General features: G+C 66.0%; 48 protein-coding genes (1 of these 48 running past the window's edge). 16 read left to right on the top strand and 32 right to left on the bottom strand.

Annotation, left to right across the window (positions count from 1 at the left end):
- Nucleotides 1-3,013, top strand: the 3' portion of a protein-coding gene (locus FMP39_RS17630) for an AAA family ATPase (protein WP_141591537.1). The gene continues 371 nt to the left of window position 1, outside the view; only the last 3,013 of its 3,384 coding nucleotides appear in the window; its start codon lies beyond the left edge, outside the window; the stop codon is at nt 3,011-3,013.
- A gap of 1 nt (nt 3,014) precedes the next feature.
- Nucleotides 3,015-5,309, top strand: coding sequence for an AAA family ATPase (locus FMP39_RS17625; protein WP_141591536.1), 2,295 nt, complete (start codon nt 3,015-3,017; stop codon nt 5,307-5,309).
- Nucleotides 5,310-5,354: 45 nt separating this feature from the next.
- Here the strand turns inward: FMP39_RS17625 and FMP39_RS17620 are convergent, their stop codons facing one another.
- From FMP39_RS17620 to FMP39_RS17595, 6 genes are all read right to left on the bottom strand, one after another.
- Complete coding sequence (locus tag FMP39_RS17620; RefSeq protein ID WP_141591535.1) at nt 5,355-5,936, bottom strand: superoxide dismutase; 582 nt, start codon at nt 5,934-5,936, stop codon at nt 5,355-5,357.
- A gap of 25 nt (nt 5,937-5,961) precedes the next feature.
- Nucleotides 5,962-6,462: a flavin reductase family protein gene (locus tag FMP39_RS17615; RefSeq protein WP_141591534.1), complete on the bottom strand. Its 501-nt coding sequence runs from the start codon at nt 6,460-6,462 to the stop codon at nt 5,962-5,964.
- A gap of 359 nt (nt 6,463-6,821) precedes the next feature.
- On the bottom strand, nt 6,822-9,083 hold the full coding sequence (locus tag FMP39_RS17610; protein ID WP_141591533.1) for a molybdopterin cofactor-binding domain-containing protein: 2,262 nt from the start codon (nt 9,081-9,083) through the stop codon (nt 6,822-6,824).
- Nucleotides 9,084-9,093: 10 nt separating this feature from the next.
- Entirely contained in the window at nt 9,094-9,555 is a 462-nt protein-coding gene (locus FMP39_RS17605) for a (2Fe-2S)-binding protein (RefSeq protein WP_141591532.1), read from the bottom strand.
- Nucleotides 9,552-10,184, bottom strand: a complete 633-nt coding sequence (locus FMP39_RS17600) for an Isoquinoline 1-oxidoreductase subunit (RefSeq protein WP_228558073.1) — start codon at nt 10,182-10,184, stop codon at nt 9,552-9,554. The genes FMP39_RS17605 and FMP39_RS17600 overlap by 4 nt, the downstream gene beginning before the upstream one ends.
- Nucleotides 10,185-10,282: 98 nt before the next feature.
- Nucleotides 10,283-12,937, bottom strand: coding sequence for an ATP-dependent Clp protease ATP-binding subunit (locus FMP39_RS17595; protein WP_141591530.1), 2,655 nt, complete (start codon nt 12,935-12,937; stop codon nt 10,283-10,285).
- A gap of 163 nt (nt 12,938-13,100) precedes the next feature.
- Between FMP39_RS17595 and FMP39_RS17590 the strand changes: the two genes are divergently transcribed.
- The 3 genes from FMP39_RS17590 to FMP39_RS17580 all read left to right on the top strand — a co-directional run bounded on the left by FMP39_RS17590 (nt 13,101) and on the right by FMP39_RS17580 (nt 15,821).
- Nucleotides 13,101-13,535: a hypothetical protein gene (locus FMP39_RS17590; protein WP_141591529.1), complete on the top strand. Its 435-nt coding sequence runs from the start codon at nt 13,101-13,103 to the stop codon at nt 13,533-13,535.
- Between the two features lie 73 nt (nt 13,536-13,608).
- Nucleotides 13,609-14,175 carry a hypothetical protein gene (locus FMP39_RS17585; RefSeq protein WP_141591528.1) on the top strand — a complete coding sequence of 189 codons (567 nt, stop codon included), beginning with the start codon at nt 13,609-13,611 and terminating at the stop codon, nt 14,173-14,175.
- A gap of 182 nt (nt 14,176-14,357) precedes the next feature.
- Nucleotides 14,358-15,821: an MDR family MFS transporter gene (locus FMP39_RS17580; RefSeq protein ID WP_141591527.1), complete on the top strand. Its 1,464-nt coding sequence runs from the start codon at nt 14,358-14,360 to the stop codon at nt 15,819-15,821.
- Nucleotides 15,822-15,847: 26 nt separating this feature from the next.
- Here the strand turns inward: FMP39_RS17580 and FMP39_RS17575 are convergent, their stop codons facing one another.
- Complete coding sequence (locus tag FMP39_RS17575; RefSeq protein WP_141591526.1) at nt 15,848-17,326, bottom strand: glycoside hydrolase family 6 protein; 1,479 nt, start codon at nt 17,324-17,326, stop codon at nt 15,848-15,850.
- Between the two features lie 153 nt (nt 17,327-17,479).
- A complete protein-coding gene (locus FMP39_RS17570) occupies nt 17,480-19,153 on the bottom strand; it encodes an amidase (protein ID WP_141591525.1) in 1,674 nt (557 codons plus the stop codon).
- 186 nt (nt 19,154-19,339) lie between these two features.
- Between FMP39_RS17570 and FMP39_RS17565 the strand changes: the two genes are divergently transcribed.
- Nucleotides 19,340-21,295, top strand: coding sequence for an ATP-dependent DNA helicase RecQ (locus tag FMP39_RS17565; protein WP_228558072.1), 1,956 nt, complete (start codon nt 19,340-19,342; stop codon nt 21,293-21,295).
- Nucleotides 21,296-21,301: 6 nt separating this feature from the next.
- Here FMP39_RS17565 and FMP39_RS17560 read toward each other — a convergent pair whose 3' ends face one another.
- Nucleotides 21,302-22,258, bottom strand: a complete 957-nt coding sequence (locus FMP39_RS17560) for a pirin family protein (protein WP_141591523.1) — start codon at nt 22,256-22,258, stop codon at nt 21,302-21,304.
- A gap of 668 nt (nt 22,259-22,926) precedes the next feature.
- Between FMP39_RS17560 and FMP39_RS17555 the strand changes: the two genes are divergently transcribed.
- The gene (locus FMP39_RS17555; RefSeq protein WP_141591522.1) at nt 22,927-24,426 is read left to right on the top strand and encodes a reverse transcriptase domain-containing protein; all 1,500 of its coding nucleotides are present in this window, start codon (nt 22,927-22,929) and stop codon (nt 24,424-24,426) included.
- A gap of 32 nt (nt 24,427-24,458) precedes the next feature.
- Entirely contained in the window at nt 24,459-25,316 is an 858-nt protein-coding gene (locus FMP39_RS17550) for a hypothetical protein (RefSeq protein ID WP_141591521.1), read from the top strand.
- A gap of 8 nt (nt 25,317-25,324) precedes the next feature.
- Here the strand turns inward: FMP39_RS17550 and FMP39_RS17545 are convergent, their stop codons facing one another.
- Nucleotides 25,325-26,236 (bottom strand): DUF2381 family protein, encoded by a 912-nt coding sequence (locus FMP39_RS17545; RefSeq protein WP_141591520.1) that lies wholly within the window; start codon nt 26,234-26,236, stop codon nt 25,325-25,327.
- Between the two features lie 41 nt (nt 26,237-26,277).
- Nucleotides 26,278-28,119 (bottom strand): serine/threonine-protein kinase, encoded by a 1,842-nt coding sequence (locus FMP39_RS17540; RefSeq protein WP_141591519.1) that lies wholly within the window; start codon nt 28,117-28,119, stop codon nt 26,278-26,280.
- Nucleotides 28,120-28,301: 182 nt separating this feature from the next.
- On the opposite strand from FMP39_RS17540, the gene FMP39_RS17535 reads away from it, so the two are divergent.
- Both FMP39_RS17535 and FMP39_RS17530 read left to right on the top strand, forming a co-directional pair.
- A complete protein-coding gene (locus FMP39_RS17535) occupies nt 28,302-28,667 on the top strand; it encodes a helix-turn-helix domain-containing protein (RefSeq protein WP_141591518.1) in 366 nt (121 codons plus the stop codon).
- Entirely contained in the window at nt 28,660-29,019 is a 360-nt protein-coding gene (locus FMP39_RS17530) for a helix-turn-helix transcriptional regulator (RefSeq protein ID WP_141591517.1), read from the top strand. Before FMP39_RS17535 ends, FMP39_RS17530 begins: the two co-directional genes overlap by 8 nt.
- Here the strand turns inward: FMP39_RS17530 and FMP39_RS17525 are convergent.
- From FMP39_RS17525 to FMP39_RS17485, 9 genes are all read right to left on the bottom strand, one after another.
- A complete protein-coding gene (locus FMP39_RS17525; protein ID WP_368667068.1) occupies nt 29,016-30,086 on the bottom strand; it encodes a serine/threonine protein kinase in 1,071 nt (356 codons plus the stop codon). The two genes, FMP39_RS17530 and FMP39_RS17525, sit on opposite strands and share 4 nt — an antisense overlap.
- Before the next feature lie 186 nt (nt 30,087-30,272).
- Nucleotides 30,273-30,554, bottom strand: coding sequence for a hypothetical protein (locus FMP39_RS17520; RefSeq protein ID WP_141591516.1), 282 nt, complete (start codon nt 30,552-30,554; stop codon nt 30,273-30,275).
- 14 nt (nt 30,555-30,568) lie between these two features.
- On the bottom strand, nt 30,569-31,075 hold the full coding sequence (locus FMP39_RS17515) for a hypothetical protein (RefSeq protein WP_194858440.1): 507 nt from the start codon (nt 31,073-31,075) through the stop codon (nt 30,569-30,571).
- Nucleotides 31,076-31,168: 93 nt separating this feature from the next.
- Nucleotides 31,169-33,559: a fibronectin type III domain-containing protein gene (locus FMP39_RS17510; RefSeq protein ID WP_141591515.1), complete on the bottom strand. Its 2,391-nt coding sequence runs from the start codon at nt 33,557-33,559 to the stop codon at nt 31,169-31,171.
- A 3-nt stretch (nt 33,560-33,562) separates the two neighbouring features.
- Nucleotides 33,563-34,396, bottom strand: coding sequence for a hypothetical protein (locus FMP39_RS17505; protein ID WP_141591514.1), 834 nt, complete (start codon nt 34,394-34,396; stop codon nt 33,563-33,565).
- Nucleotides 34,397-34,404: 8 nt separating this feature from the next.
- Nucleotides 34,405-36,990 (bottom strand): hypothetical protein, encoded by a 2,586-nt coding sequence (locus FMP39_RS17500; RefSeq protein ID WP_141591513.1) that lies wholly within the window; start codon nt 36,988-36,990, stop codon nt 34,405-34,407.
- A 200-nt stretch (nt 36,991-37,190) separates the two neighbouring features.
- Nucleotides 37,191-37,574: a phage tail protein gene (locus FMP39_RS17495; protein ID WP_141591512.1), complete on the bottom strand. Its 384-nt coding sequence runs from the start codon at nt 37,572-37,574 to the stop codon at nt 37,191-37,193.
- A gap of 37 nt (nt 37,575-37,611) precedes the next feature.
- Nucleotides 37,612-38,037 (bottom strand): phage tail tube protein, encoded by a 426-nt coding sequence (locus FMP39_RS17490; RefSeq protein WP_141591511.1) that lies wholly within the window; start codon nt 38,035-38,037, stop codon nt 37,612-37,614.
- A 13-nt stretch (nt 38,038-38,050) separates the two neighbouring features.
- Nucleotides 38,051-38,464, bottom strand: a complete 414-nt coding sequence (locus FMP39_RS17485; RefSeq protein ID WP_141591510.1) for a hypothetical protein — start codon at nt 38,462-38,464, stop codon at nt 38,051-38,053.
- A gap of 244 nt (nt 38,465-38,708) precedes the next feature.
- On the opposite strand from FMP39_RS17485, the gene FMP39_RS17480 reads away from it, so the two are divergent.
- Nucleotides 38,709-39,770 carry a ParA family protein gene (locus tag FMP39_RS17480; RefSeq protein ID WP_141591509.1) on the top strand — a complete coding sequence of 354 codons (1,062 nt, stop codon included), beginning with the start codon at nt 38,709-38,711 and terminating at the stop codon, nt 39,768-39,770.
- 169 nt (nt 39,771-39,939) lie between these two features.
- On the opposite strand, the gene FMP39_RS38675 is transcribed toward FMP39_RS17480, so the two are convergent.
- The 6 genes from FMP39_RS38675 to FMP39_RS17455 form a co-directional block, all read right to left on the bottom strand.
- Entirely contained in the window at nt 39,940-40,284 is a 345-nt protein-coding gene (locus FMP39_RS38675) for a minor capsid protein (protein WP_368667067.1), read from the bottom strand.
- Nucleotides 40,285-40,382: 98 nt separating this feature from the next.
- The gene (locus FMP39_RS17475) at nt 40,383-40,706 is read right to left on the bottom strand and encodes a hypothetical protein (protein WP_141591508.1); all 324 of its coding nucleotides are present in this window, start codon (nt 40,704-40,706) and stop codon (nt 40,383-40,385) included.
- Entirely contained in the window at nt 40,706-41,371 is a 666-nt protein-coding gene (locus tag FMP39_RS17470) for a hypothetical protein (RefSeq protein WP_141591507.1), read from the bottom strand. The genes FMP39_RS17475 and FMP39_RS17470 overlap by 1 nt, the downstream gene beginning before the upstream one ends.
- Nucleotides 41,372-41,375: 4 nt before the next feature.
- Nucleotides 41,376-41,819 (bottom strand): hypothetical protein, encoded by a 444-nt coding sequence (locus tag FMP39_RS17465; protein ID WP_141591506.1) that lies wholly within the window; start codon nt 41,817-41,819, stop codon nt 41,376-41,378.
- A gap of 27 nt (nt 41,820-41,846) precedes the next feature.
- Nucleotides 41,847-42,950 (bottom strand): phage major capsid protein, encoded by a 1,104-nt coding sequence (locus FMP39_RS17460; RefSeq protein WP_141591505.1) that lies wholly within the window; start codon nt 42,948-42,950, stop codon nt 41,847-41,849.
- Nucleotides 42,947-43,609 carry an HK97 family phage prohead protease gene (locus FMP39_RS17455; protein ID WP_141591504.1) on the bottom strand — a complete coding sequence of 221 codons (663 nt, stop codon included), beginning with the start codon at nt 43,607-43,609 and terminating at the stop codon, nt 42,947-42,949. Before FMP39_RS17455 ends, FMP39_RS17460 begins: the two co-directional genes overlap by 4 nt.
- Nucleotides 43,610-43,724: 115 nt before the next feature.
- Between FMP39_RS17455 and FMP39_RS17450 the strand changes: the two genes are divergently transcribed.
- Entirely contained in the window at nt 43,725-44,651 is a 927-nt protein-coding gene (locus tag FMP39_RS17450; RefSeq protein ID WP_141591503.1) for a hypothetical protein, read from the top strand.
- Between the two features lie 4 nt (nt 44,652-44,655).
- On the opposite strand, the gene FMP39_RS17445 is transcribed toward FMP39_RS17450, so the two are convergent.
- From FMP39_RS17445 to FMP39_RS17425, 5 genes are all read right to left on the bottom strand, one after another.
- On the bottom strand, nt 44,656-45,924 hold the full coding sequence (locus FMP39_RS17445; RefSeq protein ID WP_228558071.1) for a phage portal protein: 1,269 nt from the start codon (nt 45,922-45,924) through the stop codon (nt 44,656-44,658).
- A 38-nt stretch (nt 45,925-45,962) separates the two neighbouring features.
- Nucleotides 45,963-47,378: a terminase family protein gene (locus tag FMP39_RS17440; RefSeq protein ID WP_141591501.1), complete on the bottom strand. Its 1,416-nt coding sequence runs from the start codon at nt 47,376-47,378 to the stop codon at nt 45,963-45,965.
- On the bottom strand, nt 47,368-47,826 hold the full coding sequence (locus tag FMP39_RS17435; RefSeq protein WP_141591500.1) for a hypothetical protein: 459 nt from the start codon (nt 47,824-47,826) through the stop codon (nt 47,368-47,370). The genes FMP39_RS17440 and FMP39_RS17435 overlap by 11 nt, the downstream gene beginning before the upstream one ends.
- Nucleotides 47,827-48,022: 196 nt before the next feature.
- Nucleotides 48,023-48,331, bottom strand: coding sequence for a hypothetical protein (locus FMP39_RS17430; protein ID WP_141591499.1), 309 nt, complete (start codon nt 48,329-48,331; stop codon nt 48,023-48,025).
- Nucleotides 48,331-49,122 (bottom strand): sigma-70 family RNA polymerase sigma factor, encoded by a 792-nt coding sequence (locus FMP39_RS17425; RefSeq protein WP_194858439.1) that lies wholly within the window; start codon nt 49,120-49,122, stop codon nt 48,331-48,333. The genes FMP39_RS17430 and FMP39_RS17425 overlap by 1 nt, the downstream gene beginning before the upstream one ends.
- Nucleotides 49,123-49,679: 557 nt before the next feature.
- Here FMP39_RS17425 and FMP39_RS17420 point away from each other — a divergent pair.
- The 4 genes from FMP39_RS17420 (at nt 49,680) to FMP39_RS17405 (ending at nt 56,221) form a co-directional block, all read left to right on the top strand.
- Entirely contained in the window at nt 49,680-52,043 is a 2,364-nt protein-coding gene (locus tag FMP39_RS17420) for a virulence-associated E family protein (RefSeq protein WP_228558070.1), read from the top strand.
- Nucleotides 52,044-52,150: 107 nt separating this feature from the next.
- Nucleotides 52,151-52,948, top strand: coding sequence for a site-specific DNA-methyltransferase (locus tag FMP39_RS17415; RefSeq protein WP_141591497.1), 798 nt, complete (start codon nt 52,151-52,153; stop codon nt 52,946-52,948).
- Nucleotides 52,938-54,380, top strand: a complete 1,443-nt coding sequence (locus tag FMP39_RS17410; RefSeq protein ID WP_141591496.1) for a PD-(D/E)XK nuclease family protein — start codon at nt 52,938-52,940, stop codon at nt 54,378-54,380. The genes FMP39_RS17415 and FMP39_RS17410 overlap by 11 nt, the downstream gene beginning before the upstream one ends.
- Before the next feature lie 11 nt (nt 54,381-54,391).
- On the top strand, nt 54,392-56,221 hold the full coding sequence (locus tag FMP39_RS17405) for a DEAD/DEAH box helicase family protein (RefSeq protein WP_141591495.1): 1,830 nt from the start codon (nt 54,392-54,394) through the stop codon (nt 56,219-56,221).
- Nucleotides 56,222-56,237: 16 nt separating this feature from the next.
- Here the strand turns inward: FMP39_RS17405 and FMP39_RS17400 are convergent, their stop codons facing one another.
- Complete coding sequence (locus FMP39_RS17400) at nt 56,238-57,290, bottom strand: DUF4062 domain-containing protein (RefSeq protein WP_141591494.1); 1,053 nt, start codon at nt 57,288-57,290, stop codon at nt 56,238-56,240.
- Nucleotides 57,291-57,671 lie beyond the last annotated feature (381 nt).

Genomic DNA, 57,671 nt, shown 5'->3' with positions numbered 1-57,671 from the left:
GGACCTGCCCCAGGCGCTCGCGCGACGGCTGGTGGCCTGGTGTCTGGAACACAACCTGGACTCCCTGGACACGCACTGGGCCCAGGGCCGGGAGCAACTGGAGCTCCTGGAGGTGGATGCCTATGCCCCCTCCGTCCTCCCGCGCACGCCGCCGCGACCGGCCCAGCCCGCGCGACGCCGCCGGACGAAGAACCCGGAGAAGGAAGACACCGCGCCCGAAACGCCAGAGCAGCGGGAGCAACGCCGCAACCGGCGGCGCCTCACGTTGGTGGAGCTCCGGGCCGTGGCGCGCAACCTGAGCCACGGTGCCCGAGACGGCACGCTGGAGCGTTGCTTTGGCCGGGAGGCGCTGGTTCGCGAGCTCGTGGAGGCGCTCGAAGGCCGCGAAGGCTCCGCGCTGGTGCTGGTGGGGCCACCTGGCGCGGGCAAGACGGCCCTGATTCATGAAGCGGTGAGCCGGCTCACCGCCCGGCAGGACGCCGCGGGCGTACGTCGCGACGTGTGGCGCGTGGACGGCAACCAGTTCATCGCCGGCATGATGTACGTGGGCCAGTGGGAGGCCCGCGCGCGGGGCGTGGTGAAGGAGCTGATGGAGGTCGGCGACCTGCTCTACGTGGACGACCTGGCCTCGCTCGTCTACGCGGGCCGCACGCGCAATGAGCGCACCAACGTCGCGCAGTTCCTGGAGCCCCACATGGCCCGGGGCGAGCTCACCGTACTCGCCGAGTCCACGCCCGAGCGCTTCGAGCGCGTGCGGGAAGAAGCCCCCACCCTCGCCTCGCTCTTCCGGGTCATCCACGTCCCCGCGCTGAATGCGCGTGCCACGCTGCCCGCGCTCCTCGGCACCGTGCGAGAACTGGAGGCGGAAGGCACGGACAGCGCGGTCCGGCTCTCGCCGCTGGCGCTGGAGACCCTGCTCACCTTGCAGGAGCGCTTCGTGTCGCACGAGGCGTTCCCGGGCAAGGCCGTCCGCCTGCTTCGCCGGGTCATGGCCCGACAGGGCGTCAGCACCTCGGGCACCCGGCGCTTTTCGTCGGGAGACGTCATCGACGCGATGCGGGAGCAGACGGGCCTCCCGGACTTCGTCCTGGGCAGCGCCCAGCCGAAGAAACGCGAAGCGCTGACATGGGAGATGCAGCGGCAGGTGGCGGGCCAGCCCGAAGCCGTGGAAGCCGTGGTGGACGCCATCCTCACGTTGCAGTCCGCGCTCCAGCCGTCCGACAAGCCCCTGGCCACCTACCTCTTCGTGGGCCCCACGGGCGTGGGCAAGACGGAGACGGCGAAGGCGCTCGCGCGGACGCTCTTCGGCGGAGAGCAGCGGCTCATCCGTTTCGACATGTCGGAGTTCGTCACGTCCTCCAGCATCACCCGGCTGCTCGGGCGGTCCGGCGCGCCCGACGGTGAGCTGACCACCGCGCTGCGCACCCAGCCCTTCTGCGTGGTGCTGTTCGACGAGGTGGAGAAGGCCCATCCCCGCGTGTTTGACGCCCTCCTCCAGTTCCTTGGTGAGGGACGGCTGACGGACGGCGCGGGACGCACGGTGGATGCCCGGCAGTCTGTCGTCGTGCTCACGAGCAACCTCGGCGTTCGCGAGGCCGCCACCCACACCGGCTTCCACCGTGCCGCGGACAGCGCGGAGGCGCACTACCTCTCCGCCGTGCGTGCCTGGTTCCGCCCGGAGTTCTTCAACCGCCTGGACCGGGTGGTGCCCTTCCGTCCGCTCACGCCCGCCGCGCTGCGCGTGGTGGTGGACCTGGCGCTCGAAGCCCTGCTGTCGCGCCATGGCATCCGGCAGGGCAACGTGCTGGTGGAGGTCGAGCCGCGCCTGCTGGACCTGCTGGTGGAGGAGGCCTACGACCCGCGCTACGGAGCCCGCCCCCTCAAGCGCGCATTGGAGAAGCGCCTCACGTTGCCCCTGGCCCACCATCTGGTGCGGCGGAGCGCGGACGACCTGGCGCGCGTGGAGCTGCTACGGGACGGCAACGACATGCGCGTGTCGGTGGAGGTGCTGGTCAACGCGCCTGCGTGGGCACCCGAGCGGCCGGCCTCTGCATGGAGCCTGGCGGAGGTGTCCCGCCTGCTCGAGGAGACCGGCTCGCGGCTGGAGGCGTTGATGACGGAAGAGGTGCCCGAGGCGGGAGAGCTGGCGGAGCGACTGCACCGGCTGGCACTAGAGGCCACGGACATTCGCGACTATGAGCTGGTCCCGCGCGACTTCCAGGACGCGCAGTCGCCTGCATCCACCGTGAAGCAGATGCTGACTTCGCACTCGAGTCACGTGGGCCACCTGGGCCTGCGGCAGCGCCCTACGTATGAGGAGCGCCCGCTGCACGTCTCGAACGAAGAACAGCTCCGCCGCGCACAGCCCCGGGTGTTGGCCCTTCGCGACGAGACCGCCTGGGTCGAACATCAACTCACGCATCTGGCGCGGGGGACGGACGTCGTGACGGTGTTGGTGGAGGGGCTCGGCGACGCGACGCCATCCGCGGTGTGGACCGTGGCCCACTCCCTCCCCAGCGCGCTCGGGGAGTCGGCGATGTACCTGGAAGGCGTCCATGCCGACGGGCGCACCGAGTGGTTCCGGTCCGGAGACGAGCGGTCCGAGGACCTGGTGCTTCGGCGTGTCGTCGTGCGGATGTCGGCCATCGGCCTGCGCGAGGTGCTGGCGCCCCTTCGAGGCTATGCACTGGTGGACCTCGTCCATGGCGATGGGCCGCGACAGGTCCTGGTCCGCCTGGAGCACCTGTCCGAAGACGTGGGGAATCTGGAAGACGTGCCGCGCGTGATGGCGGCATGGGATGAGGCAGTCGTCCGCGAACGCGATGCCCGTAGGAGCGGCGCCGCGTCAGTGGGCGCGGCCAGCCACGTCATCCTGCGAGGCCGCGAGGGTGTCACGACTGGACGGCCGCACGACTCGACCGAACTCTCGCACGTCGCGAGCGGACGCCGCCCCAGGGAGGCGCTCGCCTGGGCCGCGAGGGTGCTCCGGGAACCCAGCCAGGGACACGTCTGACATGGAAAAGAATGTCCACCTCTTCGTGCGCACCTATCCCGGGCTGGGCGTGGCGGCGCACGTCCTCACCCACCCGCACCTGGCGGCCTTCGCGCCGACGCTGCACGCCGCGAGGCTTGACATCGCGGCGGTGGTGGGGCGGCTCCTCAAGCGAGGAGAACTCTGGGACGAGGAGACCCACTGGAGCGATTTGCGCCAGCGGAAGACGACGCTGACGGTTCGCGCGCTCGAAGACGGGAAGATGCTGTCCGTCCCCCTGCGCCTCACCGTGCTCACGCACGGGGTGAAGGCCCGCACCGCACGCAAGGGAGCACCGGCGCGCCAGTCCCTACGCGTGTGGGTGCCCCGCGTGGACGTCAAGGGCACGCTGCACGATGCGGCGGACCTGGAGCCCTTCGTCGAGGAGATGGTCCGCCACGAGCTCTATCTCGCGTCGCTCGACCGGCTGCACTCGCTGGCCTACGTGGGCGAGGAACAGGTAGAGACGCTGTCGGTGCCGGTCCGCTTCCGGGACACGCCGCGTGCCCGCGCGCTCGATGCCGCGAAGCCGCAGCGGCGCCAGGCGCCACCACCGGGGCTCGCGGAAGCCAGCCGGTGTCTCAACGAGGAAGCCCGCGCGGGTTTGCTGGAACGCGCCTGGGAACGGGACCTGGAGGTGTCCCGGCTCGCGGAGGCCGTCACCTCGCGCACCCGAGCCAGCGTGCTCCTGGTGGGCCCGTCGTCCGTGGGCAAGACGGCCCTGGTTCATGAACTCGTGCAACGCGCGGAGGCGGCCACCACGGGTTCGCCGCTTCACGGGTTGGAGGTCTTCAGCTCCTCCGGGGGCCGCATCATGGCGGGCATGCGCTACCTGGGGCAGTGGCAGGAGCGTGTGAAGCACATGGTGGAGGCCCTGCGTGTTCGCCGGGCCGTGCTGCACCTCGACAGCCTGTCGGAGCTGCTGTCCCTGGGGAGCGGCGACACGGGGCTGGATGTGGCGCGTCAGCTGCTGCCTGCATTGGAAAGTGGCGAGGTCTCACTCGTCCTGGAGGCAACACCGGAGGACGTGGCCCGCGCGGAGCGGACCCACGCCGCGTTCCTGCAATCGCTCCGGCACATCGCCGTGGCGCCCCTTTCGGCCCAGGCCGCACGCACCGCGCTTCAGCAGGCCTCGCATCGGGTGGGCCGCGCTCGCAAGGTGCGCTTCACGCCCGACGCGCTGGACCGCGCTGGCGAACTCACGGAGCGCTTCGGCTCGGGCCCTTCGCCCGGAGGCGCGGTGTCCCTGCTGCGCGCCGCCAGCACGGAGCCCGGCGCGACCGGAGAAGTAAGCGCCGCTTCGGTGACGCGGGCCTTCTGCACCCGGACCGGGTACCCGCTCGAGCTGGTGGACTCCGCCATCCGGTTGGACCCGGATGCCCTGCTCCGCCGCTTCCGCGAGCGCGTGGTGGGCCAGGGCGAGGCCACGCTCCTCCTGCGCAACCTGGTCGTCACGCTGAAAACGGGCCTGGCGGACCCCTCGCGTCCGCTGGGCGCCTTCCTGCTGCTGGGTCCCACCGGCGTGGGCAAGACGGAGTCGGCGCTCGCGCTGGCGGAGTACCTGTTTGGCGACGTGGCCCGGCTGGCGCGCTTCGACATGGCGGAGTACGCCGCGCCTGGCAGCGCCACCCGGCTGGTGGGAGAAGCGGGAGGCCAACAAGGCAGCCTGGCGCGGCGCGTCCGCGAGCAGCCCTTCGGCGTGGTGCTGCTGGACGAAATCGAAAAAGCGGATGCGGGCGTCCATGACCTGCTGTTGCAGGTGCTCGGCGAAGGCCGGCTCACGGATGCCACTGGCCGCACCGTCAGCTTCCGCAACACCGTGGTGCTGCTCACCAGCAACCTGGGCGCGGACACCGCGGGGCGCTCGCTGGGCTTCGGGGAGCGCGGCGCCCTGGAGCGGGCGGCGCACTACCTGGGGGCCGCGGCGGCCTTCTTCCGGCCGGAGCTGCTGAACCGGTTGGACCGGGTGGTGCCCTACCGCGCACTCACGGAGGACGTCATTGAATCACTCGCCCGGCGCACGTTGGAGGCGGCCCTCTCTCGCGAGGGGCTCAGCCGCCGGGGCGTGAAGGTGACCTTCGGCGAGGACGTGGTGAAGCACCTGGCGCGCACCGGCTTCGACGCACGCTATGGGGCCAGGCCTCTCAAGCGCGCCGTGGAGCAACAGGTGGTCGCGCCCCTGGCGCGGTGGTTGGCGGCTCAGGCCACCAGCGCTCCGCCCCAGGTGGTGCTCCGCGTGGGAGCTGAGGGGCGGATTGCGTTGAGCGGCCTCGAATGACCTCCGAGGCCGCCCAGGCCAGCGATGAACGCCGTGCGGTGCGACCTAGCCCTTGAAGTTCTGGGCCACGAAGTCCCAGTTCACCAGGTGCGTCAGGAACGTCTCGATGAACTTCGGACGCGCGTTCCGGTAGTCGATGTAATACGCGTGCTCCCACACGTCGATGGTCAGCAGGGCCTTCTGGCCGTGCTTCATCGGCAGGTCCGCGTTGCCCGTCTTGGTGACCTTGAGCTTGCCGCCCTCCAGCACCAGCCAGGCCCAGCCCGAGCCGAACTGCGTGGCCGCGGCGGTGGAGAACTCCTCCTTGAACTTCTCGAAGGAGCCGAAGTCACGGTCGATGGCCGCCGCGAGCTCACCCGTCGGCTTGCCGCCGCCAGCGGGCTTCATGCACTGCCAGAAGAAGGTGTGGTTCCACACCTGCGCGGCGTTGTTGAACACGCCACCGTCGCTGTTGAGGATGACCTCCTCCAACGACTTGTTCGCCTCCGGCTTGCCGTCCAGGAGCTTGTTCAGGTTGTTGACGTAAGCGGCGTGGTGCTTGTCGTGGTGGAACTCGAGCGTCTCCGCGCTCATGTGCGGCGCGAGGGCGTCCTTCTTGTAAGGCAGATCAGGCAACGTGAACGGCATGGTCGTTTCCTTTCGGTGTGAGAGGTCAGCCGCCATCGCTATCAGACGGCGGCAGAGAGGTCACGGTTCGATAGCCCCGCGCCCAATAAAGAAGGGGCTCCTGCGGACGTCCCTCATGAAGACGTGTGACGCGGCCGACAATCAGCGTGTGGTCACCGTAACGGTGCAGGCCATGGACCTGGCATGACAGCCCCACCAGGCTGTCTCGCACGAAGGCGTCCGCGTCGAAGAGCTGCGCATCCAGCTCACCCTTCGCGCACTGCACGGAGATGGAACGTTGTGCAGCGGACAGGATGCTGAGCGTGAAGACGCCGGAGGCTTCCACCCGCTTCAAGGTGCGGGACGCCTCCGACAACGCCACCACCACCAGCGGCGGGTCCAGCGACAGGGAACTGAAGGAGCTCACCGTCGTCGCCCGCAGTCCATCGGTGTCCTGTATCGCCACCACGGCCACGCCGCTGGCCCACCGGGCCATGGCATCCCGGAAGCCGCGCGCGTCCACACCTTCTGGCGTGCTCTGCGTCATGCCCCCTGGATACAGGTGCTCCGCCCACCTGTCATCACACCTGCCAATAGATTGGCGGGTTGTTGTTCCAATGGCAGGGGTCTGGTGTACCCACGAGAAAACCTGCCCTACACGACGTCAACGGAACGCCGTGGCCTGCGAATGACCCACACCCGAAGTGAAGACGCCCAAGCCCCCGCGCCTCCGCCTTCTCAATGAGGTCGGAACGATGCGTCGGAGCCGGAAGGGAGCACTCCCGTGGATCATTCCGCTGGGCGTGCTGAGTGCCTGCGGTGGAGTGCCTGACGCAGCCTGTGCCCGAAATCCGAGGCGCGCCGTCCCGGTGCCTGGAAACACACCCCAGGCACCGGACGTGACACTCAGACTGCCAGCGTGCGGGACACCGGCAGCTCACGGATGCGCGTGCCCGTGAGCGCGAAGATGGCGTTGATGATGGCGGGCGCCACCGGAGGCACGCCGGGCTCGCCAATGCCCCCGGACGGCAGCTCACTCGGAACGATGTCGACATGAATCTTCCGCGGCGCCTCGCCGATGCGCACCAGCTTGAGGTCGCGGAAGTTCGACTGCTCCGGCACGCCGCCCTTCATGGTGACGGCGCCATGCAACGCGATGTTCATGCCGAAGATGATGGAGCCCTCCATCTGTGAGCGCACGCGTTCCGGATTGAGAATCGTCCCGGCATCCACCGACACCCACGCCTCGTCGACACGGATGCGTCCCTGCTCGTCCTTGATCACCGAGGCCACCACGGCCACGTAGCTGAGGAAGCTGCGGTGCGCGGCGAGCCCCAGCGCCCGGCCATTCGCCTTGCGCGCGTCCCAGCCGGACATCGCCGTCACGCGCTCGATGACGCCGCGCAAGCGCCCCGCGTCCACGGGGTGGTCCTCCACCGACGCGCCGTAGTTCCGCAGCGCGGTGATGCCCAGCTCCTGGAGCGACGCCTTGCGCGGCGGCCCGAGCACCTCCAGGAGCATGTCGCGCGAGTCCGTGCCACGAAGGTGCGCCAGCTCGTCCACGAACGCGTTCACGGAGAAGGCGTGGAAGATGTTGTAGACGGACCGGAGCCAGCCGATGCGCACGTGCGGAGGCGCCTCGCAGGTCTCCGCCCGGACGTTGGGCACGGAGAGCGCCAGGTCGAGCACGCCCTGCTGGAGGTCCGACGGGCTGGGCCGAGTGGCCTGCCCGAAGGTGGACGCGATGGGCGGGAACGCGGTGCGGTGCCGCCACGCGATGACCTTGCCGGAGGCATCCAGCCCAGCGGTGAGCTGCTGCGCGCTGACGGGGTGGTAGTAGTCGTGCCGGACGTCGTCCTCGCGCGTCCATTGCACGCGCACCGGAACGCCCGCTTCCTTCGCAAGCCACACCACCTCGGCGATGAAGTCCGCCTTGGACTTGCGGCCGAAACCTCCGCCCAGGAACGTGACGTGAACCTGGACCTTCTCCTCCGGCAGCTCCGCCGTCGCCGCCGCCACGCTGCGCGCGGCCTGCGGATGCTGCGTGGGCGCCCAGACCTCACACGTCCCGTTCTCCACCCGCGCCAGGGCCACGGGAGGCTCCATGGGCACGTGGGACTGGTGGGGGACGTGGTACTCGGCCTGGATGACGCGGGCGGCCGAAGCGAGCGCCGCGTCAATGTCGCCGACGTTGCGCGCCACCGTCCCCGGCTCGCGAATCGACGCCGTCAGTTGCTCCCGGTACGTCGTCGAGTCATAGGAGGCGTTCGGCCCGTCCTCCCATGTGATGTCCAGGGCCTCGCGCCCGCGCAGCGCCGCCCAGGTGTTCTCCGCGAGCACCGCGACGCCGCCCCAGAACTGGAACGTGTAGGGCGGCTTCGGCGCGGGCAGCTCGAGAACCTTCTTCACCCCGGGCACCGCGAGCGCGCGGGTCGCGTCGAAGCGAACGACCTTGCCGCCCACGACGGGCGGGCGCGCCACCACCGCGATGAGCATGCCCGGCAGACGGATGTCGGCGCCGAACACCGCGGTTCCCGTCACATAGGCCGGGCCATCCAGCAGCGGCATGGGCCGGCCCGCCATCCGCAGCTCACTCTTCGGCCGCAGCTTGACGTCCTTCGCCTTCGGGATGGGCAGCCTCGACGCATCGGCCACCAGTTCGCCAAAACCCAGCGAGCGCTTGCCGTCGCGGAGGAACACCGCGTGGTCGCGGGCCTCGCACGCCTCCGGCTTCACCTTCCAGCGGCGGGCGGCGGCGGCCACCAGCATCACCCGAGCGGTGGCACCCATGCGGCGGATGTCGTCGTACACCCCCCGCACGCTGCTGGAGCCGTCCGTGTTCTGGTCGCCATAGACCTTGTCACCGTCAGCCTGGGCCACCGTCACCCGCGCCATGTCCGCGCCCATCTCATCGGCGACGAGCACTGGCAGCGAGCTGCGCACGCCCTGCCCCATCTCCGAGCGGGCACAGACGATGGTGACCGCTCCATCTGGAGCCACGTGAACGAACACGTTCGGGTTCAACCCCGGAGCGCCCTTCGCCGTGGAGGCATCACTGGCCGCCGCGGCCAGGCCCCCGGAGAAGACACCCAGGGCGAGCCCTCCCACCGACAGATTCAGCCCTTCCAGGAACGAGCGCCGGCTAATCAACGTGAGCAGCTTCGTCATGGCGGCCTCGTCACTCCTCGGACATGCCCGCGGCCTTCTTCACGGCCGAGCGGATTCGCGTGTACGTCCCACACCGGCAGAGGTTGCCTGCGAGCGACTGGTCGATCTCCTTGTCGGACGGCCGCGGCTTCTTCGCCAGCAGCGCCGCCGCGCACATGATCTGCCCCGCCTGACAGAAGCCACACTGCGGCACACCCAGCTCCACCCAGGCCTTCTGCAGCGGGTGGTTGCCGTCGGGCGACAGCCCTTCGATGGTCGTCACCGAGTGCCCCTCCGCGCGGCGGACGGGTGTCACGCACGCGCGGACCGGCAGCCCGTCGAGGTGGACGGTGCACGAGCCACACAGCGCCTGGCCGCAGCCGTACTTCGTGCCGGTGAGCCCGAGCACGTCCCGCACCGCCCACAGCAGCGGCATCTCCGGGTCGACGTCCAGCTCCTTCTCCTCACCGTTGATGCGAACGCGAACCGTCACGGCCGTGCCTCCTCGCTCGGGCACTCCGAGCCCGTCTCCACCCAGGCCGCGACGATGGCGCCGAACTGCGCCTGCGTCCCCGGAGCGGGCTCACGCCCCGAGCCCGGGTTCCATCCCCAGGCCACCAATGCGTCGTGGGCGTTGTGTTCAATCATCTGCTCGGGCGTCTTGCCGCCGTTGCGCTTCATGTCCTTGAGCTGCTCGCACACCTCACGAGGACTCTTCCCCACCCACGCCATTTCGATGGGGGCGACATGCCACTTCGGCGCGCCGGGCACGCGTGTCAGGTCCTGGTTCTTGTCCTGGTGGCAGCTGATGCACTCCATGCCCACCACGCCCTGGTCCTCGGGACCGCGCACCACGGGCGGATCATGAAGCTGGCCGTCGTCACCTTGCAGCGGGCTGTCACCCGCCGGGTGACAGTTCGCGCACCGCGGGTGGAAGAAGACGCGGCTGGCCTCCAGGAAGAGCGCGCGGGAGCGCTCCTGCCGGTCCAAGATGGCCGCGAAGGCTTCCACGGGTCGCAACGCGTTGGGGGCAACCTCGGGCAGCGCGGGAATCTGCGCCGCCGCGGCATCGGGCTCCCGCTTGCACCCTCCCACCAGCAGGAGGGCGGAGAGCGAGGCCATGACCGGAAGAGATGGCTGCATCACGCCAAGGCTCCGGCATGTCCGTACCAACTACAAGGCGAATGTTCGGGGGCCAGGATGACCCCACACGTGACGGTTCAGTGAACGGCACTCGCTGCAGCCTGCTCGCCTTCCGCCTCAGCGGCTTCCACTTCAGCGAACCGGAATTTTCCATCCTTGAAGTCCGCACTCACGCGGCTGTTCTCATGGATGTCGCCCGAGATGAGCTTCTCCGCGAGCGGCGCCTCGATGGCGCGCTGGATTTCACGCCGCAGCGGACGCGCGCCGAAGGTTGGGTCCCATCCCTTGTCCACCAGCGCCTCCAGCGCCGCGGGCGTCACCTCCAGCTCGATGCCCTGGCCGTGCAGCAGGCGGCGCGTCTTCTCCAGCATCAGGTCCACGATGGCGCGCAGCTGCGCGCGGTTGAGCGGCTCGAAGACCACCGTCTCGTCGATGCGGTTGAGGAACTCGGGCGGGAAGTGCCCCTTGAGCACGCCCATGACGCGCTCCCGCATGCGCTCCTGCGGTTCCTTGCGCGCAGTGGACTCCTGGATGAGGTGCGAACCCAGGTTGCTGGTGCCGATGATGACGGTGTTCTTGAAGTTCACCACCGTGCCCTGCGCGTCCGTGAGCCGCCCGTCATCCAGCACCTGGAGCAGCATGTGGAACACGTCGGGGTGGGCCTTCTCCACCTCGTCGAAGAGGAGCACGGAGTAGGGCCGCCGCCGCACGGCCTCGGTGAGCTGCCCGCCCTCCTCATAGCCGACATAGCCCGGCGGCGCGCCCACCAGCCGGCTCACGGTGTGCTTCTCCATGTACTCACTCATGTCGAAGCGGATGAGCGCCTTCTCGTCACCGAAGAGCAGCTCCGCCAGTGTCTTCGCCAGCTCCGTCTTGCCCACCCCCGTGGGGCCCAGGAAGAGGAAGGAGCCGATGGGGCGCGACTCGTCCTTGAGCCCCGCCCTCGCCCGCCGGATGGCCTGGGACAACACGCGGATGGCCTCGTCCTGACCGATGACGCGCTCATGCAGCCGCGACTCCAGCTCCAGCAGCTTCTTGCGCTCGTCCTCCGTCATCTGCGTCACGGGGATGCCCGTCATGCGCGACAGCACCTCCGCCACGTCCTCGGCGCGGACCTCTGGCGTCTCACCGGACTTCTGCGTGCGGCGCTCCTTCTGCGCGCTCTGGACCTCGCGCTCGGCGGCGCTCAGCTTCGATTCCAGCTCCTGGATGCGCGGCCCCGCCTTCCGGCCGCGTGCCTCGTCGAGCGAGCGCTTCACCTTCACCACCTCATGCTCGGCGTTCACCAGTCGCTCCGGTGGCAGCGTGAGCCGCAAGCGCACGCGGGCCGCCGCCTGGTCCACCAGGTCGATGGCCTTGTCCGGCAGGAAGCGTCCTGTGACGTAACGGTCCGACAGCTCCACCGCCGCCACCAGCGCCTCGTCCGCGATGCGCACGCGGTGGTGGGATTCGTAGCGGTCCTTGAGTCCTCGCAGAATCTCAATGGCCTGCTCGGCCGTCGGCTCCGGGACGACCACGGGCTGGAAGCGGCGTTCGAGCGCGGCATCCTTCTCGATGCGCTTGCGGTATTCGTCCAACGTCGTCGCGCCGATGACGTGCAGCTCGCCGCGCGCCAGGGAGGGCTTGAGCATGTTGCCCGCATCCATGGCTCCCTCCGCCGCGCCCGCCCCGACGATGGTGTGAATCTCGTCGATGAAGAGGACGATGTCCTCGCTGTGCGACTTCACCTCGTCCATGACCTTCTTCAGCCGCTCCTCGAACTCGCCGCGGTACTTGCTGCCCGCGAGCAGGCCGGACAGGTCCAGTTGCAGCACGCGCTTGTCGCGCAGCGTGTCCGGGACCGCGGCGGAGATGATGCGCTGGGCAATGCCCTCCACGATGGCCGTCTTGCCCACGCCCGGCTCACCAATGAGCACGGGGTTGTTCTTCGTGCGACGCGAGAGGATTTCGAGCGTGGTCTCGATTTCGTTGGCCCGCCCCACCACCGGGTCCAGCTTCCCTTCCGAGGCCAGGCTCGTCAGGTCGCGGCAGTACTCGTCCAGCGTGGGCGTGGGCGACCGGCGTGCCTCGGATGAAGGTGCCAGCGCTTCCGCGACGGCCGCGCGCGCCTTGCCGTGCTGGGCCCCTTGCTCGCGCAGGATCTCCGACGCCAGGCCTTCCCCTTCGTGCAGCAACCCCAGCAGCACGTGTTCGGGCCCCACATAGGAATGTCCCAGCTCGTAGGCCTCCTGGTACGCGAGCTCCAGGGCGCGCTTCGCATGCGGCGACAGCTCGGGACGCTCCATGGGGCGCTTCCCACGGCGCATCTCGGACTCGGCGCGCTCGGCGATGCGGGCCGGGTCCAGCTTCATGCGGCTTAGGGCGGTCCGGCCCAGCGGGTCCTTCGCGAGCGCCACCAGCAGGTGCTCCGTGTCGATGGATGCCGCACCCGCGCTTCGCGCCGCCTCGAAGGCCGCTTCCAATACGCGCCGCGTCTCATCGGAGAAGGCCTCGGTGATGTCGTACCGCTCCACCGGCTGTTGAAGTGAACGCGACAGCCCCCCGAAGTCCTCGTCTCCAAAGTCACTGAAGAACTGGTCGAAGAGCGACGTGCCCAGGCCCATGCGGCCGAAGCGCGAGCGCTGGCTGCTACAGACGTCACACAGGGACTCGGTGGTCTTCCGGTTCCCCATGACGCGGGTGACTCGGGTGGTCGCCGGGCGCTGGTGGCAGAGGTCGCAGACATTGGCCATGGTTTCGGGTCCCCCGAACGACGGTTCAATGCCAACGCTAAGGACGGCCGGTGCACCTCACCTCGGCCCCAGGGCAGGGCCGGGCGTCCAAGGTGGCCCACCGTTGCAGGGGACGCTAACCTGCCGGAAGAGCCGCTTTCTATGCCCTCCGGGAGTCCCCGACATGTCCGAGCAGAAGCCCCGCCTGAAGCGCCCCGTGGAGAATGTCCGCGCCGAGCTGCTCGCGGACCCAGACACCCAGCGCATCGCGAAGTCCCTGGATATGGAGCTGGAGGCCTACGTCGAGCTGGTCCTCGACTACGCCCAGAATCCGGACAAGGAGCCAACGCTCATCGTTGCGCCGGACGAGGAGCTGCGCGCCGCCGGCTACAACCCGCCGACCACCCAGGACGTCGCCAACTTCTTCGTCGCCGCCGCCAATGGTGAGCTGGGCATTGGCCCGCCCAAGTCCTATTACAGTGGTTTCGAAGGGAAGCAGGACGACGCGAACAAGCCGTCACTCCGGGGGGATGAGGGCCAGGAGCCCGTGAAGGTGGACGAGGAGACCAGCCAGAAGCTCCGCCAGCACGTGCCCAAGGGCGGGCCTGATCGCGTTTAGACGGATTTGACGCAACTTTCTCCCACGCTCCCCGACAATCCTTACATTCACCCCTTTCATAGAGGTTTCCCCCATGTCCGTTGGCGGCGCAGGTGGTTCGAACGGTAGCCGTGGCTCGAATGGCGCGAGCAATGCTGGCCGGAGCGCCGCTGCAGGTGCGGCCAACGCGGCGGGCAAGGCGGCGGGCGGTATCGCGGGCGCGCTGGGTGGTATCGGCAAGGCGCTGGGTGGCATCGGCAAGGCGGTAGGCGGCCTGGCGAACAGCATCGGCGGCATCGCCGGCAAGATTGGCAGCGCGCTGAGCCAGGTGTCCGGCCTGGTCGACAAGGCGATGAGCGCCATCACCGGCCCCCTCAAGAGCATGATTGGCGGCCTGCTGGACAAGATGCCCTTCGGCATCGGCCAGCTCGCCAAGCCGTTCGTCGACAAGTTCATCGACAACGGGCTGTCCATGGTCGCTGGCGGTCCGCTGGGTGGCGTTGCCTCGATGTTCGGCAAGGCTGGCACCGTGGGCAAGCTGGCGGACATGGTGGAGACGGTCCGCACGGGCGCCAAGACGGTGGGCGACATCGCCGAGGGCCGCTTCAACGCCCAGCAGATGGCGGCCTTCGCCCAGGCCCAGCTGATGCGCGGCCTGTAATCCCGAATCGACGGGTGAAGCCCCCGGGGCCAGCTCCCACGCACGTGGGGGTTGGCCCTTCGTTCGTTTCCGAGTCCGTGTGCGCCCGCACGCTGAGTGGCCACTCGGGGCGTGAGGCCGCTTGTTGCTGGCGACCCCCGCCCGCAGCCGTTAAGGAGGGCCTCTCCCGCGCCGGCGTCTTCATGCGAACCACTCATCGTCCCCTCACCACCTTGGCCCTGGCCTTGAGCCTCTTCATGGCCGCCTTGGAAGCCACTGTCGTTTCCACGGCCATGCCCACGGTGGTGGGCGAGCTGGGCGGCATCCAGCACTACGCGTGGGTCTTCACCGCGTACATGCTGTCCTCCACCATCACCGTGCCCATCTACGGGAAGCTGGCGGACCTCTACGGCCGCAAGCCCGTGCTCGTGTTCGGCATCGTGTTGTTCCTCGTAGGCTCCATCGCCAGTGGCCTGTCCACGTCCATGGCCATGTTGATCGGCTTCCGGACGCTCCAGGGCCTGGGCGCGGGCGCCATGCAGCCGGTGGCGCTCACCGTCATCGGGGACATCTACACGCTGGAGGAGCGCGCGAAGGTCCAGGGCGCGTTCAGCGCGGTGTGGGGCATCGCGGGCCTGATCGGACCCATCACCGGTGGCTTCATCGTGAAGTACCTCACGTGGCACTGGGTCTTCTTCATCAACGTCCCGGTGGGCGTGGGCTGCCTCATCCTGCTCCTGAGCTACTTCCATGAGCGCGTGGAGCGGAAGCCCCAGAAGCTGGACTACGCGGGCGCCGCGCTGCTCACCGGCTGGGTAGTGGCGCTGCTCGTCGGCGTGCAAGGCGTGGGCGTGAATCTGTGGGGCCTGCCCGTGGCGGCCGTGCTGCTCGCGGCCTTCGTCGCGGTGGAGCGCAAGGTGGCTGAGCCCATCATCCCCATGTCCATCTTCAAGGTGCCGGCCATCGTCATCTCCTCCATCGCGGGAGCGCTCTTCTCCGCGGCGATGTTCGGGGCCACCACCTACGTTCCGCTCTTCGTCCAGGGCGTCCTGGGCGGAACGCCCACCGAGGCCGGCGGGATGATTACGCCGATGATTGTCGGCTGGCCGCTGGCGGCCCTCGTCGCTGGGAAGCTGCTGCTCAAGACGGGCTTCCGCCCGCTCATCGTGGGCGGGCTGGGATTGACGGTGGTGGGCACGTCCCTGATGGCGCTGCTCCTGGGGCCCCAGGCGCCCAAGCTGCTGCCGGAGGTGGCCATGGGCCTGTTCGGCATCGGCATGGGCTTCGCGTCCACCGCGCTGCTCATCGCCGTGCAGACCAGCGTGGGCTGGGAGCTGCGCGGCGTGGCCACCGCCAGCAACATGTTCTTCCGCACCATCGGCGGCGCCATTGGCGTGGGGCTGATGGGCGGCGTCATGGTGTCGCAGCTCCTCAAGGACCCGACGGTGCCGATTTCGGCGGCCAACGCCTTGATGAGCCCCGACCATGGCCAGGACCTGCCCGCGGACCTGCTGGCGACGCTGAGCGGCGCGCTGGGCACCGGGCTGAGCATCAACTTCTGGCTGATCTGCGCCTTCACCGTGGCCGCCTTCGCCGCGGGGCTGTTCTTCCCCAAGGTGTCGCGCACCACGACGGTGTCCTCCACCGAGGTGGTGGCGCCGCACTGACGTCCGTGCGGCGCCCCGTGCGTCGCTCAGAGGCCGTCAATCATCCGCAGGGCCACGTCCGGCATGAACGTGCCCGCGGGTGTGTTGGGCGCAACGCCGCACTGGCCGTCGGAGTCTCCGGGGACCTTGATCCACAGGGTCATCTCCGCGCCGCCCACGCCCACCTGGTTCGTCGTGCCAATCTTCCGGCCGGCGGGGTTGCACCACTCACCGTTGGAGCCATTGCCGTTGCGGCTGGTGTCCACCACGAAGGGCCTGGTGTAGCCGTACCGACTGTTCAGCGAGCTGTTGACGGAGCCCGCGTACGAGGCCGACTGCGCGGTGGTGTAGAAGTTCGACACGTTGAGCGCGAAGCCTCGCACGTTGCGCACGCCCATGTTCTCCAGCCGCTGGGCCATGGTGTCGGCGTTGATCCACAAGGCGTTGCCCGCGTCCAGGTAGGCCCACGTGTTCGGCGCGCGATCCCTGAACTGCTCGGTGGCGTAGCGAATCAGGCTGATGCGCGTCTGCCGCTCGGCATCGTTCGCCAGGCAGTCGAGCTGGGCGACGGCGTCCGGCTCGATGATGACGACGGCGGGACGGTTGCCAATGGCGGCGGCGAAGGACGAAATCCACGTCCGGTACGCCTCTGGCGACCCCGCACCTCCGCCCGAGTGGCTCCCGCAGTCCCGGCCAGGGATGTTGTACGCCACCAGCACCGGAAGCTTGTCCGCCGCGTCCGCGGCCGAGACGAAGCTGGACACCGCCGTGGTGATGTCTCCGCTCCATGCGGCGAACCAGCGTGCGGCCAGGTTGTTCGCGATGGAGGACTGGATGCGCGCAGCGCGCGAGTCCCCGCTGTTGGCCCGGACCCAGTTGGCGGGGTTGGAGTTCGGGTCGATGTAGAAGCCGTTCGTCATCGACAGCGGCCCACCACCTCCGCCGCCGTCCTCCGTGGTGAGCGAGATGTCATCGATGAACGCGCTGAACCCCGTCGCGCGGCCTCCCATCTGGAAGGTGACCTGTCCCGCCTGCGTGGCCAGCGTCGACGTGAAGGGGAACGTGAAGCGCCGTGACGTGCCGTCCAACGTAATCTGCCGGTCCAGCGGCGCGGTGTACGGCGCGCTCTCCAACTGCACCGTCACCCGGACCGTCGTCGTCACCGAAGCAGAAGCGGTGAAGGACAGCGTGTACGCCCGGCCATTCACCAGCGGAATGTCATCCTGGCCAATCAACGCGTCCCAGGGGTTGGCCGTCCCGCCCCCCACGTCCACCCGCAGGCGGGCGTTCTCCACACGGGACTGCGTATTGGGGCCGCTCCACCAGGGCGACACGGTGCCGCCGTTGAAGGTGCCATTGGAGACGAGCTCGGTCAGCGCGTCGGTGCGACTGCCGAGCGCCTCGGCCTCCACCGGGGCGGGCGGCTCCGAGGGACCACAGGCAGTCGTGAGGGCCGCCGCGAGCATCAGCGCGGCCGGAGCGGTGAAGCGACGAAACGGCGAACCGGCGGAGTTACTGGGTTGCACGAAGCCATTCCTCCCGCCCGCGCGAGGACGCCAGGGAGCGGCGCCCGGAGTGACGCGGGCTGTGTCGAGTGCGTGGCCCGTGGGTGGCCCCGCGAGCACGCGGCGCCACACTTACACGTTTTTCTTGTTTTTCAGCCCTTCAATCCGCAGCGTTCACCGAAGTGCGCGCAGATGAACAGGCGGGACGCGGTACTCGGAGGCCTGCTCCACCACGCGGCCCAGACGCAGCAGCAGGTGCTCCTCGTAGGGGCGGCCTGTGAGCTGGACCCCCACCGGGAGCCCCTCTTCGTCGAAGCCGGCTGGCACCGACAGCGAGGGGAAACCCGTCAGGTTGGCCAGGCGCACGAAGCGCATCAGGGCATCGACGACAGGCAGGTTCGACTCGCCATCCGGAAGCGCCGCCTCCGGAATGAGGGGCGCCGTGGTGGCCGTCGTCGGCGTGACGAGGACGTCCACGCCCGCCATCTGCGCGAGCAGCTCACGCGTCAGGCGGTGCCGGTGCCGCAGGGCATGCACCAGGTCCGTGGCCCGGAAGTGCCGGCCAATGGCCAGGTTGGTTCGCGTGTCGAGCCCGAACTCCGACGGATGCGCCTTCACGTGGGGAAGCATCACCTCCGACATCTCGCTCAGGATGATGCAGCTGTGCGTCCACAGCACGGTGTTGAGGTCGGGAGGCGGAATCTCCACCACGCGCGCTCCCGCTGCCGACAGCGCGGCCACGGCTTCCTTGCAGCGGGCGACGACGTCCGTGTCGGCGTCCTCGAAGTAGTCCCAGCAGATGCCCAGCCGCACGCCGCTCAGGCCATCATCCTCGTAGCCAGACAGGTGATGCGCCGACTGTCCCTGTGAGACGAGGTCATGTCCATCCGGCCCCGCGAGCACCGCATACGCCGCGGCGACATCGTCCACGGTGAGCCCCATGGGCCCCACGTGGCCCACGTTCCAGCACAGCGGGGGCACGCCCGTCTCCGGGATGCGGCCCCACGTCGCCTTGAGCCCCACGATGCCGCACAGGGCCGCGGGGATGCGGATGGAACCACCGCCGTCGGCACCGATGCTCAAGGGGCACAGGCCCGCGGCCACGGCGGCGGCGGAGGCACTGGAGCTGCCACCGGTGATGCGGCCCGTGTCCCAGGGATTGCGAGCGGCGCCGTGGTGGGGATTCAACCCGATGGGGTTGATGCCAATCTCATTCATGTTGGCCTTGCCGAGGATGACGGCGCCCGCGGCCTTGAGCCGGGCCGCCACCGTCGAGTCCGCGGCGGCCACCTGTGTGCGGAACCGCGTGCCCAGCGTGGTGGGGAACCCGGCCAGGTCGACCTCGTCCTTCAGCACGACGGGAATGCCGTCGAGCACGCTCAGCGGACGGCCCTCGCGCAGCCGCTCGGAGGACGCCTCCGCGGCCCGGTGCACCTCGTCCGGCTTGCGGGCGATGAACAAGCCCAGGCGCTGCTTCCCACTGTCCATCCGGGCAATGGACTCATGAATTCGATTCACCACGGCCACCGGGTCCGTGGCGCCTTCGCGGTAGGCGCGGACATAGGCCGCGACGCTCTCACGCTCCGGTGGACTGGCGGACGCGGCGATGGCACGCGCGGCCTGCTCCGTGGGTGTCTGCGGCTCCGTGGCGGCGGTGCCCTGGGGCAACGGGAACTGGAGCGGCGGCGCATCCCCCGCCGGGAGCTCACGCCATCGCTCGATGCCGCTGTCCCGCGTCAGCTTGTCCAGCATCACCGACCCGACGCCGCTCTCGAGCGCGTTCACGAAAGCCTTGAGCGCCAGGCCCGACACACGGGGCGCCTTCACGGGATTGCGTTGGTAGGTCATGGCGCCGCAGCCTATCCCCCAGCCGGCGATACCGCATGGGCGATGGTGGCCAATTCAGCGGCACGCATCGTTCGCGTCTTCGTGGACTTCGTGGCTACGCTCTTCCCCCGGTGAGCAGGGACGGAGTCGCTGGACAGGGCCCATGGAGGGCGTGGGTTGCCGGAGTTCGCGAGTTGGAGGAGCTTCATGCACGGGGCAGATGGCGCACGACACAGCTCACTCGATACCGTTCTGCGCGAGCGGTTCGGACTGACGGACTTCCGCCCTGGCCAGCGTGAGGTCCTCGATGCGCTGCTCGGTCCGAAAGCCGCGGCGCTCGCGGTGTTCCCCACAGGTGGCGGCAAGTCGCTCTGCTATCAGCTTCCGGCGCTGCTGCTGGAGGGCATCACGGTGGTCGTCTCCCCGCTGATCGCGCTGATGAAGGACCAGATTGACGCCCTGGCCCGACAGGGCATTCGTGCCGCGCGGCTGGACGCCTCGCTGTCGGTGGACGACTCACGCGAAGTCACAAAGGCGCTGCGCGATGGTTCGCTCAAGCTCTTGTACGTGGCGCCCGAGCGCTTCAACAACGAGCGCTTCACCGCCCTGCTCCGTGAGCTGCGCATTTCCTTGTTCGCGGTGGATGAGGCGCACTGTGTCTCGGAATGGGGCCACAACTTCCGCCCGGACTATCTGAAGCTGGCGAAGGCGGCGCGGGATTTGTCGGCAGAGCGAATCCTCGCACTCACGGCCACGGCGACACCCTCCGTCGTGCGAGACATCTGCCAGGGCTTCGGCATCCCCGAGGAGAACGCGGTCGTCACGGGTTTCTACCGGCAGAACCTCACGCTGGAGACGACCCCGGTTCACGCCGAGGCCCGCGACGCGCTCCTCCTCGGGCGGCTCGGTTCCCGAGCGCCCGGCCCCACCATCGTCTACGTCACGCAGCAGAAGACCGCCGAGCGTGTGGCCGCGTTCCTCTCCGCCGAAGGACTCCCCGCCAGCGCGTACCATGCGGGACTGGAGCCCGAGGTCCGTGAGCGGGTGCAGGAAGCCTGGATGGCCTCCGCGAATGGCATCGTCGTGGCGACCATCGCGTTCGGGATGGGCATCGACAAGGCGGATGTACGGGCCGTGTATCACTACAACCTGCCCAAGGGTCTGGAGAGCTACAGCCAGGAAATCGGCCGAGCCGGGCGAGATGGAGCGCCATCGGTGGTGGAGCTCTTCGCGTGTCCGGACGACGTCCCCAGCCTGGAGAACTTCGCGCTCGGGGACACACCCACGCGGGAAGCCATTCAAAGTCTGGTGACCGAGTTGCTCGGCCTGGGTCCCGAGCTGAGCGTCGACATGTTTGCTCTGTCCACCCGGCATGATGTGCGGCCGCTCGTGCTACGCACGGCGCTGACGTACCTGGAGCTCGAAGGCGTGTTGAGGCAAGGCACGCCGTACTACGCGGGCTACAAGGTGCAACCGCTCATGCCCATTGACGCGCTCGTGGGGCGCTTCCAGGGCGAACGGGTGCAGTTCCTGCGCGACGTGTTTGCCCAGGCGAAGAAAGGACGCACCTGGTACTCGCTCGACCCGGCCGAGGTGGCGAGCTCGCTTCGGCAGCCCCGCGAGCGCGTGGTCCGGGCCATCGAATATCTCGAGGAACAAGGGCTCGTGTTGCTCCAGGTCTCCGAGCCGCGTCAGCGCTTCACACGGCTGCGGCCCCAGGAGGACGCAGCAGCGCTCACGGCACTCCTCCATCAGCGGTTTCAGCAGCGCGAGGCCCAGGAGGTCACGCGTGTCCGGGACGTGCTGAAGCTCGTCACCCATGCGGGGTGCCAGACCAATGCGCTGGTCGCCCACTTCGGTCAGCGGCGGGAGCAGCCGTGTGGGCACTGCACCTTCTGCCGGACCGGAGAGGCCCAGGTGCTTCCCGCGGTGCGCCGGAGGCCGGCACTGCCCGCGGGCCTCGACGTGGCGGGCTTCCGAGCCCTGGCCGCGAAACATCCCGAGTCACTCGGGCATCCGAGGCAGGCCGCGAGGTTCCTCTGCGGATTGAGCAGCCCCGCTCTCACGCGAGCGAAGCTCGGCGGCCACAAGTTGTTCGGCGCACTGGAGGGCTGGCCCTTCGAGGAGGTGTTGGACTTCTGTGGCCAGTCGGCCGTGGCTTGACGACCATCACCCCTGGTCGAGCACGCCCGCGCGATAGTCGTCAAAGGCCTGCTGGATTTCCTCGCGGGTGTTCATGACGAACGGGCCGTACTGGACGATGGGCTCACGCAGAGGCATCGCCGCGGCGATGAGCAACTCGCTCCGGCGATTCCTCGCGCGCACGCGAAGCCGGCTTCCCGGGCCGAGCAATGCCAGCGAGCCCTCGCGCACCGGCTTCGACGTGTCTTCAGGTCCCAGGTCGACCTCGCCCGTGGACACGAAGGCGAAGGCGGTGTGGCCCGACGGTGTGTCGAGTTCGAAAGGACGGTCGTCCTCGAGCGCCAAGGTCAGCAAGAGCGGCTGCGTGGGGCGCTCGCGCACGGGGCCCTGGAGCCCGTTCATCTTGCCCGCGATGACACGCGCACGGCTCCCCGAGGGAGACAGGCGCTCCTCCGCGAGTTGCTCTGGCGTGTGGTCCTGGTAGGCCGGCGGGCACATCTTCTCCTTCGCGGGGAGGTTGAGCCAGAGCTGGAAGCCGGACATCAACCCCTGCACCTGCTCCGGCATCTCCGAGTGGATGAGACCACGGCCCGCGGTCATCCACTGCGAGCCACCTCCGGCGATGAGCCCGCTGTTGCCACGGCTGTCCCGGTGGCGCATTCGCCCCTCGAGCATGACTGTGACGGTCTCGAAGCCCCGGTGGGGGTGATTCGGGAAGCCGTTGATGTAGGCCCCGGGGTCATCGGAGTGGAACCGGTCGAGCATGAGGAACGGGTCGAGGTTCCGCAGCGCGGGCTGCCCGATGACCCGCGTCAAGCGAACGCCGGCTCCGTCCGTCGCAGGGATGCCCTCAAGCGTCTGCACCACATTGCGTTGCGACTGCAGGATGACCGCGGGAGCCTCCGAGCGCCGACACCCGATGGCCGAGGCGGCCACGAGAAGACCCGACTGAAGGAGGAAACGGCGGCGCGAGGTGGCGTTCATGAAGACCTTGCCGGAAACCGGGTGTGCGTCCCCCGAGCCTCCTCCGGGAGCCGCCCGGAGTCCATGCACGAGCCGGGGATCGAACCCTGGGCAGGGCGGTAGGAAACCTCAAGCAGGACGCGCAGTTACCCGCTACCGCCTTGTTTTTCCTCGGGATCGGCATCCCGGCTCGTGCCGTGCAGTACCCCCTGGTCCCCCCTGAAACCGCGCTGGAGGGGCACATTGGGGGCACAGTGGTCCGGCCGATTCAGACCCTTCTCGAAACCGCAGGGGTCGCACCATAAACCACATTTCAACACATCATTGCAATGGAACGGAACTCCCCTGCGCCTCCAGCAAAAATGAATACGCCACTTGGACGCTACTCCCCAGTACCAACGAACGAAGAGCCGATCTCAAAGAAGATCTCCACTACCACTTCGCTTCAACAGGACTGTAAATTCTGAGTTCACTGTTGATTCGGAGAGCTAGTCTGGCCTACGCTAATACAAGTGCTCCAAGGGAGCATAAACAGCCTGACATATCCTCAAGCAGGGTAGGCATACTCGGCTTGTGATGGAATTTCCTCAGTCGATGAGGGATGCTTGACAAGGTAATTTTTCGACAGGGTGTTGGCGAGGCTGGCGAGCAAACCACTGCTCGCCAGCCTCACTTTTTTAAGAGGACTGATGAGCAATCTATTCCTAAAAGCCATTCAAAAAGAAGCCCAAAAGCTCATTGCCCGCCACCAGCGATACGCCTTGTATCTACATGAAGAGACACAACGACGACAAGACCGTTCAGGAGTGCCCTGGACCAAGACAGTTCAAACGCCGGCATATTGGAGTGACGACGACGGATTCAACCCTTACCACGTCAGAAAGCACGCCGAATCAATATCATACGCCGTCGAAAAGGCCATCAGAACAAGGCAATACCACCCCAGGCCCGCAGTCAGCTATGCATTCCCCAAAGGCGATGGAACCTTGCGCGATGTATCCGTTTTCCAGGTTGCCGACCAGGCAGTCGCAGGCATCCTCTTTCGGCGCCTACTCAAGAAAAATAGAAGCCGCTTCAGCTCAAAGTCATTTGCCTACAGAACCGACCTCTCGGTACATGATGCAGTCATCCACCTAGCCTCAAGCTTCGCAGGCCACCCTCGAATCTTCATCGCAGAGTACGACTTTCGAAAGTATTTCGAATCAATCTCACACGAACATCTCGAAAGAACACTCTGCGACAAACGTTTTTACATAACCGACGAAGAGCGGCGAATCATTCGCGCGTTCTACACATGCAGCACTCACCAAACGGGCCAATACAGCAATCAGCACGAACCACCGCGAACCCGCGGCATTCCGCAAGGAGTTTCGACTTCTCTCTTCCTTGCCAATCTTGCAGCACACCCCCTCGATCGACGTCTTGAGAACCTACGGGTTGACTTCGCCCGATATGCCGATGACACGATCGTTTGGTCTGACGACTATGCAGAACTTTGTCGCGCAGTAATAGTCCTTACGGAGGCGGCACAGGAAATGGGGGTCGAAGTCAATATGAAAAAATCCCCCGGTATCAGGTTACTTACAAATGAAGGTGCAGCAACTGAGCTTAACAGCGCCAGATATGTCGAGTTCATTGGCTACAGAGTCAACGCTCAGACCATTGGCATCCGCAAGAGCAGCGCCACTCGAATCAAAGACCACATCTCCAAACTCATCTACACCAACCTTCTCGAACAACCTCACAAAAATCAGTTCGTACCCGCCCGAGTCACAGCCACCATCGATCTTGATTACAAAACAACGATCGCCCAGATACAGCGCTACATGTACGGAGACCTCACAGAGGAGATGCTGGCGAAAAACCTAACAGGCGATATCCCCAAACTGAGATACAAGGGGCTCATGAGTTTTTATCCAATTGTCAACGATGAGACACAGCTGATTCACTTAGATGGATGGCTCCTCAGGACTATCCACACTTCACTACGAGCAAGAGCAGCTCTTTTTCAGTCGGCTGGAATCCTGCCAACCGCACTTCCGCACGGCCAGCCCAAACAGTTCCTTATTAGTCCCGCCATCGGAAGCCTGCGCGTGCCTAGTTTTCGAAAAATTGCTCATGTTCTTCGGCGCGCAGCCGAAGTACATGGTCCGAATGCCGTAGGTCACACGGGCGGACCAACCTCATAAAGGGCAAATCCGGCGATCTGTCGAGACGAACAATGAGCCTGACAAAGTTTTTACACGACCCAGATTTTGGTCCCAGACTCGAACACCTACTTAAATTCCCCAGAATCCCACCTTTCGGTCCGCACCCTCTTGTGCCGTCCTCATCGCCAAACGCACCTCTAATCGGCGCAGCATTTGATTATCTTTTGCGCTTTGATCTTCAGAGGCGGTTTCCATTGGCAGTTGCGCGAGAATGGGTTGCCGAAACAGGACTGCGCAAACTCTCGGCACGACAGCAGAAGAAGCCTACGCAGTTCCTTGCCGCACAGAAAACGCTTGACACAGCCACACGCGCCATTCACCAAGCCAGACTTGCACATGCGGACTACTTGAAACACGGAGACCTAAGCAACGACCTACTACAGGCAGTCCTGCGACTCGCACAGATCGATTCACTGGCACGCTCAGGGATCGTGCCAAAGTGGTTTGGCGTAGTTGAACTCCATGACATGAGGGAACTTAGACACCTTATGGATGCCATTCCCTGGAGCGACCTTACTCCACAATGGCGTTGCATTCTCAACCCGACATTTGGTCGCGCCTCAGCCCTGGTCGGAGGCGCAGATGCGGACATCTTGTTCGACGACAGCTTGATCGAAATCAAGACAACAAAGAACGGGGCATTTTCAAGAGAATACATAAAGCAACTTGCAGGATACTATATCCTCCAATTAATCGGAGGAGTTGATGGAACACCTGCAGGCGATACTATCCAGTACTTGGGAGTCTACTCCGCAAGATACGGGCGCATCATCAGAGTACCCGTACGCGAGGTAGTACCGAGCAGTTCGATACAAGAATTAACCAATTTATTCCAAGAATTCTCCATGCGCCGCAAATTCCAAAACTAAATCTCTATCTACGGAAACGCAACGTTGCCAATCGTGGCCGTTCGGGGTCCGTCGTACTCCCACAGTTTGAGCGAGAAGCCCCCCCGTGCAGATTCGGCTGTTGCCTCCGCTTCGATTACCACCCGGCCAGTGCCTCCCGAGACAATGGGGGCTTCTTGCCATACGCGAAGCACCTTCAACTCGAGTCCATGAGGGCCGCGAAGTGCAGCTCCACTGGCCGTCCATGGCTGTTCCCCTCTCAGGTCACGCAGGAGAACTTCAAGAGCTACGCGGTCCTTCGACCGATAGCTTCGAACGATGAAGGGTTTGAGAGCGCTCTTTGGGTCCGAAGAAACCGTTTCGGTCACAATCCGACCAGCCACACCAGTCCCATCGATGCCGCTAACCGCGAGCAGCCCCGCGAGTCCTCCCGGAGTGCGGTGCTCCGACACCAAGCGCGAGTTCTCTTCTTGGCACCGTAGCGTCTCGGCGCGCGCATCTCTGGCTTCCTGTTGGTACGACTCGACAGTTCTGGCACTTCGGAACACCTCAACAAGACTGTCCGCATGTGCAGGATGGACCGTTAACAAGAACGACGCCCCGGGAGGCGCTGCGCCATCTCGGAACCGCACTGACACCCGGACCTTCTCTCCTGAAGCTATTTTCGCAGAGGGAACCACCCGCAGTGTCATGCGCCCCACATCGACAATGGAAAACCCCATCGGGGTATCCACGTCGACTGCCGCTTGCTCCAGTTCGGAGTCGAAGAGAAATACGGTGGAAAGCCCAGGACTGACGGCAACCGCAACCGCTTCTCCAGAGCTATTCGGGCCCAGTTCGATGCGCCGAGTCACGCTCCCAGGCGTCAAATTTCCTTGGGCCGCCGCACTCCAGGCCATCAGCAAGAGCCACAGGAGAACGACCGATGATGTTGCTTGCATCCGTCTGCGACTCCCTCATGCGGCATCTCGCACACGCCGCGTCACTCAAACTCGCCTACCGCCCTCACTGCCGCACTGGTGAAAACACGCGCCGACGTAGGACTGTCATCTCCCGGCTTTCTCTCTAACCCCTTCACCAAAGACTCGGATTGCAGCTCCAGGCACACAGGAAACTGCTTACCATCGGGAGTGCGGGCATGAGTGAAGCGGCCATAGACGCGGTCACTAACGAAGAGCCTCCCAGTGAAGACTGTGTTGTCCGGTATGCGCTTCCAATCAGTGAGTAGCTGCAACTCCGCTGAGCCCTCGGCCACAGTGATGACTTGTGGCTTCCTCACCGGGAACGTAACGAAGTGGTCGTCGCCCACGTCTACGCCCCGTTTCTCCATCGCCTCGACGGCGCCCTCTGGGCACGGCTCATGGGGAGGTTGCGAACGCACCTGCGCACCAGGGCACGCCAACCCTGTGCATGCAGCCACCGCAACAATCGCTCTGCTCATAACGCCCGCACCCTTTCTGGGGGGCTTCGGTGGCGTCGGGATTTCGGTCTTCTCCATCTTCACAGTTGTGGCCTCGGGGAGCATCGCAGGGGCAGCGACGGCCGCAGGGGTGGACTCCTTGACGGAAGGGGGAGCTGCGGCGTGGACAGCTTGGGACGAACTCCCGGGACGCGCTACTTCCTGACGGGGCGGCATGGCCACCGCGCCGCGTGACGTCCGCCAGTTCCACCCCAGCACCACAGCGACAAGCACCAAGAGCAGCGCCAGAGCGGCCGCGCCCCAACTTCGGGAGGCCGGCGCAGACCTCGAAGGCTGTTCCGTTGCGGAGTCCTTCTCCTCCAGCGAGGGAATCCGCACCACCAGCGAGGGCGGACTCTCCATCTTCGGCCGCTTGCCTCGCCGCGGGCGGTGAATCGGTTCGTTCACCCACTTGTCGAGAGTGTCCCTGCCGCCCTCCGTCGTCGCTGTGTCCTCGCCGTGAACGTCGCACAACGGCACGTCCCACGTGGCGTCCGCCCCTTGCAGCAACTCCTCAAGCGCAGCACGCAAAAACCCGGCACTCGGCACCCGCGCGGCTGGCGACTTCTCCAACAGCCGCATGCACACGTCGCTAAGCGACGAAGGCACACGCTCGTTCACCTGACGTGGAGGAAGCGCATCATTCGAGATGACGACATCCGCCAGCGTGAAATGGTCCCCCGTGAAGGGAGGCCGCGCGGTGAGGAGTTGGTAAAGAACCACGCCCAAAGCCCACAAGTCGTCCGAGGGGCCCGGCGTGTAGATGGCCCCAGGCACACGCGCGTTCTGACGGAAGAAGCTCCACGCCTCCGGAGAGCGGTACTCAGGTGTTCCGGGCGGAAGAATGTCCGCCGTGATTCCTGGCGCGCCTGCGTAGTCCCCTACGCCGAAGTCCACCAACTTTGCCGCGCCATCCGCAGCGCGCACCATGACGTTGGCTTCCTTCACGTCACGGTGGAGAACCCCTGCTTGGTGTGAAGCCTCCAGCGCCCGCGCCACGTCCAGCACGACGCGCGCCACCTGCCTCGCGGAAGGGTTCTCCTCGGACGCCCAGACGTCCAACTGCCGCCCTGCCACGTACTCCATGACAATGACGCCGAACTCCGGAGACGCCACCGGCCACTTCCCGAAGCCGTGAATGCCCACCACGTTGGGGTGACTCAGCTTCAGCAGAATGGAGACTTCGCGCTCGACCCGCGCACCCACGCGTGCCAAGTCCACCAACTTCAGCGCGTAAGCCTGCCCCTCACACCGTGCGAGGTACACGGCACCGAAGCCGCCGCTGCCCAGCCGACGCTCCACCGTGTAGCCCACTACCTGAGCACCGGGCGCGAGCGCCGCGAAGGCAGGCCCACGCGGCCTCACGACGTCCGTCTCCCGGCCCTCCGGCCCTCGCTCATATGCGCACCCTCCCAACTGGCTGCGCACCCTACCAAATGGACTACCCTGTAGGGAGTCCCACCTTTCGGCCGACTTATGCCGATTGACTTCTGACATCCAGCATCAGTGGCTAGACGTCTGGCATTCAATTCCACTAGGAAGAAGGCATGCAAGAAGTCACCGCCGCCCACGAACTTCGCAAGCAACTCGCCACCTTCATCGGCCCCGCCGCACGCGCCGCGCGAAGCCGTCTGGGACTGACGCAAGCCGAAGTCGCCCGGCACCTGGGGATTGCCCACGCCGTCTATAGCCGTCTGGAGCGCGGAAAAATGCTGCCGAGCGTCCCCACCTTGCACCGCCTGTGTGAGGTGCTGGACGCGTCGCCCAACGAGTTGATGGGCCACACCCGCGCCATGCCTCCCGACACGGACTCGCCCGCCCGTCGTCGCCTCTTCTACCGAGTGCGGCAGTTGGACGAGACTCGGGCCCGAGCGATGCTCGCCCTCCTTTCCCTCGGGACGTTCCATGAATGAAGAGCTGGCAATCACCATCGGCACGGTTGCGCGTGAAGCGAGGGAGAAGCTGGGGATGACGCGCGCAGAGGTGGCCGAGCGCGTGGGCCTCGTGGAGCCCGCCTATGGGCGTCTGGAGCGGGGAAAGGTGTTGCCCAGTGTCCCCGTCCTCCACCGCCTCGGCCTGACGCTGGGCATCTCCCCCGAAGCCCTGCTGGGCACGACGCCTCGGGGGACAGGGAAGAAGCAGCCACGCTCCCCTGCCCTAGAAGCCGAGACGCCCGAATTGCGCCGGCTGCTAGCGCTCGCGCGGAAGCTGGACGCGGAGAAGCTGGACGCGCTCCTCCACGTCGCCACCGTCCTGACTCGCTAGTCTTCCTTCGCGAGCGCCTCGAGTTCGTGCGCGTCCAGCCCCTCTGGGTAGAGGCCGCCCTCACCGAACTCCACCACGTCTCGCAGGCAGCTCCCCTCCGCGACAACGCGGGCGACTTCCACCTGGGCATCCTGGCGCCCATACGTGGGATGCCGCTTCGTCAGCGCCGCTCGCAGCACGGCCCCCATGTCCGCCGCCGTGGCGAAGCGCCCCCCCGGGACGACGCGCAGAGCCGTGTGGAGAATGTCCTTCACATCCGCTGACAGCCCCCCCACCGCCGTCTCCACATCCGTCGGACTGAAGCTGGAGAGCAGCACTCGCATCTGCGTCAGCGGCAGGGAAGGAATCTGCTCGGCCAGGAGGGGACTCATCCCCTTGGGAGTCGAAGGCACGTCCTCCACGTCGAAGAGGTGCGTGCCTGTCAGCAACTCCACGAGCACCACGCCCAAACTGAAGACGTCCGAGGCCGGGGACAACGGCAGGCGCTCCAGGTACTCAGGAGAGGCATAGGCCACGTCACCCCGGACGAGATTCGCGGGGGATTCAAGCCGGCCCACCATGAGAGAGTACGCGGCACCGAAGTTGGCGAGCTTCACCCCGCCGTGCGCCCCCAGGTAGATGTGCCGAGGGTTGACGTCCCGGTGGATGATGCCCAGTTGCTTGCCGTCCTCGCCTCGCAACGTGTGGGCGTAGTGAAGAGCATCCGCAATCTCGGCGCCGATGTAGAGGGCCAACGCCTCGGACACGGGCTTCCGCCGCGCTACGCCCGCGCTTACCAACGTGTCCAGCGACGGTCCGTCCACGTGCTCCATGACAACGTGAGGCGTGTTCTGGTGAATCTTCAGGTGGAAAACCTGAGCGATGCTGGGGTGATTGAGTCGGAAGGCCAGTTGAATCTCATCAGAGAGCCGCTTTCGCTCCTCGTGGGTAGAGGGACTGGGCAGACGACGCACGAGGCATCGTCCCGGAGACTCCTCCTCCAGTGCGTAACGGTGAGCCAGCAGCAACGCCTCCCCCGTGGGCATCCGCATCAACTCGCATACGGCCTCGTACCGGACGCCGCCCACCGTGAAGAGAGGTTGGGGAGTCTTTGGAGTCGGGAGTGGAGGGAGAACGCGGGACTGCGCGGGGCGTCTGTCACTGTCCGTCGTGGCGGGCATGCGGTCCTCGGGAGGCATGAGTGGGCTCCCGAGGATTCTCAACGAGATGAATCCATAAAGTCCACAGAACATGAACTTTATAGATTCACGCCCTCACTGCGCGAACTGCGCCACGGTAAAGCCCAGCCCCACCCCAAGGGCTAACGCCACCAGCACCTTCACCAGCGGCACGTCGCCCGAGTGCTGGCGCAGCGCCTCGTTCTCCGCATGAAGGCGCCGCACCTCCTGAGCTGTGTCCACGCACCGCGACGTGGACAGCCAGCAGCCCTCGGAGACTTCCACCGTGCGCCCATCCTGGAGCGTGACGGTGGCATGGGCCACGTCCAGGCCTTCGCCCTCCGCACGCACGCCCCCGGAGAGAAGCAGGGTCAGCACCAACCCCAGCGGCCTCACAGCTTGCCGTCCCGGCGGAGCTGCTCCAACGCGGCCACCGCCATGGCCTTGCCCGTAATCTCCCCAGCCGCCACGGCCCCGACCTCCTCGGCCCGCTCCACCGCCTCGCCACCAAAGAGAAGAGCCTTCAGCACAGAGAACCCACCGGCAGCCCCGAGGCCAATGCCGAGCGCCTTCAGTAGCAGCCCCCAGGAAAAAGGCGCTCCAGCCAGCAGCGCGTTGGCTACCGCGCCCGCCATGGACACCCCCACCGCCAGCGCGGCGCCAACCCTCGCCGTGCGCAGCACCGGCAGCAACTCGCCGCCGAAGCGGCGCAGCACGTAAACGAGGGCCACCACCACCAGCGACGCGACGAGGGCCCAGTTCCGCGTCGTCACGGCATCAAAGACGAGACGAGCGAACTCCTCGACGTGGCCCGGGTCCGGAACACCAGACACCTCGGCGGCCAGGGCGGGCACAGCGAGGGCGAAGGCTGCAATCAGGAGGAAGGAAGGACGAAGCATGGGAAGGCCTTTCACGCGGGCCGCACGGCGCCATGCCGCGCGGCAGTCCGCTCTCCTTCCTCAATGGGGACGCTTTCCGGCCGTGGTCCGCCCCTACGCCTCCGCCCGGAATCGCACCGTGTCCAGGCTCACCCAGGCCGTCCCCGCTGGCACCGAGTACACCTGCAAGCCGCCGTCGGGGTTGAGCTGCGCGAGGCCCAGGCCGTGACTCGTCGGCACGGTGAAGGCGCGCGGGCTGCTGGGGCGGTAGCCCGCTGGCAGCCGGTGGAGATTCACGTAGCCCACCGTCCCTGGACGCACGAGACCACGCATGGCCACCTCGTTGTCGCTGCTCTTGTAGTACCCCAGCGGCCAGCCATTCACGTCCCAGGGTGTCCAGCCATTCTCCAAGTCATTCAACTGGCCGGTGCGAATGGTGGCCCAGGGCTCCACGAGGCCTCCAATGCGCTCCAGCCTCACCGAGTCCACGTAAAGCCACGGACTGCCCACCGTCGACTCCGTCAGAAGGCGCACCTGCACGTAGCGCGTCCCGGCGGGCGCGGTGTGGAAACCGGTGAGGCGCTGCCACTCGCTGCTCGCGAGCGTCCGGCTTGTCGTCGCGACACTCAGGAGGTTGAAGGCTCCGTCGTACCAAACGACATGCACGAAGAGAGGAGTGCCCCACTGCGCGGCCCGCACCATGACGTCCACGCTGTATTTGTCCCCGGGCCTGGCAATCATCGCCTGCGAGTCGAGACGGGTGCCGTTCGCCACCAGCCTCACGGCGCGCCCACCTGTGTACGCGTCGGTTGTCACCTGCGCATGTGCGCCCCACAGGCCCACCGCGAGCGTCCACGCGTCCGGAGGCATGGCCTCGCTGCTCCAGGACTCGAAGTCCGCATTGGGCGGTGAGTCACCAAACGCTACCGCTGGCTGGAAGGAGGCCGGCGTCAGGTAGCCCGTGGTGACGGACACCTCCTCGGAGGGCGCGCCCACGTTGCCCTTGGTGTCTCGCCCCACCACCCGGCAGAAGTACGTCGTCCCCGGCGGCAAGTCGGAGAGTTGAAAGCGCGTCGTCTTTCCCCGGGCCGTGAAGGTTGCCCCCGAGGGCGTGAAGCCTGCTGTCCGGGAGGTGTGCAACTCGTACTCTTCCCAGGCGGGGCCCGTCGCGGCGGGTGTCCACGCCACAGAGAAGCCGCTAACCGTGGGTGTCACCCGCATGCCCTGAGGCGCGGCGGGCCCGGTAAAGGGCGCGCTGGGTGCGACGCCGGGCCGGGCGTCTCGCTCCAGCCACTCGCGCACCGACGTCGAGGGCTGGCCGCGCAGCACCAGCTTCATGCGCGCCGTCCCGTCCACGGCACACTGAAACTCCAACTCCTGCACGGCCAGGGAGTGGGCCGTATCCAAGCGCACGCCGTCCGGCAGCACGAGCACCACGTCCCCCAACTCGAGGCCGGGGTGCGGGTCCACCGTCATGGCCACCGTGAGGGGTGACACCGAGAGGTCGGCTACCGCGGCGTCCGCGAGTCGCTGCGCCTCGGCTTCGGTGTCAATGTTGCTGGCGGCACCTTCCGCCAACTGCATCCACCTGCGGCCAACCTGGGCACGGGCAGACGGGTTGCTGGCCGTCACCTTCTTGCGCTTCGCAGTCCCCGAGGCGTCCAAGTCGCGCGAGTCGCTGTAGACGACTTCGACATCCGTGCGGATGTCCACCAACTGCCGCGTCACGGACTCCAAGTCCCCGTACTCGTCCGGGCCGAAACTCCAGTCCTCCAACGTCTGGAGTCTGTCCGGGGCGTACAGCGTCAACGCGTAGCCCCCGGTGTCCGCCCGCCACCGCATGCGACACTCCCAGCCAACGCGCTGGGCCAGCGTGCGCGCCGCGTCCAGCACCGGCTCCACCTTCTGCGTGTACCGGCCGCGCTGGGAGAGCGGGTCTACGGGGGTGTAGAGGCCGAAGGAGGCAAGGCCGTTGTCATTGCAGAGGGCCTGAATGACGTCCTGGACGGGCACGCCGTGCGTGTCGTCCCCATAGTCTCGCTCCACTTCAATGAAGGTGTCCTGGAGGAGTCCGCCCAAGTCCCGGCCCACCACCTTCAACTCCTCGGGCCCCGCGTCCACCTCGTCCACCCTGCCCCGGAACACCTCGAAGTAGTCCTCCTCGCGGGGTGTACCTCGCAGTGGCGCCAGGCCCAGCTCCACGCGGAAGTAGGCGCCCTCGGCCAGCAGCGGCGCGAAGCTGCCCGAGACGTTGGTGTTGGCCGGTGACTGCGTCAGCAACGGGGAGAGGGAGACAGGCCCGCTACGCACCAAGGCCACCTCGGCCTCGGCCACGGGCGCGTCCACCTTCTCGTTGATGCGCACGCCCAGCACCCAGTCCGCGCCCAGCAGGGCATTCAGGTTGCGGTACGTACCCGCCGCGTCGCGTACCCAGACGCGTGGGTGTGTCGAGTAGCCTGCGGAGCTCGTGAGGAGGGCTGCCTGAAAGGCCGTGAGTGGACGCATGCGTCAGCGCTCCTGCAACTCGAAGTCGAATTCCTGGCCCAGCACCTGAGAGGTGCCTTCCCACCACTCCACGGCACGGCCCTGCCCTACCCGGCCCAGCACCGTGCGCGGCTCATAGAGGGCCTCGCCCGAGGCGACGTGGTACGGGTACGGCGCACCGAAGGGCTGGCCCGCCGAGTACCAGGGCGCTACCCACGAGGCGGGTGCCACCCAAGGCAACACCACCAAGTCGTCCACCAGCAGCGCCGCGTTGCTGGGGTTGGAAATGCCTCCCGAGAATCCGCCCAGGTTGCGCAACTGCACCACCCCTCCCGGCAACCGAGAAGCTGTCGCCACCTCAAGCGCGCCGCTGCCAGGCGTCCGGGCGTCGAGTTGCCCGTTGTCGGAAATGAAATGGCCCGCCCGGTGGACGTAGTGCCGCCAGCTGCCCCCTTCCAGCTTCCACCAGTAGGCCACCGTCCACTTCGTCCCCAGCGCAGTAGGAAGCGTGAGACTGGCGTTGACAGCCATACGCAGGCAGCCTCCGTAACGGCCACCAGACACTCCCGCCTCCAGCGTCCCGGACGTTGCACTTGGCGCGCGGAAGGCGCTGCTGCGCAAGTCGGAGTCGAAGCTCCACACGTCCCCCTCCCCCTTGAGGAGGCCGCGGTACGCGCGGGCATCCTCCTGCGTCAGCGGGCCCGTGTTGCCCGAGTAGCTGTACACCTCCCGGCGCTCACTGCTGCGCAGCCAGCCAGAGAAGGCGCGACGGGACTCCCCCAGCAGCGTCGGCGTGTACGTCAGCCCCCTGTCCGCCAGCACGGGCAGAGGAATCCCAGAGAGGGCGAGTGCGGGCATGCGAGGCCTCAGGTGGCGGAGTAGCGAGAAGTCAGCAGGAAACGACTGCCGGAGTTGCGCACGTCCGCGCGCTGCTGGCGCAGCGTCTCGTCCCTGCGTGTTGCCTCCATGGCCGCGTCAATGTCGTAGCCGACAATGTTGTAGGTGACGGGGGCCCCCTGCGCCGTGGCGGCGGGCAACATGGAGCGCATGCCAGGGAAGAAGCGCAGCAGCAGCTCCAGCAGGTGGGGCGGCAAGGACGTAATGGGCGAGGCCGCGTGCTCGCCTTCCCTCGGCCCTTCCGGCAACGCGGGCGTGGTGGGGCTTGGGGGCCGCGTGGGCCCCGTCTGCGAGTCCTCGGCCTCGAAGGTACGCAGCGCCCGCTTCCAGGCGGAAGGCACGTTGGTGAGGGCCTCGGTGGCCCGGGAGACGGCCTGCGTGTGCTCCCTAACGCGCGCCGTCTCCTCGGCCCGAGCCATGGCGGAATCCCACGTCGTGTCCCCCAGCACGTCGAGGGCCTCGCCCATGGCGTCGGTGTCCACGCGCAGCCGGTTGAGGCTCCGGGCGAACTTCTCCAGCCCGTCGAAGCCCGTCCAGTCCACGAGGGAGGAAATGGCGCGGATGACTTTCTGCACAGCCCCCACTACGGCATTCCAGACGGAGCCAATGGCCTTCGCCACGTTGAGGAGCACCATTCCAACGAACTTCAACACCGAGAAGAGGGCCTTCAGCACCGGCCCTGCAATCAACTGCAATGGCGCCATGACGGCGAGGAAGGCCTGCCCCACCACCTGGAGGAGTGGCGCGAGGCCCTGGAGTACCTGGCCGATGAGCACCAGCGGCGGCGCCAGCGGGCGGAGCATGTCCCCCAGCAGCGTGAAGAGCGGCGTCAACACCGACACCACCGCGTCAATGATTCCGGACACCGCGCCAAGCAGCGGCTGAAGCGGCACGAGGAAGGCGCCCAGGGCGTCCGCTACGCGCTGAATGAGCCCTTCAACAATGGCCAGCGTCTCGCGGAAGCCCTCGGACTGCGTCAGCAAGTCCCCAGCCACGGCGGCCACGCCACCCAACACGGAGCCGCTCGCCGTGAGGCCTTGCATGAAGGTGTCCACGAGGCCATTCAGCCGTCCGAAGGCGGAGGCGAACTTCTCGGTAAGGGCCGCGCGTGCGTCCTCCATGGCCTGTCGCGCAGCGTCGGCCAGGGCCTCGGCCTGCAGGCGCATCTCCCGGAAGGCAGCCGCACCGGCAGCCGCATCCGCGCGCACGCTGGCAACGTACTCGCGGCGAGCCTCCTCGTTGGCCTGGGCCTGGAGCTTCGCCAGCGCAGACTCCCGGGCCGCCTCTTCCTTCGCGGCAGCTGCCAGGGCGGCCTTGTCCGTGGGCTTGCGGATTCGGGCCTTGCCCGGCGCGGACGTCCCCGTCAGCTGGGCGAGGAGGGCCTGCACCCTGTCCGTGAGGTGCTCCAGGTTGAGGGCCTTGGCAAGGTCCGCCCCCAGCTTCTTGGCCCCCGCGAGGCTGGTATTCAGCCCGAAGGCGGCGCCCTCGGCGAGGGTCCGCCCCGCGCCCGCCACAGCCGCGCCCACGGCCTCGGCGGTTTCCTTCGCGCCGCTCCATAGCAGTTGGGCGCCCTCGCCCAGGGTGTCGAGGAGCTGCTTGCCCGTAATGGTGGAGACGTCCCGGAAGGTGTCCGCCAGTTGGGAGAAGCCTGCCGCCCTGGCCACCGGCTCCAGGATGCGAGAAACGCCCCGCACCAGGGACGCCACCTTCTCCAGCACCGTGGCGGCGATGCCGCGCAGGAAGTCCCCCAGCGCGGAGAAGGCCCGGGAGAAGGCGTCCACGACGTGGGAGGCCCACTCGCCAATCCGCGCGCCCAAGCCCCGGAAGAAGTCAGCAAGGCCCGTGCTGCTGTCCTCCCAGGCTGCGTAGACGCTACCCGCCAGCAGCACCACACCCGTCACTGCGGCGGCCACGGCGGCCAGCGGCACCAGCAGCGTCCCGAAGGAGAGGGCCAGCCGCGCCAGGCTGCTCTTCACGGAGGGGGCCGAGGCCACCATGCCGCCCATGGACGCTGTCACCCTGTCCATGGCACCCGCCAGCGAGGCAAGGGCCGAGGAAGCATTGAGGGCGTTGAGGACTTTCAGCAGCGCGCCCATGCCCATGGCCAGCGTCTCTACGACGCCCGCCACCTTCCCCACCGCGCCCAGGGCCAGCCCCGCTCCCGCCACCCACACGGCCATGTCCAGGGCGGACGCCCGCACCTCCGGGGCGAGGGACTGGAAGCGGGCCACCATGCGCTCCACCCCGTCCGCCACCTGCTCCACCACCGGCAGCAGCGCGTCTCCCACGTCAGCGGCCAGCGTGTAGAGGAGCGCCGTCATCCGCTCCACCTGTTGCGCCATGGCCGCATTGGACTGAGAGGCAGCGGCCACCGCTCCCGCCAGGCCCGCAGCCACCACCGCGCCCAGCTTCGCCACGTCACCCGCCTTCTTCTTCACCGCCTTGGCCGCGTCCTCCACGCCCTTCACCAGTTTGCCGAGGTTGGCCATGGCCCCGCCAATGGAGGCCGTCACCGCCACGTACAAGTCCCCCACCTTCAGCCCGCCGCCAGCCATGCCTCACCTCTTCGGACGCTTCCTGAAAACCGTTGTCACCGTCTGGCCATTGGAATGAGGCGTGGCCCAGGCACGGCCCGCGCGCAGCTCATCCGCCTCCAAGTCGCAGAGGGCCAGCAGGTGGACGACGTCCTCCCAGGCCCACCCACGCACCGCCTCAGGAGGCTGGCCCGTCAGCTTCACCACCCCATGCAGGGCCCTCAACTCGGGGTGGCTTCGGAGTTTCCCTTCGCCGTCTCCAGCGTCGGCCCCGCGAAGGCCGCGGCGAGCTCGTTCTGCACGTCCTCCAGCCAGGGCTCGTTCTTCACCGCTGCCACGTCCGCCTCGGTGAAGACGCGCGTGGCGGTGCCCGGGAAGTAGACGCAACAGACGGCAATGCGGGCCATCATCATCATCCCGGCTGACTCGTCCACGGGCTGGCGGCTTTCACTCAACTCCCCGGCAGCGCGAGAGGCCGAGAGGACGTCCAGCTTCTCCCCCAGGGTGGGGAGGCAAATGTCGTAGTCGGCGCCGTCGAGGGTGACGCGCTTGTGCAGCGCGCGGCGGGTGCCCAGGGGCTTGCGGTGCGTGGCGGGTGCGGACATGGAAGTCTCCTGAAGTGAAGGTGAATGGGACGGCGGGCTACACCGCGACGGGCGCGCCCTGGCCGGTGAGGGTGGCCGAGAATGTGACGACGTCCGTCGCACTGCGGCCTTCCTCGTAGGACGACACCTTCACCGGGTAGCGGTGGCCCTGACTGCCCGGAGCCGCCTCCTCATCCTCAATCACGGTGAAGAAAACCGTCGCGTCAGACTCGAAGGCGTCTTGCAGCACCTTCTGCGGCGCGCTGCCCCGGAAGACGTGGCCCGCCAGCGGAACGGTGAAGGACTTGAGAGTGCCCTTGCTGCGTTTGTACCCGTCGCCGCCGAAGTAGTTTGCGTCGACGGTGTCCTTGGCGCGGTTGACTGGGGCCTCGGTGACACCATCCAGCGCATCTGTCTCCTCAGGTGCGGAGTCCGTGGCGCGGAGGTAGAGTTTGTCGAAGAAAGCCTCTCGGGGCTCGGGCATGGGGGAACCTTTGTCAGCGAGTGGGAAAGCGGCGAGCGAGGAAGTCCTTGAGGACGGCGGCAACGCGGCGGCGTGCGCTGCCCCGGGCTCGCCTGAAGGACTTGCGGAGGAAGTGCGAGGGCGGATTGAAAATCTGATCGCCCCAATGCCAGCCCTCATGAATGGGGCCAGCGGCAGGGTGCGCGTAACCCGCCGTCCAGGTGGTGGACAGGTGCGGACCGAGGTTGTGGCGTGGTCCGTCGAGGAAAGCCGTGTCTCGGAGGTGGCCGTCCGTCCCTTCCTTGCCCACCGGCACCAGGAACAAGGAGTAATCGAGGGCGAGCCGCGCGACGTCCCGGCAAGGCACGTCCAGCGCGCGCAGCACCTCGGCAGGAGCGCGGCGCAGGCGCACCAACTTCACGACGTCGACTTTGACTCGGACAGCCATTCACCTACTTCTATGGGGGCACATTCCGCGAATTGCCTAGACGGCAACAACTCAGGCACGTACATCAGCGCAGAGAACAAAGCAGACAACCGCCGCGCCAAAAGCCTCACATGCCAGGAAGCCGTATTCGCGCAACAGCGAGGTCCCCCCTCCCAGACCACATCGACACTCTTACCAAATCGACGTAAATCAACATTAAACGATAATCCCCATCCCATCCAAGCCGACATCAAACGAGGACACCATGACCAAGACCACCATAGTCACCATTTTCAACAACAAAGGGGGCGTAGGAAAAACAATTACAACCTGGAATCTCGGAGAGCACCTCGCACGCCAAGGCAAAAAAGTCCTCCTCATCGATTTTGACCCGCAGTGCAATCTCTCAATCGCCGCCCTCGGAGAAACACGCTTCGTCGGACTACTGCCCGACCAGAATAATCCCTACGGCACATGCATCAGAGCCTTCCTTCAGCGATTTCTCCAGAACATAGGCGGCGAGCAAGTCTTCCTGCACAAAGGCGGAACTGAAAGCGCATCTTCGCTCCGCATTCTCGCCGGAGATTTTTGGCTAAACGTCTACTCAGAATCACTAAGCGTGGGTAACGACCTCCTCTCCGGAACAGGAATCGCGCGATTCGTCATTCTCAAGAGAATTATCGAACAGGCATGCAAAGAGTTTGATGACACATTCGACTATGCGCTGATCGATCTTCCGCCGTCATTTGGGTCACTAGTGCGAGTCGCCCTCTACGTCTCCGACTATTTCCTAGTGCCCTGCACATCTGACAACTTCAGCGCATACTGCGTGGGCCTACTCGGCCAAATGCTCCCCCAGTTTCTTCAGGACTGGAGACAGGGCCTAGGCAGATTCAAATCCAGCAACCCCCTGTTTTCCGATTACGACGTACTGGGACGTCCAAAGTTTGCGGGCTGGATTTTCAACGGCTTCGACACGCGCGCAGGGAATGTCGTCCGGGCAGACCAAGTCCACAAAGATCGACTCACTCAAGCGATTCAAGACGACCTAGTCAACAAGCTCTCAACCGCAAGCACACAGCTTGGCTATAATCCAATCGCCTCCAATCTCCCCTCCGACTTCTGCGTAGGCACCACGGAGGACATGAACGTACTCATCCAAAACAGTCTTTGGCAAAGCGTCCCCATTGGACGTCTCGACAAGGTAAAGCAGGTTACAGACCTCCAAAACAAGCGCGCCTGGGCCCCCCAGCAACTCACACAAATCAGCAACCTCAGAGGCGCCTACAACACACTCGCCAAGAACGTCATATCCATCTGCGTATAACCACCCCAAAAGCAGTCGTCCGAAGACTCTCTCTCCTGGAGCACGCAAAGCACGCGTGCTCCAGGCCATCTCAGGGCGTGAGTCACGAATCGCCGGCCAAACCATCACCACACACCTGAAGCAAGAATTCGGCCATTCAAAAACACACAAGGCCAGCAAGCATTCGCATTCACCCGGGCAGCCCTCCGCAACAGTCCTCGCAAGCATACCTTAACAACACATTAATCACCCATCGGTGCCGGTCAGCTCCGTCCATTCCCAGATATACAGGAGCACTCTCCTCCGCACGCGCAGACACTCTCGAAATATGGGACGTCTGGTGCAGCACCGCGAAGAGGGCGAACGCTAGTAACTGCCCTCCCTGGAAGTCCTCGCGCGCCGAGCGGATGCGCACCTGACATCCGGGAGACAAGTACGCCGATCTCCCAGCCCCCACGTATGGCACAGGAGCGACACCGCCCGTCACAACCAATGCCACGGCCCTATCCGGTACACGGCCATCGACGTCAGGCATCGGGGACGTGAAGAGGTTGGCCCCAGGAACGGGCGGACGCGCCAGCCCCAACCCCGCCGATTCCAGCAGCGCAGCCAACTCGGCCGAGAGGTCGCGAGTCACAGCCACACCTTGCGGAAGCTCACCACGCCCACGCCGTCAACTATCTCATCCACCGCCATGGGCCTTCGAGCACAGTTGAAGTCGGACGTGTCCTCCCCAGGCAACCAGATGCGATGTTGCAACGTCAACGACGCGCCCGTGTAGATGACGTGCGAGGCAAGCTGCTCGTTGCCGCTCGCGTCGCGGATGAGTCTCCGGCTTGGCTGGACACGTGCCCGCGCCGGAAACACGGACCCCAACGAGGGCTTGCCATGAGCATCCCGGCCCACCACCAAAGCGTAAGAGATGATCTGACGGAACCTGTCCGAAGGCGATGCCATCAGCTCACCCGATGAAGGACGTAGGGCGCGAGGAGGGCCCGCGCGGTGCCCGGAATGGGATTCTTCCCTTCTGCTTTCGCGGCGAAGTAGCTCACGGACCAGTCGCCAATGGACTCGCTAGCCACCATGGCGTCAACACCACGCGAGCGGTAGAGCTGAACAGCAGTGAGGACAGCGGCCTCTTGGACGTCCTCAGGCAACGTCACCACCAGCGCACCGTCGAGCGCCTGCTGTCCTGGGGTGACGAAGCCCCCGTCATAGACGACGCGGATTCCGCCCTCACCACCCGCCCCGTCGAAGTCACCGAGCGTCTCCGTTATCCGTCCCGCCATGCGAGCCGTCATTCGCCACACACCGCGCTTGCGCCTCACCATGCCCGCGTCGGCCAGCTTGCCGGAACTCTCGTACTCCTCGACAATGACCTGGCTCCCCATCTCCCAGACTCCAGACACAGCAAGGATGGGCGGACGCTCCAGGAGAAGAAGCGGGCGCCCATAGCCCGCCGGGTATTCGACAAGGCCTTCGCCCCGCTCGAACACCCTGCCACAGTACCCCGCCACGGCCCGGCTTGCGGCGGAGACAAGCGCCTCCAGGCGCGACGACACCGGGACGCCCAAGTCGTCCGCCACCGTGGAGGCAAGACACAGGTCCGCAGGGGAAGGCATGGGCTCACCGCACCGGGAATTCGTCCGCGCCGCCGAGGACAAGAGCCGCGCCCCACTGCGCCGTGTCTGTCCCCACCGCCGAGAGGTCCGGCGTCACCTTCAGCCGCAGGAAGCGCTTGCGGTTGGCGACGCGCAAATCCACCCGGTAGCAGAAGCTCTGGGGCGCAGCGCCACCCACCACCACTGTCTCATCCGAGGCCAGCGTCTCGTCCGCGCCGAAAGCCGTCCCGTCCTCGGACTCGGCGAGCTTCACCGTGGCCTTGAGCGTCTGTTCCGCCGCGCAGGTGGTGCGCCCGGTAAAGAGAAGCTGCGCGGAGTCGAAGCCGTCGCGGTCCACCGCGTCGCTCGTCACCTCGACGGCATCCCCCGCGCCACCAGCTGTGAGCGCGCCACCTGCCACCCCAACGGCCTTGTAGAAGACTTGGAAGTCCTGCGTATTCGCATGCATGTCGTGTCCCCTGAAGAGGCCGCGGCCTCAGTAGCCCTTGCGCTCCGAGAAGGCCTTGTCGTGCCGCAGCTTGAAGTCACCCCGGCAAATGCCCCGCAGCGTCGTCTCGTCGTATTCCGCCCTGACGTCGTGCTCGGAGAGCACCAGCTCAGTGTCCACGCCGTAGAGCAGCTGGTCCCACGTCCCGAAGAGGATGCGGCTCGGTGCAATCCGCGTTGAGGCCTTGTAGGGGAAGCCACGTAGCGTGCCCCGATTAAGCATCTCGTCCCGGAAAATCCACGTCCCGCCGTCCTTCAGCCCCAGCAGCGCCGTTTCCCGCGTCGGATGCAGCAGGAAACCAGGGCGGCGCAGCTTGATGTTGGCCTTGAGGACGTCCTCCACCATGCCGTCCACGTCGGCCAAGTAATGGTCTGCGCTCGTCCCGCTCCGGGCCTTCGAGTGCGAGGTATCCATCTGAGCCAGCACGCCCTTGGGATTGGGGCCTTGGCCATCCCCGTTGAGGGCCGCGTCGTCCATGCCGTCCGCCGCCGCCTCGCGGAAGTCCTCGGCCACCCCCGCGTCTCCCACCGCAGGGTTGCGCAGCAAGTCGTTGGAGATGTCGGCGAGAATCATGGCCTTGTGGGCCTTGAGCACCACCTTGCCGTAGGAGGGCTGGCTCTTCTCCACCTTCTCCCCCTCGCCAATCCACTTGAAGGTGACGCTGCCCGTCTTCTTCCCGAAGTGCAGCTCCCCCTTGAAGGGTACGGTACGGGCCCCCAGCGCCAGGACGACGGAGTCCGGCCGAAGGAACTCAATCATCTCCCCTGCTTCCTGCACCGGCACCAAGACGCCCGCCGAGCTGAAGACGCTCTCCTGCACTGCCTTCTGGACGTCGGCCCCGCCGAAGCGCTTGGCCTGCTCCAGCACCGCCTCACGCGTCGGGTTGCGGCCCGCGTTCACCACCGCCTTCAGGTATGCGCCAAAGCCGTCCATGCTCTTCAGGATGCTGGGGACCTGGCTGTCCTCGACATGGGACTTGGCACCCATGAGGCTCGCAAGCCTATCGCGCTGCCCCTTGGCCTGCTCCATCAACTGCGCGGCCACCAGCGGGCCGAGGGACTTCGCCATTTCCTGCATCTGCTCGGGGGTCATCGAGTCTCCTTGAGGTGCTGCAAGAGGGCCTCGGCCGTGTGCTTGGCCAGGGCGTTGACGTCTGGGGAGGGAGGGCGCACTGCCCGGCGTTGCTCGCGCTCGTCCAGCGCGTAGACAACGGCCTTGGCCACGTCCTGGATGAAGGCGGCGCGCTCGTCGGCCAGTTCCTTCACCCTCACCGCGCGCTGGTTGCCCGGAATCGTGACGACGGAGACTTCGAGAAGTTCCTGCTGCTCGCAGTCGAAGCCGCCGCGCTCGTTCTCGTGGTAGCGGTGCATGAGGTAGCGCACCGAGACGGCATTCAGGATGCCCCGCGCGACCTTGCTCTCGACCTTCCGGGCGAAGTCGTCTTCCTGGTCGAACTCGACATCCACCAGGAGGGCATCACCCTGGACGTATGCGCGCCCCTTACCGATAGGCAGTACGTCCTTGCGGCCCGTGCCGAAGAAGCCGCCGGAGCCGTCGTCATGGTTGTAGAGGACGACGGGGTTGGCGTTGAAGGCGTCGAGCATCCAGCCTGAGACGCTCAGACGGTCATTGTAGCGGTCGAAATCGCCGTCATTGGCCCGAAAGGTGTGGAGCCTTGGCTCGCCCTCGATAGCCGAGGGAGAATCCTTCCGGATGGTGAAGAGGAGCGACCTGGAGAGAGGTGCAGGCATTCACCTCTCTCTATGGGGATGTTTCCGCCGGATGTCCGAACTTGCGAACCTCGCTCCAGCGGTAAAGAATCCACTTGGCGTCTAGCTCCCAAACTGTCACCCCAAAATCTCAATTATGACCGACCCATCCCCCAAAAAATCAGGCCAAATCAAAGAAAAAATAGGCGAGTGGCTAAACTCCGAAGGCTACCCACTTGAATTCAAAACCGCGCGGGCATTCAGGGAAGCAGGATTCCACATAAGACAAGGAATGCATGCGCGCGACAACCAAGGCACGGCCCGCGAGATTGATGTCCTCGCTGAGTACACCCTCAGAACGAATCCCGGATTCGTTCGAATATCGCACACGATTGAGTGCAAATGGTCAAACGACAAGCCATGGGTCGTCTTCACGTCGGAGGACGCACAAGTCGCATCAAGTGCCTGCATCAACCAGACGATGGCAAACCCACTCGGCCGAGCAATCCTGTGGTGCCTCGCGGGTGACACAACGCTCAAAAATTCATCAATATTCGAAACACCAGACAGACCAGGCTTCGCAGGAAGGCAATGCTTCTCAAAGCAAGACCTATTCTACAACGCCATGCAGTCAATCATCACATCATCAACAACACTCATGGACAACTTCAACCACCCCATCCACAGGCGAAACAAGGGCTTCCCGGACGCAGCATGGATTATCTTGCCATGCATAGTCATCGAAGGAGAACTCTTTGAGGTCTTCCAGGCAGAAGGAGCAGACGGCCTTGAGATTCAACCAGCAGACCGAATCAGAATCCATTGGCGCGGCGCGGAAGCCAGGAGCCACATCACTCATGTTGACATCATAAGAGCATCACATCTCCCCACCTTCGCAAAGCAGCGCAGGGCCGAAGTTGACAAAATCACAAACACCATATGCATCTCAAAACAAAACATCGAAGAATGCATCCGCGAGAGCAGTCTTGACAAGCTAAACATCACGGAGGGCGCCAGGGGCACACTCGGCCTCCCGCCTCTGCTTCAAGAAGTCAAAGAAAGAACAAAAAAAGAGCCCAAATAGACAACTAGAGATTCTGCCCATCTGTATCCATCGCTCGTTCCACCTGCCCTGGCATTGGCAGTGGGTACCCCCTCCGATTTGGATCCGACCGGAGCCCCGCCAGTTCCCTCCATTCGTCATAGCTGAATGCCTCCGGCATGGTGCCCATGACGCGAAGTTGGTGCTCGCGGTCCGCAGGCACGGGGCTGTCGTAGTCGAGGATAGCCCCTTCGCCCCCCAGCAGCGGCATCAGCCGCATCTGGTACTCGGTACGCAGGAACTCCATGCGTGGGAAAGTCGCCTGCTCGGCAAGATTCTCCCGGGCCGCGAAAGCCGTTGCCTTGTTCGAGCTGGAGATGTCTCCAACGATTTCAGGGGGAACCCGGAACGTCATCCGAACAAAGTCCATCAAAAAGCGGCGGAGTTCCACGAGCTGCATGTCCTTGAAGCTCGTGTCCAGCCGGGCAAACGTCACCCTCCCGTTGGTGATGAGGAGCTTCCCCGCCTTGTCCGGCCCCTGGTGCTCGCGGGCCAGAGACTCCTTGAAAGCCCGCGCACCCGCGCTGTTCGCGTCGGAGAGCCCCTCAATCGATGCGATGGCGGGCGGCAGCATGTTGTTCCAGAAGGAGTTTTTGAGGAACCGCGCCACGTACTCGTCGGTGTCCAACTCGTCCCCCAGCGAGAAGGCAGGACCAACACCTCTCCCAAGCGGGTCCTCGGGGTCTGGACTGCGCAGGTGCAACACGTCGCTGGCCGGAATCTCCCTCGACGCCTTCCCCACCGTCACGGTGTACATGCGTTGCTCGCGCGGTATGTCGAGCGAGGGAAGCCGCGTGACGGCATTCGGGGGCACCGGCCAGAAGCCCACGGGAAGCCCGCCCACGCGATCCAGCACCAGGAAGGCCTCGCCCACCAGGTCCAGGTACACCTGGACGAGTTTCGTCACGGAACGTCCGGTCAGGAAGTCATTGGGGTCCGCCAGCAGCTTGAGAATGGGATGGTCTGGCACTTCCTGCGCCTCTCCCGCATCCAGCATCGCCTTCAGCCGCCCGGCTCGTGCCTCACGGGTGGCGCTTCTGAGTGCGTAGTCCTTCACGGGCTGCCCGTCCCGCTGCACGCGGCGGTAGACGCGCCAATGCACCCCCGCTACGGAGTCGGCCACCACATCCACGCAAGCGCGCAGCCACGGCATCTCCCGGTACGCGGCGAGGAGTTGCGCTGTCCCTCGACGCGGCGGCGCCTGCTGCCAACGCGCCAGTTCCAACCCCGTCCCCTTGCGAGGCTCTCTGCTCACCACTGCCTTCATCCGTCCCCAGAAGCCCATCACCATCCTCACAAGCAGAAGAAGGAATCCGCGAACACCAGCTCGTGGACACCCCAGAGCAGTGCATCCACGCGGTCATCGCGGCGACCATTGACGCCGCTGAACTTGGAGAGCTGCGCTTCCAGCTTCGGAAAGGTGCCCACGAGCTCAATGCGCCCCGTCTCTGCCAGCGCACTTACCGGCTCGGCCCGTTTGCTCTTCGCCTCGCGAGCGCGGACTGGCTTCACGTTTACGTGGACGCCCATCTCCGAGGCCACCGTCTGAATCGTCGTCTCCACCATCTCCCCGCCCGAGTTCACCTCGGCCACCAGGGAGTCACACTCGAAGGCGAGGTATTCGCGAATGGCAGCGGCGGCCCACTCCCGCGGCGACCCCCGAAGGCTGGCGTCCTTGAGCACCGAAACGCGCTTGAGGGATGAGCCGTCCGTCCCAACAACCGGACTGTTTCTCACGCCCTGGACGATGATGCCCGTCTCGTCCGAGCCCGTCTCACTCGTGGGCGCGGGGTCCACAGAGACAATGCGCCGATCCAGCGCCCTCGCATGTTCGTGAGCATCCGCCTCGACGCGGCCCCACCGCGCGGAACCGAAGATGGCGCCCGGCACATCCATCAGCAGCTTGCCGAGCACCTCTTGCTGCCCCCAGCGCGTGTTCATCAACGCCCGCATGGTGGCCACAGCACTCGGCGCCAGGTTGGCGCGGTTGGCCAGCGACGAACCGGTGCGCAACACCACGCCCGGCCTTAGCGCCTTCGTCTCCGCGCCGGAAAAAAGCAGCTCCTCCAGTTTCCGCAACGGGCGGGGCGTCCCGGTGAGCAAGAGCTGGGGCGGGTTCGCAGCGGTGCCGATGCGCAGCACCATTGGGAGTTGGTCCAGCGCGGACATCTCATGCTTCCAGGAGGCAGGCTCATCGCCCCAGGCCCAGCCGCAGTTGGGGCCGCGCAGCCGGTCCGGCTTATCCGCCGAGTAGCAGATGGCATAGACTCCGTTGGGCCACGTCACCCGCCGTTTGCTCGGTTCGTACACCGGCATGAACCACGGCGGCGACAGCGCAAGAATCCCGCTGGACCCTCGAATCATCGTGTCGCGCACGTCCGCCGCCGTGGGACCGATGAGTGCGCCAATCGTCTTCGCCTCGCGGGCCTTCTGAATCACCCACCGCGCACCGCTCCACGTCTTTCCGAAGCCCCGGCCCGCCATGATGAAGCAGGTGGAGAAGGCAGCCGGCGGCACCTGCTCTCGCCGTGCCCAGAAGTCCAGGTCATGAACGAGTGTCTCAACTTCGGGATGGGTGAGCCTGCCGAAGAGACGCCCGATTCCCTGGCGGGTGCGTGCCTGCTTCACGAAGAAGCTCGCCGGGGACTCATCCGGGGCGAGATGGTCCGCGAGCACGGAAAAGCGAGAGAGCTTGGCCTCACAGTGCATCGTCGTCCTCACCGTCCGTGGCTGCGCCCGCTTCGGGCTCCTGCGCATCCGGCAGGAAGCGACCGAGGCGATCCATCAGCAGTTCTCGTAGGGCCCGCTCATCGGCGGCCTTATCCTCGGGGGCATGGGCCTCGACGTTGTCCTTCCTCCCGTAGAGTTCGGGGAATCGTCGAGAGAGAAGCCACTGGACGTGCTTGGGGTTGTGCGAAGCCGCCGCCATCAGCATGTCCGTGGCGGACTGCATGAACCTCGCTTCCGCAGCGCTCACTGCGAGATGGAAGGCCCGGTAAATGCCCCGCTGCTCGTTGGCGCCACGGTGGAACCAACGAGAGAGTGTCTGCTCGCTCACTCCCACGAGACCGGCCACGGCGCGACGGAAGAGTCCGCGCTCCAGGTGGCCGCAAATCTCGGATTGCAACTCAGGAGTCAGCTTGGAGGGAGGCGCCATTCCTCATGGGAATGGGGGCGGATGCGCGAAGGATTTGCGCCTTGCGCCCGACACATCGAGGGGACCCGCCTTTTTTCTCAAAGTTTTTCGAGCGTGGGCCCCCTCCGAGCAAGCCAGGAATTGGCCGCGCGACCAAAGTCCGGACCCGGGGGGCTCACAAAGTCCGGACCTACCTTTTCACATGTAGGACAAGATCTCACTCCCGAGTCCCGCCGAGGCGCGCGGCGCATGCCGCGACGTCCACGCAGGACACCCGCCAGACGCGCGTGAAGGCACCGTCCTCGCACGTTTCCGCCACGTCCAGCCTTCCGCTGCCCTTCCGCACCAGGAAGCCACACAGGGCGCACCGAGCCGCGTGCCTGTTGCGACGCAGCCCAGGCGCCATGTCCTCGCACGCGAGGTGACGTGCTCCCGTCTCCAGCGTGTAGCCAATGCGCTCGCCCTCCAGGATGGGCAGGCCACACGCCGCGCACGGCCCGCCCCTCCTGGCGACGAGCATCGGCATCAGACGTCTTCCTCCAGCATGCGGCGCAGCTGCTGGCGCGCGCTCACAAGCAACGCGTCGAGACGCCAGCGCGCCACGCTCCACTCGCGCGCCAGCTCCCTCACGCTTTGCCGTGGGCGACCGATGCCGTGGACACGGGCCACCACCTCACGCAGCTCCGGCGCCAAATCGAAGAGCGCGTAGTACATGCGAGCAACCTGCTCGTACGTCGAGAGCATCTCCTCCGCCGTCAGGTACTCCAGCGCGAGGGCAGCGTCGTAGGCCTCCGTCGCCGAACCCGGCAGCGTCGCCTCGGGCGCATCGCGGCTGATGACGTCCACGGGAGACTCCACCTTGCCGCTCCGGGTGCGCCCCCGCTGGGCCGCGTCCGAGGGATGGACGTCGGAAGCCTGGAGGCGGACATGCTCAAGCAGGACGCGGCGCGCGCGCCACGTCGCCCAGGACGCGAAGCACTGGCTTCGCTTCTTCTCGGGGCAGTAGGTGCTCAGGGCCTTGAGCACTTCAATGCCCGCCACCTGGACCAGGTCATCCTCGCCCAGCGAGCCCCGGGACTTCGCGAAGCGACGCGCCAGCGTGCGCAACGCGGGCTCCATGCGCCGCAGCACCTCGCCCGACAGCCGCCGCGCACGGAAAGTCGCGCCCTCGGCTCGCAGCGCGTGAATCTCCGACACCAGGGCCTCCACCTCGGCGGACAGCGCGTCTCGACGCCGAGACGTCTCCTCCGAGACCTGCGTGCGCTGGTCCTTCCCCTGTTCGGCCCGGCGCCGCGCGCCCTCACCACGGCAGTGCATTCGCTCCCCCTTCTGCATGGCTCACCTGCGATGAGCCACGCCGCTGAAACACAAAAAGCGGCGCCGCAGAGCAAGACGTCGGCCAATTCACATTGAGCAAAGTTTGCTTCGCAGAAAGCAGACTCTCACCGCATGAGACTGAAACACCGTCCTGGGACGCCGACACGCGGCATCGCCTGGACAGGGGCCCGGCCCGAGGACGAAGGGCCGCTGACGCATGCGACAGCGAGGGACGGGGAACGTGGGGCCGACAGAGAGGAGCGACGAGATGAAGTGCCATCACCCACTTCAATGGGGACGCTTTCCGCGAGTGGTCCGCATTCGACGCCGACACCTCCAGCGGAAGCAGCCGTCACCTTCCTTCGTCACTGTCACTAACTCTTCTCTACTTAGGGTGTGAAGAAGATGAGGTATCATAAGACAATACAGAGACTCACTGGATGTGTACGAGAAGATAGATAAGGGAGAATAGGTGACGGGGACGGCGAGGTCGGTGACGCCCCCTGGATGCCGGGCGGTTGGGACCACTCGCGGAAAGCGTCCCCATGAGAATGGACGTGAGCCTTCGTCCAAGCCCGCCTCCTGCCGGAAGCACCGCGCCCGTGTCCGGGGCCACCCTCCTACTGGTGGCCTTCTTCAACAACGTCCAGGACACCAAGCCCCAGTCGCAGGAAGTGACCTGGGACGAGCTGAAGCAGTTGCTCACCACGCATGCCGTCACACCCTGCGCGCCATGCCTCGGACACAGGTGCCCTACGAAGCTGGCCCAGCGCGCGTGGGCTCCCGTCGACATTGGCCCGCTTCGCAAGGATGCCGAAGTCCGCGCCGTGACCGTGGCCGTCTTCGACTTGGACGGGGTGTCCTCCGAGCAGATTGACAGTGCGTCCGAAAGACTCGAAGGGTACGCCGCCATCGTCCACACGACGCACGGCCACCGGACTGGACACAGCAGCCTGCGTGTCATCGTCCCCTTGACGCGCCCGGTGCTGCCCTCCGAGTGGCCTCGGATGCGGGAGGCCGCGGAGAAGCTGCTGGAGATGCCAGCGGACCCCAACACGCGGAACCTCTCGCGCATCTACTTCCTCCCCAACCACTCGGGAGAACACGAGGCCTTCTCCAACTCCACGGAAGGGCACGCTCTCGACGTGGACGCACTGCTGAACACGCCACGCCCAGTCCCCGCCTCCACAGTCCAGCACCTCCCAGCTGCCGCCAGCGTGAATGGCCCGGCCGACCTCTACGAGCTCCGCGCCAAGCTGCGCCGCGTCCGGAAGCCCGAGCACCGCGTCCTCATCCGCCGTGTGCTGGCCGGGGAGGCACTCGCCGAGCCCGGCATGCAGGACAACACCCTCAACGTGCTCATGTCGTGCGCGGCCTATGTCCTGCCGGAGGATGCGCCCGAGGAAGCCATTCTGGAGGTGCTGCGCCCCTGCTTTGCCGCGACGGCCTGGGGCGAAGGCACCGAGCACCTGTGCCAGCAGGCCCTCCTCAAGCTGCGCAGACACCGTGAGCGCCGGAAGCAGAGTGACACCCAGCGCGTCGCGGACAACGAGGCCCTCTGGACTTCACTGGGGGGCCGACCGAAGTCCGAGACGGCGGTGTCCGGCGACGGGGACTCGGACAGCGATTGGACCCGCGCCCTCCTTTCCTACGACACGAAGGGGGCCAGACGCCTGAAGAACTGCGAGGCCAACCTCTACACGGTGTTGACGCGCTCCCCCGAGTGGCGGGGCACCATCCGCTTCAACGAAGTCACCAAGCACATCGAGTACTCGGGCGGGCCGTTGCCCGATGACACGCCCGTTGACGAGTTGGACGGAGACATCGCCTTCTGGATTCAGCAAAGCGAGTACGGCCACCTCGGCATGGACCCGAGCCCTTCCCATGTCCGGGAGGTGTTGCGGCAGGTGGCCTCAAAGAGTGCCTATGACCCGCTGCGGGACTACCTGGAGGGACTCGTCTGGGACGGCATCCCTCGGGCGGACACCATGCTGGAGCGCTACTTCGGCGCCCAAGGCGACGTCGAGCACCTGCGCACCATCAGCGGGAAGTGGCTCATCAGCGCCGTGGCCCGAGCCCTGGAGCCAGGCTGCAAGGTGGACACGGTGCTCATCCTCGAAGGGCCCCAGGGCATTCGGAAGTCCACCGCCTTCCGAGTCCTCGCGGGGGAGTGGTTCTGTGATGCCCCCATCAACATCCGCGACAAGGACAGCGCCGCCCTGGCGGGACGGAACTGGCACATCGAGCTGGCCGAGGTGACGACGCTGCGCGCGTCCGAAGCGGAAGACCTCAAGGCCTTCATCTCCCGCAACGAGGACACTTACCGCCCGCCCTATGGACGCGTCACGGTGAAGACGCCGCGCAGGTGCGTCTTCGTCGGGACGACCAATTCCTCCGAGTACCTGCGCGCGGACTCGAGCGGCTACCGGCGGTGGTGGCCCGTGCGCTGTACGTGCATCGACATCGCCGGCTTGAAGCGGGACAGGGGCCAGCTCTGGGCGGAGGCCGTGACTCGCTTCCAGCGGGGCGAGGAGTGGTGGCTCTCGGAGAACCACGCCCAACGCGCGGAGGTCCACGCTCAGGAGCGAAGCGAGACGGATGGGGGGCCCGACGACACCATTCTGCAATGGGTGCTGGGCCTGCCCCCAGAGAAGCGCTCCGAGGTGACAACGGAGCTGGTGGCGCGCGACGCGCTGCTCCTCACAACGCCGGGGCAGATTCCGCGCGGCGTCCGCCTCGACATCGGCCGTTCCCTGCGACGCCTGGGCTTCCAGCGTACTCAGAGGCGACTCGCGGGTGTTCAGACGTGGCTCTACTTGCCGCCGGAGAACATCCGCAACGCGCCCCAGTCGACAGGGCCAGGCACGGTGCGCATCAACCCCATGGCACTCGGCGCCTCCGCCAGGACGCCCAACGCGTAGGGCGGGCCGCTGGGCCAATCGCGAAAAGTGTCCCCATTAGAATCGGTGTGAGGCCTTTCTACGAAACGGAACGCGCTGCGCTCTTCGCGGGAAACTGCGTCGAGGTGATGGCGTCACTTCCCGGCGAGTGCTTCGACGCCATCATCACCGACCCGCCCTACGCGGAGATTGACCGCGACTACGGGAGGCTCTCCGAGTCGGCGTGGCACGAGTTGATGCGCGCTGTCGTCGCGCAGGTGCGGCGCGTGCTCAAGCCATCGGGCTCCGCCGTGTTCGTCCTGCAACCCAACAGCGAGCGCATCGGGAGGATGCGGCCCTGGCTCTTCGAGTTTCTGGCTTGGACAGCCAGGGAGTGGAACCTGGTTCAGGACGTCTGGTGGTGGAACATCAGCACCCCGCCCACAGGCAGTTGCCAGCGGAAGAACGGGCTCATGCGCCCATCCGTCAAGGCCTGCGTCTGGTTGGGTTCGCCCCAGTGCTTCCGGAACCAGGACGAGGTGTTGTGGACACCGTCCGAGGCCATGGCGCAGCTCAAGCGGGCGGACCGCGCTCGTCGAATCTCCCCCTCGGGCCTGTCCATCAGGGACGCGCGCATCGCGGAGATTGTGGCCGAGAGAGGAGGCGTCACGCCCTACAACCTACTGCCGATTGCCAACTCGAATAGCGCCACCAGCGGCGGCGCGAAGGGTCATGGCGCCGCGACTCCGGAAGCGCTCTGTGGCTGGTGGGTGCGCTACATCACCCGTCCAGGCGACACCATCCTCGACCCGTTCATTGGCTCGGGCACGGTGGGCGCAGCCGCACTGAAAGCGGGGCGCTCCATTGTCGGCATCGAGCAACACGTCCCCTACCTGGACATGGCGCGGCAGACGCTCATCGCGGCGGAAGAGCGGCATGCGGCCTGACGCGAGCACCTCCTCTCCCGAGCGCCGCCGCGCCGTGGACGGGGGCATCCTCCACTTCCTCTCGGTGTCGCAGCTGAAGCAATTCAGCCTGTGTCCGCGCCGCTGGTACTTCGCCAAGGTAAGGCGACTGCCCGAGCCCGAGACGAAGGCGCAAGCCGTGGGCGTCGAGGGGCATGCGCAACTGGAGCACTACCTGCGCACGGGCGAGGACGTGCTGGGCGACGTGGCGCGAGCGGGCCGACACCTGCTTCCTGCCTCCGGCGCGGATCTGCTCGTTGAGGAGTCCTTTGGCACGCCGTCACCACTGACGGCGGACGGCATTCCATTCGCCGGATACATCGACCTCATCAACCCGCGTCGCCTCACCGAGGGCGTGCTGCGAGTGACGGACCACAAGTTCCTCTCCAACGTGGCGCGCTACGCGGCGACGCCAGCGCAACTGGCCGACGCGAGCACCGAAGCGGGTTTGCAGATGGTGGGCTACGGCGTCTGGGCGGCCCACTCCGCCGCGCGTGTCCCCGGCGTGCGAACGCTTGAGCTTGAGCACCTCTACTTCCAGACGCGCGGCGCCAAGCGTGCCGAAAGTGTCCTGGCCGTGGTGAGCGTCGAGTATGTCACCCGCGAGTGGACGGAAAAAGTCGTCCCCATGGTGCGCCGGATGCGTGAGGTGGCCCGCGCTACGCGCGCCGCTGACGTCCCACCCAGCTTCGGCCCCGCCTGCGAGAAGTACGGCGGGTGCCCCTTCAAAACGCAGTGCTTGTCAGGAGAACGCACCATGTCGCTGATGAATCGTCTCGCAGTGAAGAGCCAGGTCCCCGACGTCGCCGCACAGCTCCCGCTCGCTCCGCCTCCCGAGACTCTGGGGACGTGCGGCCGGTGCAACGTGGCCCTGACTCCGGAGAACTCCAGCAAGCTCCGCTCGGGCGAGGTGCTTCACCTATCTTGCCCCGGTGCAGAGGTCGCCGCGGTGCTGCCTCCGGATGCGCCCGCTGCGTTGCCCACCATCGCCACGGATGCGGCGCCGAAGCGTCGCGGTCGCAAGCCCAAGGTCCAGGCCGCGACAGAGCCCATCCTCCAGCAGGAGGATTCCCCATCCCTCCCAGCCACACCGCCCCCTCAGGGGGAGCGCCTGCGTCTCTTCGTGGACTGCGTGCCGAACCTGCCCACTGCGCCCCTCACGGACTACGTGGCGAAGGTGGCAGCCCAGGTAAGCGAGGCTGGCGGAGTGGAGGATTTGCGCTTCGCGGGTTCCGAGAGCGCGCTGGGCTACGGCCGATGGAAGGGCGCGTTCGCCATGGCCATCCGCAACGCGCCACCCTCCCCCGGCACATACGCTGCCCTCGGCATTGCCCACTCCGAGCTCCTGCAACTCGCCGTCGAGGCCCTGGAGCCCATGTGCGGCCCGGGTGACTTCGTGCGCGCGGCTCGCTGAAAGGAGCAGGCATGCGGCTGCTCGATAGGCTCGGTGTCGCCCCCTCCCCGTCCGTTTCGCCCTCCGTGGAGTGCGCCCCCGTCTACGGACGCTCCCCCGTGGGCTACTCGGCGGATCTCAGCCGCATCCTCGCACTCCCCCGACGCGACCTCGCCACCTCGTACTCGGCGACGAATGTCGAAGCCCTGGAGGCCCAACTGCGCGCACCACCAGGGCAGTGCGGGTGCGCGAACATGTCCCCGCCTCGTCCGTGCCCTGCTCGGCTGCGGCGGGTGCAAGCCCAGGCGCTGCTGGAGGCATCCCGCGTCGGTGGACTCCTCGGCCCTATCGGCACGGGACACGGCAAAGAGCTGACCACCTTCCTCATGCCGATGGTGATGCCGAAATGCCGCGTGGCGGTGCTCTTCATCCCCGCCAACCTGCTGCCGCAATTCGAGGCTGAATGGGGCTACTACGGAGCGCACTGGTGCCTGCCCAACCTTGCAGGAGGCCGCTGGTTCCGCGCGGGGCTGCCGGTACTCCACGTCGTCACCTACAACAAACTCTCCAGCCAGGAAGCCACGGACCTGTTGGAGCGCATCGGCCCGGACCTGGTCATCCTCAACGAGGCCCACAACCTCAAGGACCCGAGGTCCGCGCGCACGGGCCGCTTCCTCCGTTACTTCGAGAAGCACCCACGGACGCGCCTCGTTGCGCTCTCCGGCACCTTTGCCTCGAAGAGCATCAAGGACTACGCGCACCTGTCGCGGCTCGCTCTCGGTGAAGGCTCGCCCCTACCGCTGGCCCACCACGTCGTGGAGGAATGGGGGACGGCCTTGGATCCGGGCAAGGTGGTAGCCCCGCCTGGTGCGCTGGAGCGGCTGTGCGAGCCGGAAGAGCACGTGCGTGAGGGCTTCCAGCGCCGTCGCAACGCGACGCGCGGCGTGGTGGCCACGGAAGAGAGCGCATTGGACAAGCCTCTCATCATCCGCCCGCGCTACCCGGGGCCCGTGCCCGCGCAGCTCCTCGCCCTCATCGAGCTGGCGCACGGGGGCGAGCGGCCAGACGGGGAACAGTTTCAGGAACAGCTCCAAGCCCTGGCATGCGCACGGCAGTTGTCAGCCGGCTTCTATCACCGCTGGCGCTACCCACGAGGCGAGCCTCCGGAGCTGATTGAGAAGTGGTTCGCGCGGCGCAAGGCTTGGAACAAGGAAGTCTGGGAGGAACTCAAAGGGAAGCGTCGCGAGCACATGGACTCGCCAGGGTTGCTTACCAAGGCGGCCATCCGCGCTCACATGTCGCCGCCCTACGAGGGGGGCAAGCCCGTCTGGCACGCGTCGACATGGCAGGCGTGGGCAGAGGTTCATGCAACCGTGCAGCCCGAGCCCCAGGCCGTTTGGGTGTCGGACTTCTTGGTGCGGGATGCGGCGGACTGGGCGCGCTCTCGGGCGGGAATTGTCTGGGTCGAGTACCCGGAACTGGGCGAGCGCATCGCGAAGGCGGCGGGGGTGCCGTTCTACGGCGGGGGCAAGGCCGCGTCCGAGGCCATCCTACGGGAGACGGGAAAGCGCTCCGTGGTGGCGAGCATCAAGGCGCATGCGACGGGGAAGAACCTCCAGCAGTTCTCCCGAAACCTCGTAGTGACGCCGCCCTCCGATGGTGCCACATGGGAACAACTGCTCGCGCGCACACATCGCCCCGGACAACAGGCCCAATGCGTCGAGGTGGACGTGTCCCTGCATACGCAGGACTACGCGTCTGCGTTCACCATGGCTCGCGAGCGAGCGAGGTTCATACAGCAGACTGACGGGCAGCCTCAGAAAATACTCCATCGGCATGCCAAGGCGATATACAATCTTTAGTATCCAGGACGCCCTTTCATCCTTCGCGTCTTCGCAATGCCCGCAGCTGGGTCATCTTAAAATCGCCATGCGGCGTCAACTTCCAATACGTTTCAGTATCCTTCACACTTCGAACTCTATTGCTCTCGCGAACAAGACCAAGGGCACGCAACTGAACAATGCAAGTATCAACCTCCTCGGCGCTCATCTTAAATCCCCCAAAAACCCTCTCCCCCTTGTTTTGGATCTCCACAATATCCCGGGTTTCCGCCTCAAAAGCGCCCCGAATTCGATCCCGCAAGACACGGCCTGACGCATCATCAATCAGACTGGGCGCGACGATCGAAAACAAATCATCCCACGACAAAGAAGTCTCCCCCTCATATTCCTCTCCATGATTTCGAAATGTATCACTCCAATCATAGAGCGAATATTCAATATTCGCAGAGAACTCATCATCTCCTTGTTGCAACCCCTCCGCCCCGCTAGGAGGCAAGATCAAATCAGCCTCTTTCTCGGATTCCAACTCCGATATCCTGCGACGCAGCATTAGCAACTCAGCAAGAACATTCTCGCTCGGGATCTTGTCCGCACGCACCCAACCAATCGCCGGATGGCGCTTCATTGTCGACATCAGACTGGTAACAACACGCGCCTTGAGTTCATCCGGCGTCGACCAATACACACAGGTGTGTTTCTTTTCAACTTTAGCACGAAAAGCCTGAAGCTTCTCCCAGGAAGATGGACTCGGCTCCGTTCGATCGCGCGGCAGATTATCTGGATTCACATGCAACAACGGTATCACTGGCTTCTTTGTCTCGCAGGCATACAAATACTCCTTTTCGGTAAACCCAATCCCCCCCTCATCGAGCGACCCGTATCTCCCCCCAATGATCAATACGTAATAGTCTGAGTCATCGATAACGTCCTTAATCAACTCCCATGCCGAATCATCCCCCGCTGCAAAAAGCTCCATCCCTGCAGGCATATGCTCCATCTCCAAGATAGACTTAAGAACCCCTTGTCGCTCCTGGACAAGATCCCGGAATGTCGAACTAATGAAAATCTGATACCTCTTATCCGAAACCATTTCTGACCCCTAATCACGCAACCGGAACCACATGGGAATTCCCCAGCTCCCACGAACTCTACCCCACCTACACCCATCAGCCGCAATTCCGCCCTTTCTCGTTCATGCCCCCGCCGAGGCGTCACGGACCACTCCAGGAAAGCGTCCCCATAAGAGAAGGAGAGGACGTCCCATCGACGTCCCGCCACTCGAACGGGAACACGCGACATGAGCAACGCAGCACTCGCACGAATCGCCACCGCCCAGGCCACCCTCCCCCTGTGTCAGGGAAGTTGTCGCCTCGGCCGAGATGCCGAGCCGATGACGCCTTGGGGGCGAGAGCAGGCAGGACGCGGTGTCGTATACGGCTGCATTCAAGTTGCAGATGGTGAAGCGGATGGT

The sequence above is a fragment of the Myxococcus sp. AB056 genome, from assembly GCF_006547365.1.
Taxonomy (GTDB): domain Bacteria; phylum Myxococcota; class Myxococcia; order Myxococcales; family Myxococcaceae; genus Myxococcus; species Myxococcus virescens.
This window is presented reverse-complemented; position numbering and strand designations above follow the sequence as displayed.

Excerpts from the sequence above, each read along its gene's own strand:
- FMP39_RS17625 (WP_141591536.1), top strand. The coding sequence starts at position 3,015 with ATGGAAAAGAATGTCCACCTCTTCGTGCGCACCTATCCCGGGCTGGGC.
- FMP39_RS17620 (WP_141591535.1), bottom strand. The coding sequence starts at position 5,936 with ATGCCGTTCACGTTGCCTGATCTGCCTTACAAGAAGGACGCCCTCGCG.
- FMP39_RS17615 (WP_141591534.1), bottom strand. The coding sequence starts at position 6,462 with ATGACGCAGAGCACGCCAGAAGGTGTGGACGCGCGCGGCTTCCGGGAT.
- FMP39_RS17610 (WP_141591533.1), bottom strand. The coding sequence starts at position 9,083 with ATGACGAAGCTGCTCACGTTGATTAGCCGGCGCTCGTTCCTGGAAGGG.
- FMP39_RS17600 (WP_228558073.1), bottom strand. The coding sequence starts at position 10,184 with ATGGCCTCGCTCTCCGCCCTCCTGCTGGTGGGAGGGTGCAAGCGGGAG.
- FMP39_RS17595 (WP_141591530.1), bottom strand. The coding sequence starts at position 12,937 with ATGGCCAATGTCTGCGACCTCTGCCACCAGCGCCCGGCGACCACCCGA.
- FMP39_RS17590 (WP_141591529.1), top strand. The coding sequence starts at position 13,101 with ATGTCCGAGCAGAAGCCCCGCCTGAAGCGCCCCGTGGAGAATGTCCGC.
- FMP39_RS17585 (WP_141591528.1), top strand. The coding sequence starts at position 13,609 with ATGTCCGTTGGCGGCGCAGGTGGTTCGAACGGTAGCCGTGGCTCGAAT.
- FMP39_RS17580 (WP_141591527.1), top strand. The coding sequence starts at position 14,358 with ATGCGAACCACTCATCGTCCCCTCACCACCTTGGCCCTGGCCTTGAGC.
- FMP39_RS17570 (WP_141591525.1), bottom strand. The coding sequence starts at position 19,153 with ATGACCTACCAACGCAATCCCGTGAAGGCGCCCCGTGTGTCGGGCCTG.
- FMP39_RS17565 (WP_228558072.1), top strand. The coding sequence starts at position 19,340 with ATGCACGGGGCAGATGGCGCACGACACAGCTCACTCGATACCGTTCTG.
- FMP39_RS17560 (WP_141591523.1), bottom strand. The coding sequence starts at position 22,258 with ATGAACGCCACCTCGCGCCGCCGTTTCCTCCTTCAGTCGGGTCTTCTC.
- FMP39_RS17555 (WP_141591522.1), top strand. The coding sequence starts at position 22,927 with ATGAGCAATCTATTCCTAAAAGCCATTCAAAAAGAAGCCCAAAAGCTC.
- FMP39_RS17550 (WP_141591521.1), top strand. The coding sequence starts at position 24,459 with ATGAGCCTGACAAAGTTTTTACACGACCCAGATTTTGGTCCCAGACTC.
- FMP39_RS17545 (WP_141591520.1), bottom strand. The coding sequence starts at position 26,236 with ATGCAAGCAACATCATCGGTCGTTCTCCTGTGGCTCTTGCTGATGGCC.
- FMP39_RS17535 (WP_141591518.1), top strand. The coding sequence starts at position 28,302 with ATGCAAGAAGTCACCGCCGCCCACGAACTTCGCAAGCAACTCGCCACC.
- FMP39_RS17530 (WP_141591517.1), top strand. The coding sequence starts at position 28,660 with ATGAATGAAGAGCTGGCAATCACCATCGGCACGGTTGCGCGTGAAGCG.
- FMP39_RS17515 (WP_194858440.1), bottom strand. The coding sequence starts at position 31,075 with ATGCTTCGTCCTTCCTTCCTCCTGATTGCAGCCTTCGCCCTCGCTGTG.
- FMP39_RS17510 (WP_141591515.1), bottom strand. The coding sequence starts at position 33,559 with ATGCGTCCACTCACGGCCTTTCAGGCAGCCCTCCTCACGAGCTCCGCA.
- FMP39_RS17505 (WP_141591514.1), bottom strand. The coding sequence starts at position 34,396 with ATGCCCGCACTCGCCCTCTCTGGGATTCCTCTGCCCGTGCTGGCGGAC.
- FMP39_RS17500 (WP_141591513.1), bottom strand. The coding sequence starts at position 36,990 with ATGGCTGGCGGCGGGCTGAAGGTGGGGGACTTGTACGTGGCGGTGACG.
- FMP39_RS17495 (WP_141591512.1), bottom strand. The coding sequence starts at position 37,574 with ATGTCCGCACCCGCCACGCACCGCAAGCCCCTGGGCACCCGCCGCGCG.
- FMP39_RS17490 (WP_141591511.1), bottom strand. The coding sequence starts at position 38,037 with ATGCCCGAGCCCCGAGAGGCTTTCTTCGACAAACTCTACCTCCGCGCC.
- FMP39_RS17485 (WP_141591510.1), bottom strand. The coding sequence starts at position 38,464 with ATGGCTGTCCGAGTCAAAGTCGACGTCGTGAAGTTGGTGCGCCTGCGC.
- FMP39_RS17480 (WP_141591509.1), top strand. The coding sequence starts at position 38,709 with ATGACCAAGACCACCATAGTCACCATTTTCAACAACAAAGGGGGCGTA.
- FMP39_RS38675 (WP_368667067.1), bottom strand. The coding sequence starts at position 40,284 with ATGCCTGACGTCGATGGCCGTGTACCGGATAGGGCCGTGGCATTGGTT.
- FMP39_RS17475 (WP_141591508.1), bottom strand. The coding sequence starts at position 40,706 with ATGGCATCGCCTTCGGACAGGTTCCGTCAGATCATCTCTTACGCTTTG.
- FMP39_RS17470 (WP_141591507.1), bottom strand. The coding sequence starts at position 41,371 with ATGCCTTCCCCTGCGGACCTGTGTCTTGCCTCCACGGTGGCGGACGAC.
- FMP39_RS17465 (WP_141591506.1), bottom strand. The coding sequence starts at position 41,819 with ATGCATGCGAATACGCAGGACTTCCAAGTCTTCTACAAGGCCGTTGGG.
- FMP39_RS17460 (WP_141591505.1), bottom strand. The coding sequence starts at position 42,950 with ATGACCCCCGAGCAGATGCAGGAAATGGCGAAGTCCCTCGGCCCGCTG.
- FMP39_RS17455 (WP_141591504.1), bottom strand. The coding sequence starts at position 43,609 with ATGCCTGCACCTCTCTCCAGGTCGCTCCTCTTCACCATCCGGAAGGAT.
- FMP39_RS17450 (WP_141591503.1), top strand. The coding sequence starts at position 43,725 with ATGACCGACCCATCCCCCAAAAAATCAGGCCAAATCAAAGAAAAAATA.
- FMP39_RS17440 (WP_141591501.1), bottom strand. The coding sequence starts at position 47,378 with ATGCACTGTGAGGCCAAGCTCTCTCGCTTTTCCGTGCTCGCGGACCAT.
- FMP39_RS17435 (WP_141591500.1), bottom strand. The coding sequence starts at position 47,826 with ATGGCGCCTCCCTCCAAGCTGACTCCTGAGTTGCAATCCGAGATTTGC.
- FMP39_RS17430 (WP_141591499.1), bottom strand. The coding sequence starts at position 48,331 with ATGCCGATGCTCGTCGCCAGGAGGGGCGGGCCGTGCGCGGCGTGTGGC.
- FMP39_RS17425 (WP_194858439.1), bottom strand. The coding sequence starts at position 49,122 with ATGCACTGCCGTGGTGAGGGCGCGCGGCGCCGGGCCGAACAGGGGAAG.
- FMP39_RS17415 (WP_141591497.1), top strand. The coding sequence starts at position 52,151 with ATGGCGTCACTTCCCGGCGAGTGCTTCGACGCCATCATCACCGACCCG.
- FMP39_RS17410 (WP_141591496.1), top strand. The coding sequence starts at position 52,938 with ATGCGGCCTGACGCGAGCACCTCCTCTCCCGAGCGCCGCCGCGCCGTG.
- FMP39_RS17405 (WP_141591495.1), top strand. The coding sequence starts at position 54,392 with ATGCGGCTGCTCGATAGGCTCGGTGTCGCCCCCTCCCCGTCCGTTTCG.
- FMP39_RS17400 (WP_141591494.1), bottom strand. The coding sequence starts at position 57,290 with ATGGTTTCGGATAAGAGGTATCAGATTTTCATTAGTTCGACATTCCGG.